This is a genomic window from Methanocalculus sp. MC3 (assembly GCF_054767395.1).
In genome coordinates this window covers 56,454-113,799 of record NZ_BAABMP010000005.1, presented here as the reverse complement: position 1 = coordinate 113,799, position 57,346 = coordinate 56,454, and the positions used below count along the sequence as shown (strand labels likewise).

The following is a 57,346-nucleotide window of genomic DNA, read 5'->3' as shown; positions in this document are numbered from 1 at the left end:
CCATGGCATTCAGAAGAACAGTTATCGATGATGCCTCCGATACATTCTGCAATTTTGATGCCCACACATTGCGCCTCGCTGTGTGTTCCACTCCATCCAAAGAGTAAAGGCCGTTTTGCATTCCTGAGAACGTCTGCTGTGTATCGTATCGCCTCCTCATAGCTGGTCTCTTCCCATGCGTCTCCAACCTTTTTTATTGGTTTCATGAGGCGATTTTGAGCTAAGAATTTGGCATTTCCAACAGAACAGGCATTTTGACATTCCACAACGCGGTTGTCCTGAAGTGTCAGTTTAATATCGTCGCAGAGGCAGCCACAAAGAGGGCATGTAACATCCTGTACTGTTGTTGTGCCTTCAGGAGAGATGGTTGGACATCCACTGGAAGGCTGGTCATATCTGATCCCCCCCTCCTCCTCAAGCAGATCCCAGGCAGATACCAGTTCTTTTGATGTTGGCCGGATCTCCACCATGAGTGTTTTAAAATCGGGGGCACCGACCGAGTGCGTACCCGGGGGCAGGATAAAATTTGCATATGGTCCACACGGGAGAAAAATCTCTCCCGGGGCAACATCCGAAGATTCAACAGTTTTAAAAACGGTTTTTCCAGTGACTGTCTCTATCTCGACATTATCTCCATCTTCAATCCCCATATCGAAGAGATCAGCCGGGTGTATGAAGCAGAGTGATGTCTGCTTGGAGTATTCAAAACTCTCTTTATAATACAGTTGTTCCCCCTGTTTGATCGTTCTCCCACTGTTCATCATCATTTTCATGTTTTTCCCTCGAAAATGCCCCCTCTTCATCGCATATAATGAAAAAGGAGAGTGTCAGTAGAGTATCAGCCGACATTCGTCCGCTTGCGATTCCTCAGCTCTTTTGGAGTGCAGTTCCAGTCAGAAATCTCATCCAGATGCTGGTTATCGACCCATCCGCTTGATACCTCTTTCCGGTTATCAAACTGGTGGACATACGGCTTGATATCGAGGAGGGGTGTCCCATCAAGGATATCAACTCCCTGAATCCGGAGTTGGTTGCCTTTGACTTCAAGCAGTCGGACTATTGAGATTCCTATTGGATTTGGGCGCTTGAAATGCCTGATTGCAAAGATTCCGCGTGCATGTTCGCCATCAAGAAATGGCCGCTGTAAGAGTGTATATCCATCGGCCCTGTCAAAATGGTACAGGAGAATGAGGTGGCTGAACGATTCGATCTCAGTCAGCCCCTCTTCAAACTCCGGTAAGAGTTCAATCGTTCCAATGGCATTATTAAAAATTCCCTGGATTGGTGTTTGTTCCTGTTCGGTGAATTCTGTTCTTACAACACCGATTGGGCGATAGATAACCTCTCTGTCTCTGATTTGTTGTTCGTTGTTCATATGTAAACCTCATTTATGTGTTGTTCATTCTGTTGTGGATGCTGGAAAATCTCGCTGTATCCGTTTTTGAAAATCTGTAAATTTCATGGCATCCATCTGATTTGTAAGAATCTTTCCGCTATAGGCAAATCTGTATATCCAGTCAATAACCCGTTCCACAACAGCTACAGCCTTTTCTTCCGAATCCACCACAATAAGCTCCCTTCCCTGCACCATATGGCGTCCCCGCCGTCCTCCCACTGTGATCATATACCGGGGGGGGTGGCCTTTGATGATGTGGAACGGGCAGGAGTCAATGCACATTCCACAGTTCACACAGAGTGATTCGTCCAGGTGCAGAGAACCATTGACCATTATAATCGCTTTCTCTTTGCAGGTATGTGCACATGTCCCGCATCCCGTGCATAATCCCTCGTTCCGAATCGGAGTGCGAAGACCGGTGATGCCGATCTCACTTGCCCGTTCGCTTGTGCAGCCGTTTGGGCATGAAGAGATGGCGATACGAACCCTGATTGGCATATCCCGCCCATGATGATTTTTATCAAGCTGGAATAGGATATTTCGTGTATCAATGATGGAAAAACGGCATCTGTCAGTCCCCGGACAGGCAGTAATATTCACAACCTCTTCATATTCTGCCCCTAGGAACACCTCTTGTTTCTCAAGATCCCTGAGAAGTCCGGGGATTTTATCAGATGGGACGTGGGGTATTTCTATTGTCTGGCGTATCGTCAGGTGAACAGTATCAATACCAATTTTTTTTGCGGCTTTTCCTACTGCTACCAGCTGATCAGGGGAAATGATTCCCCCTGGTATTCGGAGACGAACTATCCGGCATTCTTTATTCAGCTCGGATATAACTCCTCCACTTTTTTCAAGTTTGTTTTCGATCTCAGTTCTGACTGACATGGTTACCTCGTGTGTTGTTGTATCAGAGTTGTTCTTTGGGATTGAGGGGAGATAGTGTATGAACCGGCATAAGCTCACGGAATGTCATGGTTTCATCCATTGTCTTTACGAGATCATCGATCTCACTCATCGGGATTGGGCGATAGCCAATCATTTCAGCGCTCACGTTGATTGTTTTTGTTTTTGGATTGAAGAAAGGATACCGGGTAAGATCCTTGTTATGTACATGACCATGAATCACCCATCCATCAAACGGCCTGATGAGCTCCTCTGGATCGTGAATAAAAAGATATGGGATCTCCCGGTATTGCATAAGAAGGCAATGAGACATAAATGGCCGGTAGGGATCGTGGTTTCCTTCAAGAAAGCTTATCCTTCCATTCAGCTGGTCAAGATAATATTCGGCCGGGTTCAGACTCTTATAGGCAAGATCTCCAAGGAATAGTACTCTGTCGGTCTTTTTTACGGTCCAGTTCCAGTTCCGGATGAGAATACGATTCATCTCTCCGGGATCACTCTGTAAAAACGGTCGCTTATAGCGGGGAATGCTGTTCTCATGACCAAGGTGGAGATCACTGATCGTGAAGATCTCTCCATCATCCCGTTTATGCGGCCTTGTTATCTGATATCCCCTTTGAATTCTATATTCCCGGAGGGTTCTGCGTGCGTTTTTTCGTTGAACAGCCTGAAGAGGTGTGAGCCAGCGATCAAGTGGCAGATCGTATTCAGCAACAATTGTCCTGTCCCTCCTCAGAACCATCCTCAGAATATCAATCCGGACGGGCCTGCCCGGAAGATCCTGGGGATAGAGAGTACGTGCGTCTCCCAAATTCTTTCTGCATTCAGTTATTCTGTTTTTCTCCCTTTTATTCTGGCGAATTGCTACTCTCGCGTCATTTTCCGGCGCTAATGGCGGGATGGTTGTCATAGTTGCAGGGATTCCTGATACCATTGCATCCGCAAATGTATTCCCTCCGAGACTTATCGGTATTGTCCGGGAGAGATAATAGAAAAACGAACGTAAGCCTGGATTTGGGTGGAAAAGATAGAAGGAAACACTATCCTCTCCGGAAACAACAGGAGTTTCAAATGCCGATACCTGAATCTGTCCGGATCTCTGGCATGCATATGAAACAGCGATCATGATATCTTTCAGACTGCACCATTCATCTCCTGAGATAACAGCTCCGACAAGATAGGGATGTTGATCCGATCTCCTGCATAATCCGGAATCTCCACCCCACCATTCGAGTGCTCCAGGCAGCTTGGCATGCGGGATACCAAGTCGTAGATCCAGCTGGAACTTCTCATTTTCCCTCGTATTGGAAGCTATGCCTTGAATTTCAGAAATATTTGTATCGCTTGTTCCGCTGATCATGATCGGTCTGTCTTTGCTAAATCCTAATATTCAGGAACCGTCTTTCCGACTGCAGCTATATAAAGTGGCCATTCTGAATTTGGATCATTACCTATCAGCTGTGTAACCATTTGATCGTGGAAGAGATCGATTGGATGGACTTTATAATCGATACTTGCAGATGCCATAACCAAGGCCTGGCAGACGTGTCCTGCTTCAATCAGGACATTCCGGTATCCTCTGTTACCAAGTGCCCATACTGATCGGTAGGGAACTGCTGTCCAGATGAAGGTCACAGGAGCACGGGTGATCATCTTGAAATTCATGCTGGCAGTACCCATGGCAAATGGAATGTCAGAATCCTCTCTAAGTAATGCAATCTGGTGTTTTGAAGGTATATACTGGTACAGGCCTGTTGGAATGCCCTCAATTTCCCCGGCAACAAAATAGGTGTTTATCGGGTGCCGTCTCCCGGATGAGGGTACATTTCTTATTATTGTCTCCCTGTCCTGAACAGTTTTAACTCCCTGCATACACCAGAGCAGGTAGGAGAGTTCCTTCAGGTTCATGGACGATCGTGAGAAGAACTCTACAGGCTCCCAATATTCAAGTGCATCCCGTGCAGAAACCTCCGGGAATTTGATCCGTTTTGGACTTGGCAGTTTTATTATCTTTGCATCTTCTGGAATGGAATTTTCCTTTCGCGGCTCTGGAACTCTCAATATCATATCAAATGTTGAGAAGTCCGGATAGCTGGTATTTTCCATGAATTCTTTCCCGGGATTGGTCATAGATCACCTGATTGCTGGTTGATTTGTTTTACTGTATTGAGGGGGAAACCCTCGGATTTTGTTAAAAAAAGTGTATGTTCAGGCTTCCTGAACATAGAGATTTGCATACACTTCCTTTCCCTTGGATTTCGGATGGCGTTCTCCGAGATCGCCTATATAATGGGTGAAGGTTGCCTCAGTTCCATCTATCTTCTGCTCGACAGAACCCACTTTTTTGAATCCCGGGAGCATGTACTGGACAGATCCAAGGACATAAATGTCTCCTTTTACCATCTGCCCTCCTACACGCCCCTGGACATTGCCTTTGATGACAACTGTTCCACCTTCTGCGTGGGTTGAAACATGGATGAAGGCATCTTTCTCGATGATGATGGTTCCCCCGAGCATAAATGTCCCGATGTCATTTCCAGCGCTTCCCCTGATTCGGATTGTTCCTCCCCTCATGCCGCGCCAGTCGCCACGGTATGCGCATCCTACATGGTTCTGGGCGTTGCCTTCGACAACGATCTCTCCTCCTTCCATTGCAATGCCGCAGAATGAGTCAACATTCCCCATAACATGGATCTTTCCGCCTTTCATCCATCCGCCGACATACATATCGGCGTTTCCCTTTACAGTGATGGATCCGGCAGTCATTTTGTTGCCGATATACTTAATTCTGGAACAATCTCCATCAATGAGTATAGCCGTCTCTTCAGCCGTGTTTCCGGACTGCCCGGCGATCTCAAAGTAATCACCAAGTGTTACTTTTGTTTTTCCCTCATGTGCATCCAGATCTGCAATCTGCTTCAGCGACTTTCCAGCGAACGCATCAGGGGTGATATTATAACACTCAAGATAGAGTTCAGGCACTTTCGTTGGTTTTAATGTAATCTGAGCCATAATGCACCTCAGGCCTCCACATCAAATTCTATCACGTAGGGGTTTGGAGCCAGATAATCCCGTACCTGGTACGTGTCAGATCCAACGGTATAGTCCTTCAGGAATTTATCCTGAATATCCCGTATGACCTGTGGATTCTCTGCAACATTCGGCTTCACCCAGATCGTTCTCTTGTTGCCATGGCTGACGATATCGCCATCCTTGACAATAATCTCCCCGGATTTGATGAACCAGCATGCACGGGCAAAGGCTTTCTCGATTGCTTCCGGATCAGCTGGCATGTCCTTAACATTCAGGTCAAAGATACCAACATTGGCATCCATGCCAACGCCAAGCCCGCCGAACATGTTGGAGAGACCGAGTGCCTTCGCAGGTCCTGCCCTTGTCATCTGGGCTATCTCAAAGAGTGAGAGTTCCCTGTCCATGGAATGGATGTTTGTGGCATCAATTACCTTGTCGGTATACTTGAATGATTCGAGGGTATCTTCCCTGGCCTGCTTGCTCATCAGCCATTTGATGATCCGTGGATAACGGGTGAAGGGACCGGCATTTGGATGATCAGTGGTGATGAATGTCCGCATTGGATCAGCGGCATACAAGCCCATCTCAAGACCGATTGCCCACTGGATGCCACTTACTTTGATGTTCTTGTCATAGACATAGGGAACAACTCCGGCGGCAGTCTCAACCTCCACATCGGTATTTGCCCATTTCAGATGGTTCAGATTGGTGATGTGGTGCTCAAATGGTCCGTCGGCGGTCATGGTTGTGGTTTCATCAAGTGTCACACAGCCAAGATCAATGCTGATGTTCTTCTGCTTGTTGACATAATCCATGACTTCCCGGGCTTTCGACTCGAAAGTCCCCCAGGAGTCTCCACCATATGAATGGAACTGGATGTGGGTGGAATGCATAACAGTGTCGCGTCCAAAGTTATTCTTTGCCGCAACCCCTTCTGCAAGACGGAGTGACTCCAGGGTAATCTCGTAGTTACCGGGATTTCCAAGATCGTTCTGGTGTATATGCATCGAATGTGGCAATCCAAGATACTCGTTTGTCTTCATCAGGCCGGTGATGATCTCAGCCGGAGTGATATCAAAGTACGGTACCGGATCGTTAAGAGTCAGGCAGTTTAATCCCCAGGCCCATGCTGCTGTGCCGCCGGGGTTGACGACTTTTATTCCATACCCTTTTGTCGCCTTGAGAAGCCATGCAATATAGGCTGCGGTATTCTCGATCTCGCCGTTTCTCAGATATTCAAACACAAACCAGTTGTTTGCAAAGACCGGAAGTGCTGCCTGATCGATAATTGGCGTATCATGAATTTCCTCATGCACGTGAGGTGAATGGAGCGGGGGCATTGCAGCCTCCATAACGAAGGCATATCCCATCCTCGCATAGTCATACCCGGTTTTAAAGGTGCTTGGAATCGAAAAACCACTCTCCATACGGTAGTTTTTCTGGGCATGAGGGCTCTTGAAGAGTTTATCCTCAGGCCTCATCAGGCGGCCGACATTCACTTTTGGTCCTGCAACATGGGCGTGGATATCCACGCCACCGGCCATTACCACCTTTCCACTGGCATCAATGACCTTTGCATTTGATCCAACACTCTCAACAATCTGACCATCCTTAATGGCGATATCTGTTGCATCTCCATTGATGTTGCGGGTCGGATCAATAACAAATCCATTCCTGATTAGTATTTCCGCCATATTTACTGCTCCGCATTGGTTGCTGCCTTCGCATGATCTTTTGCAAGGAGCCAGATTGGTTCGGTCTCGGTGAGTTCGCACATCCGTTCATAGACTCTGTCGAACAGTTCTTCATCGCTTGGAACTCCCTCGGGTCCGTCAACGACCTTCTTGAACTGGATTGGAACGTTATCCATCCGGTAGACAACTCCTGGCTCTTCTACCCCGACAACCCGGACAGGGATATGAAGATCAGAGATCTCACTTGCCATGCAGATGTTCGGATCGACGGTGATAAACGGATGCTTCTTCAGCTGCTCGACGGCTCGAATCGGGAAATGTGCTCCTGCATCTGTTCCGACATTCACAAAGCAGTCTACCTCCCCTCTCATTGCAAGGTCAATCGAACTTGTCTCACCCGGATTCATGTGTGCATGGGTTCCCTTGGAGAGATCGATACAATATGGGAAGCCAAACTGCCATGACCATACCTGGCCGGGTCCTGCAATGTTGTAATGTCCACGCATTGCCATAATCGAGGCCTTTGTATGGGCATTCAGGTCACGGGTCAGGCTGATTGCAATATCGACATTATGATTTCTCCCATCGGTATGGGTACATCCCATCCCGAAGAAGATCATGACAAAACGGGCGTTTTTCATGACTTTGGCCGCATCCACAATTCTTTTCTTTGGGATTCCGGCAACTTCATCAGGAATGTCATGTCCGCGGATTACGGTCCTGAACGCATCAAAGAGATCATAATCATGACCCTGCTTCACCATCAGATGGTGGTCAGCCAGTTTGGCCGTATCAGTCTCCCTTGGATCCACGCTGATGATGGTACGGGTCATCTGGCCCTTTGCAGTAAACGTTCCCCTTGGGAAGATTGAATATCTGGAGGTGTGGCGCGGGTGGGCATGCATCGGATTGCAGCCCCAGAATACGACCACATCAGCCCTGTTCTTCGCTTCTCCGAGTGTACAGCTTGGATAGCCGTTGTCGAAGATGGCAAGGAACGAAGGTCCATGGCAGATCGAGGCACAGTTGTCAAGGACCGCCCCTCCTTTTTCTGCAACACGCGCAACTGCACTCATACCCTCGCAGTTTGTCGATCCAAAGCCGTAAATGAGAGGTTTCTTCGCAGCGAGCAGTGTCTTTGCGGTATAATCGATGGCTTCATCATATGAAACCTCCTTCATACTGCCATCAGGCTGCCTCATTCTGGGCAGCTTCGGACGGCTGGGGCTTTGGGCATGGTGGAAGATTTCATTTCCAATTGCACACGCATTTCGGGTTTCAAGGACTTTCTTTCCGTCATCAGAGACAAGAACTTCTAGGTCATCACAGGATGCCCCACAATAAGGGCATCCGACCTGGGTGATCCATTTTGGCATAGTTAATTACCTCCTTTCCAGAGCCCGACAGCCCCCTGAACAAGTTCGAGAGCCGTCTTCACTCTTTCATTGATTGCGGGTTCGATTGTCACTGGAAAGCCGCTGTACTGTGGTGTTCCGGTTGACTGGGTTCGGGGGGGTACTACCTGATTTGCCCATACTCCCTGTCGGATATGTGCAAGTCCGGGAGGGCAGAACTGCGTCGGTTCAATTGCCGTCACAATGACTTCTCCCACCTCGCTCTTCACAAGGACATTGGTATTTTTCCATATGCCGAGTTTCTTCATATCCTCAGGATTCATCTCAACAATCGAACAGGCCTTGAAATATTCTGGAGTGGTCTTCCCTTTTTCCATGGCCACTCCCTCTTCAATGGATCGCTGTGTGATCATATTCAGCACGATCTTTTTCGTCATATTTCACCCTCCCTCTACTGCCGAAACTCCTTCAGCGGGCTTGGTCCGAGTTCTGTTACTGTCTTGACGACATCTTCGACGACTTTTGCCCACTTTGCACCCTCAGATGCAGAGACAAATGTCATTCTGAACCTCTTGTCTTCGATACCCATGTTCTTGAGGACACTCTTTATGAGGAACATCCTCTTTGCCGCCTTGAAGTTCCCTTCAAGGTAGTGGCAGTCACCGAAGTGGCATCCTGAAACGAGCACACCATCTGCACCGTTTGCAAACGCCTTCATGATGAAGAGGGTATCGACACGCCCGGTACACATGACCCTTATCGTCCTGATATCGGGTGGGTATTGTGTCCTTGCACTTCCTGCGAGGTCTGCTCCTGCATAGGAACACCAGTTGCAGATGATGCCGAGAATCTTTGGTTTCCATTCATCAGTCATTTACTGCTCACCTCCGAGGAGGAACGCATCAATCTGTGCAACAATCTGTGGTGTAGCAAAATGCTGCATCCAGATAGCACCACCGGGGCAGAACCCTCCGCAGGTCCCGCATCCCTTGCATTTCGCTTCTGTGACCTGCATCACGGTTCGTCCGTTCTTCTCGACGAGATCAAGTGCCGAGTATGGGCAGAGGTTCACACACATCCCGCATCCCGCACATTTCTCTTCAATGCACATGGCAAAGTATGGTTCGAGCTCGACCTCTCCGACATGAATCGGAATCGATGCTGCTGCTGCTGCCCCTTCTGCCTGTGCCACGGTATCTGGGATATCCTTTGGTCCCTGGCAGACACCTGCGAGGAATACGCCTGCTGTGGTTGTTCCACAGGGGTTCAGCTTCGGGTGAGCCTCGAGGAGCCATCCGTCCATGGACTGTGACACACCGAAGAGGTGGCGTACATGGTTTGTCTCTTCCGTTGGCTGGACCGCAGATGCCAGTACAACCATATCGAGTTCGATATCGACCGGCTGGCCAAGCAGCGTGTCTTCAGTGAGAACATGTGGGTTCTTCGTGATTGGATCCTCTTCGATCTTGGCCACACGTCCCCGTATGAACTTCGCTCCCTCATCCTGGATACGGTAATAGAACTCCTCGTACATCTTTCCAAACGATCGGATATCCATGTAGAAGAGATACGACTGTGATCCGGGAATCTTCTCATGCAGCTGATGTGCATGTTTCAGCGAATACATACAGCAGAACCTGCTGCAATATGGCTTGCCGATCCCGGTGTTGTCACGTGACCCTGCACAGAGGACAAACCCGATCTTCTTTGGTGTCTCTCCATCGCTCGGCCGTATCACCTTGCCGCCGGTTGGTCCGGACGCACAGATGAGCCGCTCGAATTCGAGTGAAGTGATGACGTTATCATACCGTTTGTATCCCCACTCGGTCTTCTTCTCGACCGGGAAGAGTTCGTATCCGACTGCAAGCACAGCGGTACCGACCTTGACGGTGACAAACTCGTCTTCCTGTTCGAGATCGATCGCCTTCTTCTCGCCGCATGCCTCGACACAGAGTCCGCATTTCACACAGGAATCGAAATCAACTGTGTAGATAAGAGGCACAACCTGTGGGTGATAGATATAGATCGCCTTTCTGGGCGCCATCCCCATCTCGAACGGATTCGGCTTGATAACAGGACAGACCTGTTCACAATCTCCGCACCCGTTGCATCCTCCGCCGACGATTCCTCGTGTTTCAGCCTCGGTCGGTGTGAGGACACCTCGTGCCTTCTTTCTGAGTGTGATATCGAAGTTGCCGATGTACCCCTCGACCTTCTCGACCTCGGTATAGGTCATCAGCTCGATGTTTGGGTGCCTGCCGACATCCACCATCTTGGGTGTCAGGATACACTGTGAACAGTCGAGTGTCGGGAACGTCTTGTCGAGTTGTGACATCCTGCCGCCGATTGTGGGTGCCTTCTCGATGAGATAGGTCTTGATGCCCGAGCTTGCAAGATCGAGTGCTGCCTGGATACCACCGACACCTGCGCCGACAACCATTGCGGAATGCTCGACCGGTACCGACTTTGGGAACAGGTCTTCAAGGAGCGATGCCTTGGCCACCGCCATTTTGAGTGCATCCTTTGCCTTATCCGTTGCTCCCTGTCGGTCATGCATGTGGACCCATGAGTTCTGTTCGCGGATGTTTGCCATCTCGAACCTGAACGGGTTCAGTCCACCCTCTTTTGATGCGGTACGGAACGTCGGTTCGTGCAGCCGTGGTGAACATGCCGCAACGACAATCCCGGTGAGGCCATGTTCTTTGATCGCATCTTCGATCTTCTTCTGGCCGGGTGTCGAACACATGTACTGGTATTCGTCTGCCAAAACGACATTTGGAATCGTCTGTGCAAAATCCTGCAGTTCCTTGATATCAATGGAACCAGCGATGTTGGTACCACAGTGGCAGATATACACACCGACTCTGGGTTTTTGTGATTTTGTTTCATCAACCATAGTACACCTCACCGGAGTTTGTTCAGGAAAGGTTCACAGGAGATCCCATGGAGATCAAGTGCAAGATCCTGCGGGCTCATCCCCTGTGCAAGGCCGAGCAGTTCGTTGTAGTGGAGAACAGGAATTGCCCACTCGACACCGAACTTCTCCCCGATCTCGATCTGGCCACGGTCAAACTGAAGCTGGCAGAACGGGCAGACCTCGGTTATTGCGTCGGCTCCGACCTCGCTCATGTTGATCAGCTTCTCGTTTGTGATGTCAAGTGCATGTGCAATATCATATCCACGCACACCGCCACCGGCACCACAGCACTGCATCTTGTTGCGGTACTGCACCGGTTCTGCACCCAGTGCAGCAACAAGCTCCTCCATCCACATCGGGTTCTCGGTATCGCCGACACCTTCCGCTTCAAACTCACGCTCTTTGCGTGGCTTGAGCAGGTGGCATCCATAATGGACGGCAATCTTCACTCCTTTGAGTGGTGTTGTGATACTGTCTGCGAGCTTTGCCACGCCACAGATCTTCTCATCATAATAGATCTCGGCAAGGTGGCGGACATTGATCGTTCCCTTGAACTCCATGTCGATCTCTTTTAAGACTTCGTTAACGTCATCCCTGAGTTCGTCATGGTGTTTGAGCTTGTGGTTCACTTCCCAGATTGACTTGTAACAGCCATTGCAGATGAGTGCGATATCGGTATTCATCTGCTCGGCAAGGACAAGGTTGCGTGCAGCCATTGCGTACCATACTTTGAGATCGATCGAGCCAAACGCTCCTGGTGCCGGACAGCATGATGCGCCCTTCAGTGGGAGGAGTTCGATCCCGAGATTTCTGCTTGTTTTAATGGCTGCGGACTCGATACCGGGATACCGGTTCGGTGCGATACACCCGAGGAAAAATGCGTATTGGTGTGTCTTTCCTGACATTACTGACCCTCCGCCAGAATCTCATCAGCTTTATCTTTCAGGCCGTAGTGGTCGAGAATCTTCTGGATGCCCGGTATAAACTCAGCATATTTTGCTGTTGTTTCCGGCTCGGCTTCAAGTCCGAGTCTGACACGTGCCGCACGGTTCACATCGTTATTGGGGACACCATGTCCCGTCTTGTAAATGAACTGGACGGTGTTTAAGAAGTTCCGTGGCACAATCTCGCGTTTGAATGCCAGATTTCTCATTGCCATGATAATATCGGTCGGTGCGATATCCCGTGGACACCGGTCGGTGCACGAATAACAGGTGGTGCAGAGCCAGAGATCCGGGTCGGTAAGCGCATCGTTCTCGAGCCCGAGCACTGCCCGCCGGACAAACTTCCTGATCCGGTATGAGCTTCTCGGTGCCGAGGGGCATGACCCTGTACAGGTGCCGCACTGGTAGCACATGTGGGCAATCGTCATCCCTATCTTTTCGACATTCTTGAGGAAATCGGGGGATGCATCGTCTGTGCGGTAATACCGGTCTGCCAGACGGACAGACAGGTTTTCATCGGAGTAACCCTTTGCTTTTGCCATAATGAAAACCTCACGCAGTCTCCATTCTTTTCAGCTGAACTTCTCCGGCCTTGCTCTGGTCTTCCCGAACCTGGGAAGTCCGTGGAGTCAGGAGCTTCGCTTTGATCGTCTTGAACAGGTCGGTCTCTTTTCCTTTGACCCGGATGCCGGTCCTCTTCAGGACAATAATATCCTCGCCGGGGCAGGCATTGACACAGGCGCCACAGAGCATGCAGAAATCCTTGTTCACTGCAATGACCGGTTCAAGTTCGCGTTTCAGATCCTTTGCGGGCTTGGGTGTCGGCAGATAGATCGCATTACAGGGGCAGACCTCGACACAGGTTGAACACCCGGATGGGCATTTCTCTGCATTGAAGGTGATATCTCCCTCGAAGATCTTCTCAACAGTGATCGCCTCTTCCGGACAGTTCTTTGAACACCAGGTACAGGTACAGCAGTCTTCCGAGACAATGGTGACCTTGCCGGGGAGTTTCTTTGACTCGACTGTCCTTTCGACGGTGATTGCCTCTTCCGGACATGCCTCGACACAGACCTTGCATGCATCACAGAGATCCTCATTCCAGACAACCTCGCCATCGACGGTTCCGGTTTCTGCCGTGAATGGTTTGTGCTCGACATCGATTGCGGGGCAGAGTGCACCACAGATGCCACAGAGATTGCACTTCTCTTCATCAACCACAAACTCGGTCTTTGCAGTGAGTGCATTCTGCCTCAGAAGCCCTTCGTCATCTGCTCCTTCAAATAATGGAACATCACGGTCGATCGCTTCTCTGGGACAGACCTCGTCACAGATAGTACACCGGACACATTTCTCTTCGTCGATCTCGGTGACCATATCATACTCAGGGAACCCTTCCTTCTCAAGAATAGGGAGTTTCTCTTCGCCGTCGATCTCCAGTTTCAGCGCATTGAACGGGCACATAATGACGCATACGCCACAGTACGAGCATTTCTCCGCCTCGATGCTAACAGGTGCATCAATGCCGGTTGAAACTGCTCCTCGGCGAATGGCTCCGACCAGTCCCAGAGAGATTGCCTCTTCCGGACAGGCTTCGACACATATGCCGCATCCCGTGCAGGTTTCGCTGTCTAAGATCAGGTGGTTGGTCTGCTTCAGGAGTCTCTGCTCCATTACGACCTTTACACCTTCTCTTGTCCTGGAGAATTTTGGAAACAAATTGCTCATAGCCATTGATGAATCCCTCTCTTCTCCTCCATTTAGTGGTGAGCTCCGACACCCTCAACAGGTGCACGGTTCGTCTCCCACGGTCCTACCAGTCGAATGACATTGTAAGGACATGCCTCAACGCACACGCCGCATCCGGCGCAGAGCTCGTTATTGACGTCAAGTACAATTGCCTTTCCGTCCCGGACACTGTAGATCTTGTCGTTTGTGACAGGATCAACTGTGTACAGCTCCAATGCGTTTACCGGGCATGCAACAACACAATTGTTACAACCAGTACAACGCTCCAAATTGATATGCATTGCAAACGCCATGCTATCAGCACCAGCCTTTCTATCGATTTTAATCGATTACTGATCATGTTGTGGGATAATACAGATAAATCTTCGTGATCAATTTAGGATATAAGTTAACTATATCTAATTAACTAATTTGAGCTCAAAATCTCTATTTGGAGGCTAATATTGGTTAAATGATGGCTGTATTAAGCCTGAATCCAAAAATGTTAATGGTGTAAAGTTATTATTTCATATGACTGTATGGTTAATTATTAATATTTGATAAAATGTACCGTCACTATTCTGTAAAAGGATTGATTAAATTAATTTAATGGGCTTTTTGCCGAATTTAAATTTTTATTGTTTCATAAATATCGATGTCCTCCAGTTCTCGCGAATTGTGTGGACAAAGAGGGCAGTGATTATAATCCCCAAAATGAGTGATTTTATCGTGGAAAAGTAAAAAAATTGGGTGTAATTATTTATTTCTTGATATAGATCTTGCCGTAGATCATCTTGCCCTTGGACTTTGGGTGCCGTTCGCCAGTGTCGCCGATGTACTCCGCGAACGTTGCTTTGACTCCCTCAACCTCAAGCTCGACATCACCGACAAAGTTAAAGCCTGGCATCATGACATCGACGGATCCGAAGAGATAGATCTCTCCCCGAACCATCTGTCCGCCAAGGCGGCTCTTGGCATTGCCTTTGATGACAGTTTTTCCGCCATCTGCGTGGGTCATGACATGGACATCGACATTGCCGTCGACGACGATCTCTCCGCCCATCATGTAATAGCCGATGTCAGACCCTGCATTGCCTTTGACGTGAATCCTGCCACCCTGCATGCCTCTCCAGTCGCCGCGGTATGCGGCGGCGAGGTAGTTGCCTGCATTGCCTTCAACAAGGATCTCTCCGCCTTTCATGGCGGTTGCGGCAAAGTGACCGATAGTGCCTTTTGCCGTGATCTTTCCGCCGGTCATCCAGGCACCGACATACATGTCGGCATTGCCGTTGATGACCACTTCACCGGCACTCATGTGTGCGCCGATGTACTTCACCTTGGTGAGATCGCCGTTCACAACGACTTTCGTCTCTGCTGCGGTTGCTCCACCGCTTCCGGTGACAGTAAAGTAATCTCCGACCTTGCAGGTTGTGTTTCCCATTGCAAGGGGAAGTGCAGCGATATCATCGGCCTTCTTGCCCGCAAGTGCATCGGGGTTGAACATCTCAGCCTCAAGGTACAGCGGGGGTTGTTCTTTGATGGTTAATGTTACAGTATCCATTTCTCCACCCACCTCAGACAGTAGCATCGATCTCAAAGACGAACGGGTTTGGCACATAGTGGTGTGCATACACCTCGTAGTTCTTCTGGGAGACCGTGTAGAACTTGTTGAACTTCAGGGCGATATCACGCTCGACCTGCGTGTTCTCATTCGTCTTCACATCCACCCAGAGCGTTCTCTTGTTCCCGTTGGAAACGATCTCGCCGTCATTGATGATCAGCTCGCCCTGCTTGAAGAGGAACGCAGCCTTACCAAATGCCGTCTCGATTGCTTCGGGATCAGACGCAGTCTCGGGGTTGTAATCGTAGACCGCGACATCGCCGCAGAGGCCGGGTGTCAGTGACCCATACATATGGGAGAGACCCAGTGCCTTTGCCGTTCCTGCACGGGTCATCATCGCGATCTCATACAGCGAGAGTTCGCGATCCATCGTGCTCAGGCCGGTTCTGTCACGAACCTTGTCCTCGTTCTTCATCCCGGCAAACATCTCGTCACGGGCCTTTGCGCTCATCAGCCATTTCATCACGCGGGGATACCGGGTGAAGGGACCTGCATTCGGATGATCAGTTGTCATGTGGTATCGCATGTGATCCTTTGCAAGGAGCGCGATCTCAAGACCGATTGCCCACTGGATACCGCAGACAAAGACATCGGGGCTGTACACATATGGCACAACACCGGAGCCCGTCTCGAGCTCGACATCGACATTTGCCCATTTCAGGTGGTTCAGTTCACAGAGATGGTGTTCGAACGGACCGTCGGCGGTCATCGTCGTCGTCTCATCCAGTGTTACAAACCCGATATCACAGGTGATGTTCTTCTGGGAATTGACGTAATCCGCGATCTTGTCGGCACGGGACTCGAAATCGCCCCAGGTGGTGCCGCCATACGAGTGGAACTGGATATGGGTATGGTGGAGCACCTGTTCACGGCCAAAGTTGTTCTTCGCCGAAATCCCCTCGGCAAGCTTCAGGGTATCAAGGGTGGTCTCGTAATTCCCGGGGTTGCCGAGATTGTTGCTGTGCACATGCATGCTGTGCGGCAGCCTGAGGTATTCGTTTGCCTCGATTAACCCTTTCACAATCTCAGCAGGAGTGATATCGAAGTAGGGTACCGGGTCATGGACACTTGTACAGTTCAGACCCCAGCCCCAGGCTTCGGTACCGCCGGGGTTGACGCATTTAATCGCAAAACCCTTCGTCATCCGAAGCAGCCATGCGATATATGCCGCAGTGTTCTCGGCTTCGCCGTTTTTGAGGTATTCAAGGACAAACCAGTTGTTCCCAAACACCGGGTACGCACCCTGGTCGATGATCGGGGTATCCCGCATCTCTTCATGGGTATGTTTTGCATAGAACGGGGGCATCGCCGCTTCCATGACGGTGGTATACCCCATATCCGCATACTTGTACCCGGTCTTGAAGACGGTCGGTACCGAGAACCCGCCGGACATCCGCTTGACGCCCTTGCCGGGTTCATAGGTTGCCTGTCTCTTGTCTTCAGGACGGAAGTTCCGGCCGACATTCACCTTCGGTCCGGCAACATGGGCGTGGATATCCACGCCACCAGCCATCACGGTCTTCCCGGCAGCATCGATCACCTTTGCTGAAGCGCCGACACTCTCGACAATCTTGCCGTCTTTGATGGCGATATCTTTCTTGTCTCCGTTGATTCCCAGGACCGGGTCGAAGACAAAACCGTTTTTGATAAGGTATTCTGCCATTGTGGTCTACACTCCCTTGCATTTCCTGACTTCAGCGAGCACCATCTCGAGGAACTCCTGGTCGGTGAGCATGCCTTCCGGCGGATCAACAACCTTCCTCGACTCGATCGGGACATTGTCCATACGATAACAGCAGCCGCCAACCTCGACACCGACAAAGGCGACCGGGACATGGAGTTTGCAGACCGCGGTCGTCGGGGTGAGGTGGGGGTCGATTGCAACTGAGGGCAGCTCTGAAATCTTCTTCACCGAGCTGATCGGGAAGTGTGCGCCGGGATCTGAGCCGAGCACAAAGACCGCGTCAACCTCGTCTCTCATCAGCAGATCATTTGAACTGGTCTCGCCAGGGTTATACCGGGCAATACCGCGTGACAGATCAACACAGAACGGGAACCCGTACTGCCAGCCGAGCACTTCGCCGGAGCCGGTAACATTGTAGTGGCCCCGCATCGGCATGATGGCGGCTTTTGTGTAGTCGTTTAAGTCACGGGTGACTGCGATCGCGATATCGATGTTGTGGTTCTTGCCAAGTGACTGTGTTACACCCATCCCGAAGTAGATGATCACAAACCGGCCGCTCTTTAAGAGATCGGCTGCTTCGTAGATCTGGTCTTTTGGGATGCCTGCAACAACATCGGGCAGTTTCTCGCCACGGAACGCGACCCGGAGTGCCGAGAGGAGTTCGTAATCGCGGCCCTGCTCAAGCTGGAGATGGACATCGGCAAGCGATGCGGTATCGGTCTTCCTCGGGTCGATAACAACAACTTTCCTGCTCTTTGACCCTTTCCCGGTGAAGAATCCACGGGGATAGACCGAGTATCTCGACATGTGCCGGGGGTGGGCGTGTGCCGGGTTGCATCCCCAGAAGACGACACGGTCGGCACGGTTCATTGCCTCGCCGAGGGTGCATGAGGGGATCCCGACATCCTGGACGGCGATGAGCGAACTGCCGTGGCAGACGGTTGCGGTGTTGTCGACGATACCGCCGACAGCTTCTGCAACCGAATGGCCGACACTCTGCGCTTCGCAGGAGGTCGATGACCATCCATACATCAGGGGTTTCTTCGCTTCACAGAGGATCTTTGCGGTATATTTTGCCGCTTCCTCATAGGAGACCTCTTTGGTGGTTCCATCTTCCTGCATCATCCGGGGCCGGGTGATCCGGTCCTCGGCCTGCGAGTGGAGGAACTTCTCTGCACCGATTGCGCAGGCATGATAGACCTCGAGGATCTTCTTGCCGTCGTCACTCAGCTCGACTTCAAGGTCGTCACAGAGTGTCCCGCAGAAGGGGCATATTACATCTGATACGATATTTGCCATAGACTTTCCTCACACCTTGAGTCCGCATGCCCTGCGGACAAGTTCCTGGGAGTCATAGATCGGCTCGTTGATTGCTACTTCGACTTCAATAGGGACTCCCTTAAATGTCGGCATACCCATTGAGTAGGTATTTGGGTCAATGACCATGTTTGCCCAGGGTCCCATCGGAATGTAGGCAAGGCCAGGGTGCGGACCCTGGGTTGCCTCGACAGCCTTCACGATGACAGTTCCAAATTCGCTTGTAACGCGGACATTGGTGTTCTTCCAGACGTTCAGCTTCTTCATGTCGGAGGGATCCATCTCGATGATGCCGCATGCCTTTGTGTAGGCTTTCTTCTCTTTGCCGCCTTCCATCGAGACGCCCTGCTGAATGGTTCGTCCGGTGATAAGGTTCAGTGAAATCTTGGTCACGCTTACTCCCTCCCTCTACTGCCGAAACTCCTTCAGCGGGCTTGGTCCGAGTTCTGTTACTGTCTTGACGACATCTTCGACGACCTTTGCCCACTTTGCACCCTCAGATGCAGAGACAAATGTCATTCTGAACCTCTTGTCTTCGATACCCATGTTCTTGAGGACACTCTTTATGAGGAACATCCTCTTTGCCGCCTTGAAGTTCCCTTCAAGGTAGTGGCAGTCACCGAAGTGGCATCCTGAAACGAGCACACCATCTGCACCGTTTGCAAACGCCTTCATGATGAAGAGGGTATCGACACGCCCGGTACACATGACCCTTATCGTCCTGATATCGGGTGGGTATTGTGTCCTTGCACTTCCTGCGAGGTCTGCTCCTGCATAGGAACACCAGTTGCAGATGATGCCGAGAATCTTTGGTTTCCATTCATCAGTCATTTACTGCTCACCTCCGAGGAGGAACGCATCAATCTGTGCAACAATCTGTGGTGTAGCAAAATGCTGCATCCAGATAGCACCACCGGGGCAGAACCCTCCGCAGGTCCCGCATCCCTTGCATTTCGCTTCTGTGACCTGCATCACGGTTCGTCCGTTCTTCTCGACGAGATCAAGTGCCGAGTATGGGCAGAGGTTCACACACATCCCGCATCCCGCACATTTCTCTTCAATGCACATGGCAAAGTATGGTTCGAGCTCGACCTCTCCGACATGAATCGGAATCGATGCTGCTGCTGCTGCCCCTTCTGCCTGTGCCACGGTATCTGGGATATCCTTTGGTCCCTGGCAGACACCTGCGAGGAATACGCCTGCTGTGGTTGTTCCACAGGGGTTCAGCTTCGGGTGAGCCTCGAGGAGCCATCCGTCCATGGACTGTGACACACCGAAGAGGTGGCGTACATGGTTTGTCTCTTCCGTTGGCTGGACCGCAGATGCCAGTACAACCATATCGAGTTCGATATCGACCGGCTGGCCAAGCAGCGTGTCTTCAGTGAGAACATGTGGGTTCTTCGTGATTGGATCCTCTTCGATCTTGGCCACACGTCCCCGTATGAACTTCGCTCCCTCATCCTGGATACGGTAATAGAACTCCTCGTACATCTTTCCAAACGATCGGATATCCATGTAGAAGAGATACGACTGTGATCCGGGAATCTTCTCATGCAGCTGATGTGCATGTTTCAGCGAATACATACAGCAGAACCTGCTGCAATATGGCTTGCCGATCCCGGTGTTGTCACGTGACCCTGCACAGAGGACAAACCCGATCTTCTTTGGTGTCTCTCCATCGCTCGGCCGTATCACCTTGCCGCCGGTTGGTCCGGACGCACAGATGAGCCGCTCGAATTCGAGTGAAGTGATGACGTTATCATACCGTTTGTATCCCCACTCGGTCTTCTTCTCGACCGGGAAGAGTTCGTATCCGACTGCAAGCACAGCGGTACCGACCTTGACGGTGACAAACTCGTCTTCCTGTTCGAGATCGATCGCCTTCTTCTCGCCGCATGCCTCGACACAGAGTCCGCATTTCACACAGGAATCGAAATCAACTGTGTAGATAAGAGGCACAACCTGTGGGTGATAGATATAGATCGCCTTTCTGGGCGCCATCCCCATCTCGAACGGATTCGGCTTGATAACAGGACAGACCTGTTCACAATCTCCGCACCCGTTGCATCCTCCGCCGACGATTCCTCGTGTTTCAGCCTCGGTCGGTGTGAGGACACCTCGTGCCTTCTTTCTGAGTGTGATATCGAAGTTGCCGATGTACCCCTCGACCTTCTCGACCTCGGTATAGGTCATCAGCTCGATGTTTGGGTGCCTGCCGACATCCACCATCTTGGGTGTCAGGATACACTGTGAACAGTCGAGTGTCGGGAACGTCTTGTCGAGTTGTGACATCCTGCCGCCGATTGTGGGTGCCTTCTCGATGAGATAGGTCTTGATGCCCGAGCTTGCAAGATCGAGTGCTGCCTGGATACCACCGACACCTGCGCCGACAACCATTGCGGAATGCTCGACCGGTACCGACTTTGGGAACAGGTCTTCAAGGAGCGATGCCTTGGCCACCGCCATTTTGAGTGCATCCTTTGCCTTATCCGTTGCTCCCTGTCGGTCATGCATGTGGACCCATGAGTTCTGTTCGCGGATGTTTGCCATCTCGAACCTGAACGGGTTCAGTCCACCCTCTTTTGATGCGGTACGGAACGTCGGTTCGTGCAGCCGTGGTGAACATGCCGCAACGACAATCCCGGTGAGGCCATGTTCTTTGATCGCATCTTCGATCTTCTTCTGGCCGGGTGTCGAACACATGTACTGGTATTCGTCTGCCAAAACGACATTTGGAATCGTCTGTGCAAAATCCTGCAGTTCCTTGATATCAATGGAACCAGCGATGTTGGTACCACAGTGGCAGATATACACACCGACTCTGGGTTTTTGTGATTTTGTTTCATCAACCATAGTACACCTCACCGGAGTTTGTTCAGGAAAGGTTCACAGGAGATCCCATGGAGATCAAGTGCAAGATCCTGCGGGCTCATCCCCTGTGCAAGGCCGAGCAGTTCGTTGTAGTGGAGAACAGGAATTGCCCACTCGACACCGAACTTCTCCCCGATCTCGATCTGGCCACGGTCAAACTGAAGCTGGCAGAACGGGCAGACCTCGGTTATTGCGTCGGCTCCGACCTCGCTCATGTTGATCAGCTTCTCGTTTGTGATGTCAAGTGCATGTGCAATATCATATCCACGCACACCGCCACCGGCACCACAGCACTGCATCTTGTTGCGGTACTGCACCGGTTCTGCACCCAGTGCAGCAACAAGCTCCTCCATCCACATCGGGTTCTCGGTATCGCCGACACCTTCCGCTTCAAACTCACGCTCTTTGCGTGGCTTGAGCAGGTGGCATCCATAATGGACGGCAATCTTCACTCCTTTGAGTGGTGTTGTGATACTGTCTGCGAGCTTTGCCACGCCACAGATCTTCTCATCATAATAGATCTCGGCAAGGTGGCGGACATTGATCGTTCCCTTGAACTCCATGTCGATCTCTTTTAAGACTTCGTTAACGTCATCCCTGAGTTCGTCATGGTGTTTGAGCTTGTGGTTCACTTCCCAGATTGACTTGTAACAGCCATTGCAGATGAGTGCGATATCGGTATTCATCTGCTCGGCAAGGACAAGGTTGCGTGCAGCCATTGCGTACCATACTTTGAGATCGATCGAGCCAAACGCTCCTGGTGCCGGACAGCATGATGCGCCCTTCAGTGGGAGGAGTTCGATCCCGAGATTTCTGCTTGTTTTAATGGCTGCGGACTCGATACCGGGATACCGGTTCGGTGCGATACACCCGAGGAAAAATGCGTATTGGTGTGTCTTTCCTGACATTACTGACCCTCCGCCAGAATCTCATCAGCTTTATCTTTCAGGCCGTAGTGGTCGAGAATCTTCTGGATGCCCGGTATAAACTCAGCATATTTTGCTGTTGTTTCCGGCTCGGCTTCAAGTCCGAGTCTGACACGTGCCGCACGGTTCACATCGTTATTGGGGACACCATGTCCCGTCTTGTAAATGAACTGGACGGTGTTTAAGAAGTTCCGTGGCACAATCTCGCGTTTGAATGCCAGATTTCTCATTGCCATGATAATATCGGTCGGTGCGATATCCCGTGGACACCGGTCGGTGCACGAATAACAGGTGGTGCAGAGCCAGAGATCCGGGTCGGTAAGCGCATCGTTCTCGAGCCCGAGCACTGCCCGCCGGACAAACTTCCTGATCCGGTATGAGCTTCTCGGTGCCGAGGGGCATGACCCTGTACAGGTGCCGCACTGGTAGCACATGTGGGCAATCGTCATCCCTATCTTTTCGACATTCTTGAGGAAATCGGGGGATGCATCGTCTGTGCGGTAATACCGGTCTGCCAGACGGACAGACAGGTTTTCATCGGAGTAACCCTTTGCTTTTGCCATAATGAAAACCTCACGCAGTCTCCATTCTTTTCAGCTGAACTTCTCCGGCCTTGCTCTGGTCTTCCCGAACCTGGGAAGTCCGTGGAGTCAGGAGCTTCGCTTTGATCGTCTTGAACAGGTCGGTCTCTTTTCCTTTGACCCGGATGCCGGTCCTCTTCAGGACAATAATATCCTCGCCGGGGCAGGCATTGACACAGGCGCCACAGAGCATGCAGAAATCCTTGTTCACTGCAATGACCGGTTCAAGTTCGCGTTTCAGATCCTTTGCGGGCTTGGGTGTCGGCAGATAGATCGCATTACAGGGGCAGACCTCGACACAGGTTGAACACCCGGATGGGCATTTCTCTGCATTGAAGGTGATATCTCCCTCGAAGATCTTCTCAACAGTGATCGCCTCTTCCGGACAGTTCTTTGAACACCAGGTACAGGTACAGCAGTCTTCCGAGACAATGGTGACCTTGCCGGGGAGTTTCTTTGACTCGACTGTCCTTTCGACGGTGATTGCCTCTTCCGGACATGCCTCGACACAGACCTTGCATGCATCACAGAGATCCTCATTCCAGACAACCTCGCCATCGACGGTTCCGGTTTCTGCCGTGAATGGTTTGTGCTCGACATCGATTGCGGGGCAGAGTGCACCACAGATGCCACAGAGATTGCACTTCTCTTCATCAACCACAAACTCGGTCTTTGCAGTGAGTGCATTCTGCCTCAGAAGCCCTTCGTCATCTGCTCCTTCAAATAATGGAACATCACGGTCGATCGCTTCTCTGGGACAGACCTCGTCACAGATAGTACACCGGACACATTTCTCTTCGTCGATCTCGGTGACCATATCATACTCAGGGAACCCTTCCTTCTCAAGAATAGGGAGTTTCTCTTCGCCGTCGATCTCCAGTTTCAGCGCATTGAACGGGCACATAATGACGCATACGCCACAGTACGAGCATTTCTCCGCCTCGATGCTAACAGGTGCATCAATGCCGGTTGAAACTGCTCCTCGGCGAATGGCTCCGACCAGTCCCAGAGAGATTGCCTCTTCCGGACAGGCTTCGACACATATGCCGCATCCCGTGCAGGTTTCGCTGTCTAAGATCAGGTGGTTGGTCTGCTTCAGGAGTCTCTGCTCCATTACGACCTTTACACCTTCTCTTGTCCTGGAGAATTTTGGAAACAAATTGCTCATAGCCATTGATGAATCCCTCTCTTCTCCTCCATTTAGTGGTGAGCTCCGACACCCTCAACAGGTGCACGGTTCGTCTCCCACGGTCCTACCAGTCGAATGACATTGTAAGGACATGCCTCAACGCACACGCCGCATCCGGCGCAGAGCTCGTTATTGACGTCAAGTACAATTGCCTTTCCGTCCCGGACACTGTAGATCTTGTCGTTTGTGACAGGATCAACTGTGTACAGCTCCAATGCGTTTACCGGGCATGCAACAACACAATTGTTACAACCAGTACAACGCTCCAAATTGATATGCATTGCAAACGCCATGCTATCAGCACCAGCCTTTCTATCGATTTTAATCGATTACTGAAATGGTTGTTAGATAAGATAGATAAACTTTCTTAATTCATTAGACTACAAACATTCCTGATAGTGAGTTGATATTAATGGATAGTAGTTAATTGTGCCACTGTAAAATGTGACTGACTCTGAATGAATAGCATATTCCATGCGCTTTTTCGGGGTTTTTTATACTGTTTTCATTATACTGCAATGCCGCTCTTCTCCTCGACTTATCTCTTTAAATAACTCTTATTTTTCAAAAATATTGTTTAAATGAAGGATTCTTTTTGCTTCAGATCAGATTGTGCTATTATATATTATATCGATAATTTATTTAAATTTTTTATCCGTTCGCTGTCTTCCTGATTGACACATTTTTTAACTATCTCACCCCCTCCCTGGTCCGGGTACATGTTTTTCAAACTGCCAGATAGGATGCCGGATGAAAAAGAAATCTTCTTTTATGAAGCTCCCACACATACTGGTATAGAAGGTGTTTCTATGGAATACAACGGTGTCATCATCGACAATACCTACGCAGAGGGATTCCCCACCTGGGTCTCCCGTGTCATTGTAACAGCAGTCACAAAGGAATGGGCATACAAGGCAGCAGTTGAAGCAACCGGTTTTGCCACATCAACGATCGGATGTCCCGCAGAGGCAGGTATCGAGCGGTTCGTTCCTGCCGACGAAACTCCTGATGGGCGGCCGGGATATGCCATCCTCATCTGTGTCGGCAAGAAGAAGCTCAAGGAACAGCTTGTTGAGCGTATTGCAGAGTGCATCCTCACCGCACCAACAACCGCCGCCTTCAACGGGCTTGACGCAGAGGAGAAGCTTCCGGTAAAGCTCCACTTCTTTGGGGATGGATTTGAATCCAAAGTCACCGTCGGTGGCCGCGAATGCTGGTCCATTCCAATCATGGGTGGCGACTTCATTATTGAAGAGGAATACGGGGCAGTCAAGGGCGTTGCCGGAGGAAACTTCCTGATCATGGGAGAGAACCAGATGAGTGCACTCGTTGCAGCAGAAGCAGCAGTTGATGCTATCGCGGATGTGCCGGGTGTCATCACTCCGTTCCCGGGCGGTGTCGTTTCCAGCGGCTCAAAGGTCGGAAGCAAGAAATACAAGTTCATGGGAGCATCCACAAACGAGGCATTCTGCCCGACAATCCGTGAGAAGGTTGAAGGTACCAGTGTGCCAGCCGGAATCGGTGCAATCTATGAGATAGTCATTGATGGTGTCGACGAAGCTTCGGTGATGGCGGCAATGGCAGCAGGTGTGAAAGCCGCCTGCAAGGTGCCGGGTGTGAAGCAGATTACAGCCGGAAATTATGGCGGCTCTCTTGGACCATTCAAGTTCCAGCTTCACGAACTCTTCTAATTTTTTTCCCCGCCTGCGATCGATCAACTTATATTCTGTTGCAGCCGATTATCCTGTTAACGAAAATTTCGGTTGCAGGATATGTTCCTATCTCTCTCACTCCACCAGTTGTTCAGCCCTGGTTACCAGTTCACTGAGGTATCCGTTTGTATCGGAGGGATGGGGTATGTACGCCTGCGTAGCATGTACAATAGCAGTATAGCGTCTTTCATGTATTTTCCAGATAGGTATGGCAGGTTTTTATGAAGCATACTCATGATCCCTATTCGATAATATATCCTGAGATCCTTGCGATCGCTTCAGATGATGGTACAGCAGTTGAGCTTATCGAGCGGTTTGACTGTATCGGCGGTGCAATGTGGGTGAAGCGACATTATGGACAGAGCCCTCTTGTGCAGCAGGTGCGGACAGTCGGACAGACAACCCGGTATCTCCTCTCTCCCGGAGCAGTCGATCTCGAACTGGTCGGATCCCGATTTCCGGCAGGGATCGCCCGGGTGGCAGTATCAGAGAACGAGATCGGCATCACCTATCTTGGCATGGGTGGTGGCGGTGTTGGGGCATCCATCTGCCGTGCAAACGCCACCGGGGTGATCCGGTCGGAATCAGATCCCAGTGGAGGTGGGAAGGTGGCTGGTTCCCGGATCGTGCTGCCACGGCTTCAACGTCTCATCATCGGTGTGGATGATACCGATACGCCGGAAGCCGGTGCCACCTGGACGCTCTGCCATAATATTGCCCGGTCTGTTGAGGATGAGAAGACCCGGTATCTCTCCCACACAATCGTGCAGCTCTATCCTGTTGCATTCAGGACAAAGAACTGTGTTGCCGTCGCATGCGAGTTTGCAACAGCCGATCCGGCAGGATGCATCGATCGCTTCGAGAAATTATTGCGTGAACATACCCTTTCGGATGAGACTGGTATGGCTGCATACACCGGATTTGATCCTTCCCCTCTCGAAGAGTATGCATGGAAGGTAAAGCGGGGTGAGATTACCCGTTCTGAACTGGATACTCTCCTCCCGCTCCTTGATATCCGTCTCTCCGGAAGAGGTTTGATCGGTGCGGTTGCAGCGATCCCGTTTATGACCCGATTTGAGGAGGCTTTGGAATTATGCGATGGGTCGAACTGAAGGCTGAACTCCTCGCCATCGGTTCATGCAGGCTCACCGGAGTGGATGCATCCGGCTATATCGAATCTTCCGTAGCAGGGCCCGGAGCCGGGGGTGGGGGCTCGATCTTCTTCTCAAAGGGTGGGAAAAGGGTCCGGCTCTCCGTATCCCCGGATTCTCCTGTTGAAATCAGGCATGACGGCGATGGGCAGGTTCACCTTGGGTTTGACAACATAGAAACAACCGGTATCCTTGAGCAGCCCGCACTTCACTGCCCGCGTCAGGCATATATCACCGTTTCCGGCCAGTGCATCTTCTCCTGCAGGTACTGCCCGGTGCCGCTCAAGGAGGGGCGTGTGAAAACTCCTGAAGAGATTGCGAAGATGATCGAATCTGCCAGGGATCGGATCGATGCAATATCACTTACAAGCGGGGTTGTCGGTTCCATTGAAGACGAAGAGCAGCGGGTAATCGAGGTGCTGAAGCGGATCGGTAGACAGGATATACCAATCGGGGTTTCGATCTACCCCACCCCCAATACTCCCGATCTCCTCTATTCAGAAGGAGTCAGCGAGGTGAAGTTCAATCTTGAAGCGGCAACCCCCGGACTCTTTGCGGAGATGTGCCCCGGACTCTCATGGGATGGAATTATTGAATCACTTGACAGCTCCGTTGCCCTCTTTGGACGTGAAAGGGTCTACTCGAATGTGATCCTCGGTCTTGGCGAGACCGATGAAGAGATGGAAAGCTGCATCCGGCTGCTTGCGGAACGTGGCGTCATCCCGGTCATCCGGCCGCTTACCCCCGCAGCTGCAGTTGCGTCATACAGGAGGCCATCAGCTGAACGCCTGCTCAGAATTGCTGATGTCCACTATGATGCCCTGAAGAAAGCAGGTCTGGATACAACAAAAGCCCGCACGATGTGTACATATTGTACAGGCTGTGATATTGTTCCCGGGAGGGATTTTGAATGAAAGGATATGAAGCAGTAGCAGAAGCCCTGAGAGATTGTGTAGATAGTATTTACACAGTACCGGGGTATCCGGTGACAGAGATTGGGGATCTCGTTTCAGCCGTGGTGGTCACAAACGAGAAGACCGCCCTTGAATACGCACTTGGAGACTCTCTCTCCGGACGGCGTTCGTGTGTGATTGTGAAACATGTCGGGATGAATGCCCTCTGCGATCCTCTTATCAATGCGACGACACAGGGCCTCGTCTCAGGTGTTGTCGTCATTGCCGGTGACGATCCCGAAGCCCTTTTCTCGCAAAACTCCCAGGACTCCCGGTATTTCGGGGAACTTGCCCAATGCCCGGTGATCGAGCCTGACAGAGAGACATTATCCGCAGCCGTAGCTGCTGCTTTTGAAGCTTCAGAACGCTTCTCACGGGTGGCTATCCTCCGCATTACCCCAACCCTCCTGAATGATGAGATCAAGCCGGTGGAAGCAGTCCAGATGATACGACATGGCAGGCTTGCCGATCCTGATCTCACGATCGCAGGCCGGATTGCCAGGGCTGATAAGGGAACTGCCGGACTTTTTGCATGGGCAGGGCGCTCCCCCCTCAACAGGATCAAAGGAGGTGCCCAGGAGATCGGTGTTGGCGCAGTCGGGGGAGAGTCTCATATTGCAATCCCCTATCCGCCCCCATCGTTTACGGCCGGATCCCGGATCATCGAGATTGGAAGGCCATTTGTGAGGGAACACCAGCAGCTGCTCCCCCCGCAGGCAGGGCGTTCATTGGAGCGTTTCACCGATCGTGGGTTTTTCCGGACATTCTGTTCCGGCTGCCCCTTCAAACCGCTCTTTTCGCTTATGAAAGAGCGGAAGATGCAGGTGATCCCGGATATCGGCTGCTCATTGCTCCTGATGAATCCTCCGTACTCGCTCGGTATTGCCAGCTATTGTCTTGGCTCGTCCATTGCCGTTGCTGCACAGAGTACAGGGGTTGCTGTCATCGGTGATGGTGCTCTTCTCCACTCCGGCATAAACAGCCTGATCGATTGCAGGGAGAAGGATATCCCTCTTCTGTTAATCGTCCTTGCAAACAGCCGGATGGCGATGACAGGAGGCCAGACTGTCCCTGATATCAGTCCCTATCTGTCATGGGCGGATTCACTTGAGATCCCGGCAGAAGATACTGAAGCCCTCTCAGAAGCGTTATGTATTCCGGAAACCGGCCAGAAGGTGATCATTGTCCGTGGAAGATGCCCGGAGGAAGCAGCATATGAAAAAGTGGAATGTTGAAATCTGTGATGTAACCCTCCGGGATGGCGAACAGACCCCGGGGGTATCGTTCTCCCCTGAAGAGAAATGCCGGATCGCCGATCTCCTTGATGAGATCGGTGTCGATGTCATTGAAGCCGGTTTTCCAATTGTATCCCATAACGAAGCAGGATGTGTCCGTGATCTCTCTCACATGGGCTTTGATGCACGGATCTGCTGCCTCTCACGGGCACTGAAGGCGGATGTGGATTGCGCTATCGGGTGTGATGTCGATATGATCAGCATCTTCATCGCAACATCTGATCTGCACATGCGGATCAAGTACAAAAAACCCCGTGAAGAGGTCCTCGAACAGGCACTTAAGATGGTTGAGTACGCTCATGATCACGGTATCCAGGTGCGTTTTGCCGCAGAAGATGCTTCAAGGACAGATATCTCATTCCTCCGTGAGATGTACCTGAAAGGTGCCGAATATGGAGCAAATTATGTCTCCTATGCAGACACAGTCGGCTGCCTCACCCCCCTTGAAATGGCTGGCATAATAGAATCTCTCGTTGTCGATCTCCCGATCCCGCTCTGCATCCACTGCCATGATGATATGGGCTGTGCTGCTGCAAATACCATCACTGCTGCTGAACGGGGGGCATACCAGCTTCATACAACCGTGAATGGTATCGGGGAGCGGGCAGGAAATGCATCACTTGAAGAAGTGCTCTGCGCCCTGCGATTCAAGGGAGGAGTTGATCGCTACGATCTTTCACACCTCCTGAAGCTCAGCAGGATGGTTTCAGATGCATCCGGAATACCAGTTCCAAAGATTAAGTCGATTGTTGGAGAACATGCATTTGCCCATGAATCCGGAATTCACATCGCTGCACTCATTGAGGATTCATCAACCTATGAGTATATCCATCCTAACCTGGTTGGAGGGGAGCGGCATTACCTTCTTGGTAAACATACCGGCAAAAAAGCGATTGCACATATTTTACAGTCAATGGGGCATGATCTTGGGGAAGAACAGATCTGCTGGATTCTGGATCAGGTGAAGGCGAGGGGCGAGCACAAATGCTGCATCACTCATGATATCCTCCTCCAGCTGATTCATCAGGCTGAACTGGAGGTTCTCGCATGAGTCAGACGCTCACTGAAAGGATTCTTGGTGGAAGTGCCGGAGAGTACGTTGATCGGCGGGTGAATCGTGCGTACGTACATGATGGTACCGGTGTCCTCACCCTTGAGGCATTCCGATCTATGGGTGTGCAGGCGGGTATGAACCCGGAGCAGATTTCGGTCCTCTTCGATCACATCTGCCCGGCAAATACCGGGCTCACCGCCGATCTCCAGCGTGAACTCAGGCAGTATACACACTCTGCAGGAATGCAATTCTCTGACTGCGGCGGCGGCATCTGCCACCAGATTATGAGTGAGGGGCGTATTCTTCCCGGAGAGGTTGTGGTGGGAGCTGACTCCCACTCCTGTACGGGAGGAGCATTCGGTGCCTTTGCCACCGGTGTCGGTGCAACAGATATGGCCGCGATCTGGGCATCAGGTGAGACCTGGTTCCGGGTGCCTGAGACGATCGGCATCACGCTTGAGGGAAGGCTTTCCGGTGCCGCAGAGGCAAAAGATCTCGCCCTCTCTGTTGTGTCGCGTCTTGGTATGGAAGGGGCGACATACTGCGCCCTTGAATACAGGGGTGAGGGTGCTGCGACACTCTCTATGGAGGATCGGCTCTGCATCTGCAACATGGGTGTTGAGACGGGAGCAAAGAATGCGATCTTCTCTGCTGATCTGGTCTGCCGGGAATACCTTGGGTCATATGGACATTCAATCGATCTCCAGATCCCTTCAGACTGTAGCTACCATCGTGAGGTGACAATCGATCTCGATGAAATCGTTCCTCTCGTGGCCCCTCCGCACCGTGTCGACTCCGGCAAGCCTGTCGGCGATCTCGCGGGAACCGAGGTGGATCAGGTGCTCCTTGGCACCTGCACGAACGGGCGCTACAGCGATCTGAAGAGATTTGCAGATATTGTCCGTGGCAGGCAGGTGAAGGTGCGGACAATAGTCGTTCCTGCATCACGGGATGTGCTTCTTCAAGCCACACGGGATGGAATCTTTACTGATCTTGTTGCCGCGGGATGCACAGTGGTCTCTCCCGGATGCGGCCCCTGCCTTGGCATGCATAACGGTGTGCTTGGGGATAGCGAGGTCTGCCTTTCAACCGCAAACCGCAACTTCAAAAACAGGATGGGAGTCGGAGGCTTGATCTACCTTGCCTCACCGTCGACAGCAGCTGCAACCGCACTTGCCGGCTGCATCACTGATCCGGAGGTGCAGGTATGATTACAGGGCAGGCAATATGCCTCGGACCAGATATCGACACTGATCTCGTCATTGCCGGACGGTACCTCAGGACAAAGGATCGGTCTGTCTGGGGGACACATGTCTTTGAAGATCTCGATCCCTCACTTGCCGGGAGATTGTCGGGTGCGGTCATTGTTGCCGGGAGGAACTTCGGGTGTGGCTCATCACGCGAACAGGCGCCGGTTGCGCTCAGGGAGGCAGGGGTTGTTGCCGTCATCTCTCCTCTCTTTGCCCGCATCTTCTTCAGGAATGCAATCAATGTCGGCCTGCCGGTGCTTGAGGCGGATCTCACCTGCCGGGATGGCGATCAGATCGCAATCAACCTCTATGAAGGGGTGATAGAAGTGGCAGGAGCCCGCTATTCCTTCACCCCGCTTTCCCCCCGGATGCGTGATATTCTGGATGCCGGTGGACTCGTCCCCTACTGGAGGGGTAAGGCATGATCTTCCCGCCGGAATGCAAGGTGGTCGGCCATGCCTTTGGAAAGCCTGTCGGAGACAAAGTGTACTTCCTCTCCGAATACCTTGTCAAGCGGGTTCGGGATGGGTTTGAACTCCTCAAGGTGACGCCTGACCCGGATGGCACCGGAATGATGCGGAAGATCCTCCATGAGGAGGTGCTCGCAACCGTAGAAGAGACGGTAATGTACTCGGAGCGGGTGAACCAGCACAATCGTGCGGGTATGGTCAGGCGTGCCCTCTCAACAGGAAAACGCTGCACGATCTTTGGGGCAATGGACGAACATATGAACTTCGTCCTGGATCCCGACCTCTCTCTCTTTGAAACCGTGCATGTCTATGATATCAGGCCCCCACGGGCCAATCTCTCGGTGACGATCGAGAGCCTTGAAGAAGAGGGGCTTCTTGGAGAGCTGAACTGCGTCTTTGATCATCATGTCAGGGATATCTCCAGAATTGATGCCGATGTCTTTCCCTGCCGGGCAGGAGGATTTGAGAAGACCCTTGACATGGATCCGATGGAGGGAGGTGAGCGGGTGGCGGGCTGCCTGACAGGCCGACAACTCTACCAGGAATGTTATGGTAACAACTTCACTTCCATTGATATCTGTCCGCTCTCCTCTGTATCGCAGGAGCCATTTATTGCACGATGCTGCAGGAAGGAACGGAGTGGTGTCGGTATATACAATGGCTATTTTGGTGCGGTTGTCCACTGGGGTGCATCACCAAAGATGGTTCTCGATGCAGTCTATGAGATGATGGAGCTCTGGAGAAGGAAGCAATGACCAAAATAGCACTCGTGCCGGGCGATGGGATCGGGCAGGAGGTGATCCCGGTTGCCTGGGATATCATCGGATCGCTCCACCCGGAATTTGATTCTTTTCAGGTGGAGGTCGGGTATGCCAGATGGCAGAAGAGTGGTGTCGCGTGCACAGACGATGATATCACTGCATTGAAAAGCGCAGATGCGATCCTTTTTGGTGCGATCACCACGCCCCCGGATCCCTGTTATCAGTCAGTCATCCTCGGGATCCGGCAGGCACTTGATCTCTATGCAAACCTCCGTCCGGTGAAAGGCGACAACGTTGACATTATGATCGTGAGGGAGAACTCCGAGGGCCTGTACTCCGGTATCGAATGGCGGGAGAAGGATCGCGCCTGTACCGTCCGTGTCGTCTCGGTTGAGGGGAGCAGGCGGATTGCACGGGTTGCCATCCGGCTCGCAGGGGAGCGCGGCTGCCTCCTGACGATCGGGAACAAGGCAAATGTCATCAAATCCGACGTGCTCTTCCGTGACATCTGCTGTCATGAGGCTGCAAAAGCAGGCATCTCCTTTGAGGCATGCTACATCGATTCACTTGCCCTTGACGTTCTCCTCCATCCTGCAAGGTATGGCGTCATCGTTACCACAAACATCTTCGGGGATATCCTCTCGGATGTCGCCGGGTATCTGGTAGGCGGGCTTGGGATGCTCCCCTCGGCCAATATCGGGGATCGATATGCGCTCTTTGAGCCGGTACATGGCTCGGCACCGGATATCGCAGGGAAGGGAATTGCAAACCCGGTTGCTGCGATCAGGAGTGGGGCAATGCTCCTTGAATACCTCGGTTTCCGGGATGATGCCGGGCATATCGAAGCTGCACTCCAGGCTGTTATCGGGCGCGGGATCAAGACTCCCGATCTCGGAGGAACTGCAACCACGGAATCATTTGGGGAAGCAGTAAAGGCAGAGCTTGGGATCTGATCCCGGGCGGACTGCCTTCTCCCATATCTTTTCTTCATCTGCCGGAGTAGTATACCAGTATGGTAACCGTCGGCGTCCATGTCTCGATCGCAGGCTCGATCGACCTTGCCGTATCCCGCGCTCTTGAGCGGGGATGCGACACCTTTCAGATATTCTCACGCAATCCCCGGGGCTGGAGCTACAAACCCCTGACCGATGACTCTGCCTCCGCCTTTGTTCAGGCAATGAAGGATTCGGGTATCGGTCCTGCTGTTGTCCATATGCCGTATCTTCCTAATTTTGCCTCTGAGAAGGAGAACATATACTCCCAATCGGTTGAGAGCCTCTCGGTTGAACTCTCGCGGTGTGCGGATCTCCAGATCCCGTTTCTGGTCATGCATCTTGGGCACCATAGCCCTTCGGGAAAAGAGGATGGCAGACGGCGGGTGGCTGAAGCGATCAACATGGTACTCGAAGATGCACCCGCAGGTGTCTTCCTTCTCCTTGAGAATACTGCCGGGGAGAAGAATTCGGTCGGGAGCGACCTTGCGGATATCGGGGATATTATCGGAAGAATACATGATCAGAAGAGGATAAAAGTCTGCTTTGATACCTGCCATGCCTTTGCAGCAGGATATGATCTCAGGACGCCTGATCTGGTCAGAGAGACATTTGATCAGTTTGACTCCGAGATCGGTCTCGATCTCCTCTCGGTCATTCATCTCAATGATACAAAAGGAATACTTGGGTCCGGCCTTGACCGGCACGAACATATCGGCCTTGGGCAGATCGGGGAGGAGGGGATCCGATCCATCCTCCATCACCCCCGCCTCCGGAGCCTCCCTTTCATTATGGAGACGCCTGAAGATGATACCCGTAATGACATTGGCAATATCGCCAAAGTCAGGGAACTGGCGGGTTAATCTCTCCTTCTCTTGTAAGCAAGGAGTGCAGCTGCGGTCATTCCGAGTGCTGCTGCAAGGATGCCGAAGCCGGGGGATTTTGTTGGTTCTGGCTGTCCTGTTGTTGGGACTGGTACAGGCAGGGTTGGCTGTGGCGTAACAGGTTCTGCATTGGGATCGAAGATCATGAACCATCCTTCAACATCTCCTGTATGGCGTGACCAACCGCCAACAGCAACCCGATCATCTGAGATCGGTAGAACCGCGGTGAAGCGCCCGTCTGCATCAAGCAGCCGCTGTGAATCTTTTAGAACACCGTCTGAGGTTATATATGCAAGATATGGGTTGCCTGGTCCTGTGCCCCCGGCAATAAGATATTCGTCCCCAAACGGAGCAATCCCATATGCAGCATATCCCTGAAGCGTTTCATTCCAGAGCAGGGTGCCATCTGTTCCCACACCAATAACACGAGCTTGACCTAATGAAGTGCCATAGGGCATACTGCTCCCTGCCATGATATATCCACCATTCATTTCGGCTATTGAAAAGAATGCAAGCTCCTCAAAAAATTCTGTCCATTCAGGATGTCCGTTTGATTCGATCTTTGTGAGATGGCCAAATATGGGGGCATCTTCACCAAGGCTGGCACCCGAACTGCCGACAAGAACATACCCTCCATCATCTGTTGGCAGGATGTCATGAACCGAAACCCCTTCATAGGTGATAGCATCCAGTCGGGTTCCGGATAGGTCGTATCGATACAGGAATCCTTCAAGTATTTCAGAATTCTCACCCGGAATCCAGCTCCATCCAACAAGGATGATTGTATCATCTGTTATCTGTATCTGACGTGGCATGGCACCCGTGAGTTCATCCATCCAGATAACAGATCCATCCTGCTCGATCAGGGACAGGTACCCGGAACCCGTTATTGGAGCGTAAGACTTGCCGGGCTGTAGTAGCTCATCGAAAGATGCAGCAACAATCCTGCCATCTTCAAGCTCCTTTATGGAGATCATAAATTCCCCTGGATAGATCTGCGACCAGAGTACCTTTCCCTCTTGATCTGTTCGCATGACAAAGGCAGTATGATTATCATTCTCATCAGATGCAAGACCTCCAATGATATATCCTCCATCCTGAGATTGTTCGATGGCGTGGATATCTGTATACAATGCAAGCGAATACGTCTGTTCGGTTGTCTGGTAGGAGAAGAGATCTCCGGCAGACACCGTTCCCGGTACGAGACATATGCAGATCAGAAGAACTGCTGCACATCCCGCTTTTCGAAAGAGTGGTATGGTATCCATAGTATCTTTAGATTGTTTGCACTCTCCTGAGAAAGCGTTTCTTCTTCAGAAGTGTGTTTATCTTGGATCACCACCAATACCAGAGGCAGTGAAGGCAACATTTGATGGAACATCTATCCGGACAGGGTCAGATGGCATACCACTCTATGAGCAGAGCGGGTACGGGCGCACCGGCGAATCCGGGCTTACCCTCTCTGTTGAGGAGGCTCTCTACCTCATCCAGCGTGGCAAACTGGATGTGGAAGGCTATGATTTCGATTCACTCCTGATGCAATCGGTTAATCATCCGGAGACGGGACGAATATTTCTCAGATCCTTTATTGTATACCGTGACATCCGTGAACGGGGGTATGTCATCCAGCCGGGCCCGCATGATTTCCGGGTCTTCAGGCGTGGCCAGCGGCCGGGGAAGGGGACGACCCAGTACCTGATCCGTGTCCTCTCCGAACGGGATCCGGTTGCCTTTCCGGTTCTCATCAGCGAGGTGGCAACCGCAGAGCATATGAGGAAGAATTTCATACTTGCAGTTGTCGATGATGAAGAGGAACTGACCTATTATGATGTCAGGTTCCACCGCCCCAAAGCCCGCGATGCTACACCTTTTGAATCAGGGGTTGTTGCTGTTCCTGCGGGCTCGTCTGCCATGGTCTTCGGGGAAGGGGCTGCTCTCCTTGAGAAACAGTGGTTTGGAACACGCCTCGATCAGGATCGCCTCATCCTCTCTCCTCCTGAGGTACTGTATCTACTCGATCAGGGAGTACTTACCTTCTCAGAAACAACAATCGATCGATCCACCTATTTTGCAGCTGCCCTCTGTTCTGATGATGAGCTGAAAGAGAAGCTCACTGTCTATTCCAGACTCAGGTCACTAGGATATACGCCACGAACCGGGTACAAATTCGGCCACCACTTCAGAGTCTACACTGAGAGCAATACCCACTCAGAGATGCTTGTCCACGCGATCAGGGAAGGCGCCGAGATCCCGATATCCACCATCTCACGTTCAGTCAGGATGGCCCATAGCGTGAAAAAGAAGATGTTGTTTGCCTGTGTACAGAATGAAGAGATCGTGTACATCGAGTTTGCACGGATAAAGTTGTGAGAGTACCGTTATGGAATCCGGAATAAACCCCTGGTCAAGCAGCCAGAGCGTTGATATCGATCGCCTCTTTGCTGAATTTGGGATCGCACAAGTTGAAGATGAGGTAACGACACTGAAGAGCCGGCCCTCATTCTTCAGGCGGAAGATTGTTATCGGCCACCGGGATTATGGTCCGATAGTTGATGCGATCAACTCCGGCTCCCGGTTTAATGTGATGACCGGGTTCATGCCATCAGGCCATCCTCACCTTGGGCACCTGATGGTGATGCGTGAGGTGGTCTGGCATGTCGAACAGGGGGGATCCGGATATGTCGCAATTGCAGATCGCGAGGCGCATGCGGTCCGCGGCCTCTCCTGGGATGCCTGCAAACGATATGGGCGTGAATATCTCGAATGCCTCTATGCACTCGGCTTTGAAGGAACAACCTACTACCAGAGCGAGAACGAGCGGCTGAAGGATCTTGCATTTGAAGCGGCAATTAAGATCAACTTCTCGGATCTCCAGGCGATCTATGGATTCTCACAGGAGACTGCGCTAGCCCATGCAGACTCGGTTGCCACACAGGTTGCGGATATTCTGTACCCGCAGCTGATGGAAGGGCCTGCGCCAACGGTTGTTCCGGTTGGAATCGATCAGGATCCGCATATCCGGCTCACCCGGGATATTGCACATAAGATGCGGTGGTTCACGGTGCTGGATCAGGGTACTATCATCAGTGTGAGGTCAAAGAATGCCCCTGTTCATGCGATGGATGCGATTGCTGCGGCATTCCCCGGATCGAAACGGTACGAGGGGCATGTTGATATCCCCGGTGCAGACTGCCTCTCTGTCTCTGAAAAAGTACGTGCAATTGAGGTTGCGGAAGGCGGCTATGGTTTCGTAACTCCGTCATCCACCTACCACTCCTTCATGCAGGGACTGCAGGGGGGGAAGATGTCAAGCAGTGTGCCTGACTCTCTCTTCTGGTTCGATGAGTCCGATTCTGATGTGAAACGGAAGGTGATGGGAGCCCTCACCGGAGGAAGGATGACGAAAGAAGAGCAGGTCCGGCTTGGAGGGGAGCCTGACAGCTGCCCGGTCTATCTCTTAAATCTCTTCCATATGGTTCCAGATGACGAAGAACTCCTTGATATCCGGACACAGTGCCTTTCAGGCTCACTCCTCTGCGGTGCATGCAAGAAGGCAACATTCGAGCGGGTAAAGGAATTCCTCTCGGACTTCAAAGAGAAAAGGGATGCTGTCTCCCATATGGTGGTGTAATAGATGGAACTGACCGCAAATGAAAAACGCCTTCTGGGCGTGCTTGGGGAGCATGCCTCAGCAGAGGCATCGATCCTTGCAGAAGAGCTCTCAACAGATGCCGCCGCTGTTGTACAGTGGGCACACCTTGCCGCAGGCAGAGGGCTTGTCCAGGTTAAACGCGAGGTGAAGGAAGAATACCAGCTCACTGAAGAGGGAGAGGCCTATGCCAGAGATGGTCTTCCCGAACGGCAGGTGGTCGAGAGCATCGTTGGAGAAATCCCGATGGGAGAACTCTCCCGGCACCCTCTTGCAAAGGTGGCAATCGGCTGGATGCGGAAGAATAACTGGATCACAATAGATCGCGGGATTGCAAAGAAGGCTGATTCAACTCCTGAGAGTACTGAAGAGCTTGCACTCAAAAAGATTGCTGCTGGTGTCGCAGATCTGGATGAGTGTGGTGAGCTGAAATCACGGGGGCTCGTCACCGTACATGAGGAAGTTCGGTGGATCATTCTGATCACCCCTGATGGAAAGAAACTTCTTGAAGCAGGAATCGATCTCCGCCCTGAAGTCGGCACGCTTACCCGTGAGCAGATTCTCTCCGGATCGTGGAGGGATGAAGCATTACGCCGCTACAGCCTTACAACACCCCCACGCCGGATATATCCGGGAAAAACTCATCCGTACCGGCAGATCCTTGATGAGGTGCGTACCCTGCTCCTTGAGATGGGTTTCTCGGAGTTCTCCGGGAACATCGTCCAGAGCGTCTTTTGGAACTTCGATGCACTCTTCCAGCCGCAGGATCATCCTGCGCGTGAGATGCAGGATACCTTCTACCTTGATCTCACCTCGCCTCTTCCGGATGGATGGGAGAAGATACGTGATATGCACGAATTTGGAGGGGATACGTCCTCCACCGGCTGGGGCGGTACCTGGGATAAGGCGAAGGCAGAAGGATCTGTTCTCAGGACACACTCGACATCCATGTCGATCCAGTATCTCGCAGCACATCCGGAGCCCCCGGTAAAGGCATTCTCCCTCTCACGAGTCTATCGGCGTGAATCAATTGATCCCACACACCTTGCCGAGTTCGAACAGCTTGAGGGGATCGTGATGGATGAGGGTGTCACCTTCAGCCATCTTCTCGGGTTCTTAAAAGAGTTCTATCACCGGATGGGGTTCCCGGATGTCAGGTTCCGGCCTGCATACTTCCCCTACACCGAACCCTCTGTTGAGCCTGAGGTCTGGGTGGATGGTCTTGGATGGGTGGAGCTTGGAGGTGCAGGTATCTTCCGTGAAGAGGTGACCTCGCCGTTTGGGATCTCTCATCCTGTTCTTGCATGGGGCCTTGGCATCTCGCGGGTTGCGATGCTCAGGCTGGGCTTGAAAGATCTCCGGCAGCTCTATAAGAGCGATATCGACTGGATCCGAAATACTCCCTCATACCGGAGGATCTAGCAATGGCGATTATTACATTGAATTATGAGTACCTCGAACGCCTCACAAAAACCGATAAGGATACGATCCTAAAAGCCCTGCCGATGATTGGATCAGATATCGAACGGATTGAAGAGGATCATGCCGATGTCGAGTTCTTCCCTGACAGAACCGATCTCTACTCGGTCGAAGGGGTGGCACGGGCAATGCGGGGTTTCCTTGGGATTGAGACAGGTCTGCCCAAATACCCGGTTCATGAATCCGGTATCAGCTTCTCAATTGATCCCGCTCTTGCTGAGATCCGCCCGGTGCTTGGATCGGCAGTGATCAGGAATCTCCGCTTCGACGATGCCTCGATCGAATCAGTCATGGCGCTCCAGGAGGCGCTGCACTGGGCGATTGGGCGTGGGCGATCCAAGGTTGCAATCGGGGTGCATGATCTCTCTACCATTACACCGCCTTTTCGCTACATTGCATCTCCACGTGATCGGCAGTTTGTGCCCCTCGATTATACCGTGCCTATGACGATGGATCAGATCCTCACTGAACATCCAAAAGGAAGGGCGTATGCCGGAATTGTGGAGCATTTTGACAGATTCCCATTGATTGTTGATGCGAACGATCAGGTTCTCTCATTTCCTCCGATCATCAATGGGGAACTGACACGGGTCACGTCAGATACCACCGATATCCTCCTTGATGTCACCGGCACCGATGAGCGGGCGGTACAGAATACGGTTGCGATCATCTGCTCTGCCTTTGCAGAAGCCGGTGGAACGATTGAATCGGTCACAATTGACGGGCAGAAGACCCCTTCGCTGGCACCGGTTGAGCGGATTATTGACTGTGATGAATGTGCACGGCTCATGGGTGTTCCGCTCACACCGGAATCGATCGTCCCGCTTCTTGAGAAGATGCGTTTTGGAGCTGTTCCTCTTGAAGGATCAAAGGTGCGGGTAACCATCCCCTGCTACCGGGCGGATATCATGCATGACTGGGATATCTTTGAGGATGTTGCCATTGCATATGGGTTCGACCGGTTCCCGGCCACTCTTCCACCCACCTTCACTATCGGAACAGAGGATCCCGCAAGCCGCCTTGCCCGTATCGTCTCAGGGATTGCAATTGGCCTTGGCTACACGGAAGTGATGCCGTTTACCCTGACAAACGAACGGGTCAGCTATGATCAGATGCAACGGCCACGATCTGATGCCGCCCTGAAGGTGCTTCATCCGATCTCAATCGAGAACACCATTATCAGGACCGATCTCCTGCCGATGCTCCTTGAGATCCTTCAGCTGAATAAACACCGTGAACTTCCGCAGCGGATCTTCACGGTCGGTGATGTGAATGATGGTGCGCTCACCTACCAGAAGATGGCATGCGCCGCCATCCATCCCTCAGCGGACTTCTCAGAGATCTATGCGACCGTGGATTCAATTCTGCGGGAACTGGGTATTGACACACTCAGCATTGCTGAATCTGGGGATCCGGCTTTCCTCTCAGGAAGGCAGGGTGCTATCATGAATGGATCGGAAAAAACAGGCTTTTTCGGGGAGCTTCACCCCGATGTAATTGTGGCATTCGATCTCGAACATCCGGTGATAGGGTTTGAGATCGATCTGAGACCTTTTCTCTGATCTCACATCAGAGCCGGACCGGGACTCCCCGGCCGGCAAGATACTCTTTTACATCCCTGATCGTGAACTCGCCAAAATGAAAGACAGATGCGGCAAGGCAGGCATCGGCTTTTCCAAGGACAAACCCATCATAGAAATGCTCAAGCGTCCCCACCCCGCCTGATGCAACAACCGGGATATGTGTTGCCGATGCAACAGCTTCGGTGATTGGAATGTCAAACCCTTCTTTGGTGCCGTCCGTCTCCATCGAGGTGAGCAGGATCTCGCCTGCGCCCCGCTCCTCTGCCTCCTGCGCCCATTGGATGGCATCGATCCCTGTTGGCCTGCTTCCGCCATGGGTTACAACCTCGTACCAGCAGATGGACCCATCCGGCAGACGAATCTCTGTCCTCCCGTCCTGATGCTCGAAATTTCTCCGGACATCCATAGCGAGCACAATGCACTGAGTCCCAAATGCGGCAGCGCCTTCTGATATGATTCTGGGATTTAGCACTGCTGCTGTGTTCATCGAGACCTTATCTGCTCCCGCCCTGAGAATGGCGGTGATATCCTCTGTTGTGCTGATCCCGCCCCCGACTGTGAGGGGGAGGAAGAGTTGATCTGCGGCGCGGGAGATGAGATCGATGATCGTCTTCCTCTTCTCTTTCGAGGCAGTTATATCGAGGAAGACGACTTCGTCTGCTCCCTGTTCATTATAGCGTGCCGCCAGCTCAACCGGGTCTCCGGCATCCCTGAGCCCCTCAAAATGCGTCCCTTTGACGACCCGTCCATCCTTTAAGTCAAGGCATGGAATGATCCTGCGTGTCAGTGCCATCAACAGACTATATGTCGCATCCTGTTATCAAGCGTCTGCTTTCTTTCGGGGTTATTAAGAGATCATGCGTCCAACTGATACAGACAGGGTTATACTATGCATACTGGTGAAGCAAAAATCCGCTGGGCGGAACAATATATGCCGGTTCTCGGTGAGATCCGGGAGCGGTTCATCAAAGAACAGCCGCTGAAAGGCATAGTGATTGGGATGGCTCTCCATGTCGAGGCAAAGACCGCTGTTCTCGTGAGAACGCTTGTCGCCGGAGGTGCCGAGGTGCATATAACCGGCTGCAACCCACTCTCAACACAGGACGATGTTGCTGATTTTCTCAGGGAATCCGGGATCCACTGCCATGCAAAGCGTGCCTGTTCCCTTGAGGAATATTATGCCGCAATCGACCAGGTACTTGATGCAAAGCCGTCTATTACCATCGACGACGGGATGGACTTAATCCACCGCCTCCATACCGGCAGGCGCGATATCCTGCCACATGTGCTGGGTGGCTGCGAGGAGACGACAACAGGTATCCACCGCTTAAAGGCAATGGCGAAAGAGAAGAAACTCCTCTTCCCGGTGGTTGCTGTCAACGATACCCCGATGAAGCACTTCTTTGACAATGTCCACGGCACCGGAGAGAGCGCGCTGACTGCGATCATGGCAACAACAAACTGCATGATCGCCGGAAAGCATGTAGTTGTTGCCGGGTACGGGTACTGCGGCCGGGGCCTTGCCACAAAGGCGCGGGCACTGGGTGCACGGGTGATTGTAACCGAGATCGATCCACGGCGTGCTCTCCAGGCGCACTTCGATGGTTTTGATGTGATGACGATGCGCGAGGCAGCACCGATTGGGGAACTCTTTGTCACAACAACCGGCAATCTTGGTGTTCTTAAGGAATCAGAATTCGCATTAATGAAGAATGGAGCAATACTCTGCAATGCAGGACACTTCAATGTTGAGATCGATATTGGATATCTTGAGACACATGCGGATTCCATTGCACGGCGTGATGGAATCGACTCGTATACATTTGGTGATCGAACCCTCCATGTCCTTGCAGAAGGGCGTCTTGTAAACCTCGCTGTCCCGAAGGGAATGGGCCACCCGATTGAGGTAATGGATCTCTCCTTTGCGGTGCAGGCATTATCGACTGAGTATATGGTTAAGAAAGGGCGTGATCTGGCACCCGGTGTTCACGAGGTACCGACTGCAATCGACGAGCAGATCGCCAGGATCAAACTCGCAGCACTTGGATGCGCAATCGATACCCTCACCGAAGAGCAGGCGGATTACATGTCCTCCTGGGATGTCGGAACATAATTCCCCTCACTTTTTTCGTATCTCCTGAATCATCTCCCGTGCGGCAAAGAGATATTCCTGGGCATAGCCAGCATTTAATCCGAAGATCTGCCTTGCAGTATCTGCAATTTTGTCATATGAATACCGCTCCCCCTCGGGAAGGTAATGCGTACGCATGATCCGGTCTATCCAGACATCGACCGGGACAGCCTCAAACCGGTGGAAGGCAAAGAGGAGGATACAGTCTGCAACCTTCTTCCCGACACCGGGAAATCCGAGAAGTTCTTTTCGCGCTTCCCTGTACGGGAGAGCGGAAATCCGCTCCACCCACCCGGGATCGGCAGATACCATTGTTGCGGTTCCGCAGATGAATTTGTCCCTGTATCCAACGCGGCAGCTCCGTATATCGCAGATTGGGGATGCTGCAAGCGTTTCCGGGGAGGGAAAGGCAGCGCGCCCATCCTCGATCCTCTCTCCAAATTTTTCGCAGAGGAGTTTTAAGCGTGTTTGAATCCCCGGAATATTCGCAAATGTTGCCACAATATAGGAAGCGGTACACTCCCATGCGGGCTGCCGCACAATCCGAAGCCCGTATGCAGAATCGATCGCCTGCAAAAGAATTGGATCGTCTGGAAAGCCGGCGATTATTCCTTCCAGGTCCAGATCCAGATCAAAATACCTGATGATATCTTCTTCAGGCGCTCCTGAGAAGCGGAGGAGATCTCGTTCCTGCCTGATCCGGACGGGTTTCTGGTCAAGAATCCCACACCACCAGTTCCCGCGTTTCTCCCACAGGAATACCTGCCCGCAGGCAAGTGTCCTGTCAAGATCGAACGGGAGGGCATCTCCTTCAAGCCGGAGCGTTCTGTATGGTGGCACCTCTACTCCCCGGTGATCAGTCCACAATCTTTGAGCATTTCATAGACCTCTTTATCCTCCTCTTCAAATTCTGAATCGGCTTCATAATGGTATGATATCCACCGAACCCGCATCCCCTCTATCCGGTTATAGAAGTACCAGGCAGGCTCGCCAGTTTCCGGATGAAAGATCAGGCGGAAGAAGGGGAGGATCTTCATCGGCTCTCCGCCCCTCCCCGAATAGAGGTAGAGGGATTCTGAATCAAGGGGGATGAGTGAGGTGATACTCATCCCGGGAAACCGTGTCCGTGTCCCGGTGACGGACAGCACCTGGCAGGAGAAGATCCCGTCCCGGTAAACAGCTGCGCCGGGAAGAATTACCCGCAGATGACTGAAACGATCCCTGATGCCTTCCCGGAACCGCTCAAGGAGTCTCTCCAGCGTGGCAAGCTGTTCTTTATCATCTCTCTTTCCTGTGATGCCTCCATGTCCCTTCCAGTCGTTTCTCAGGTCGGCAACCTCGTCAAGAAGGGCAAAGAGCCTCTTGCTCGTCACCATGTCGATGAATTCACGATCAGGGTTGCCAAAGAGCCCTGCCATCTCGTCATACCCGTTATCCCCTGCGATCTTCTTTCGTATCTGCCGCCCGGCTCTCCGGCAGAGGATGATCCAGCTGCGGAAGGTGGCATTCATGTAGATATCGCGGAACTCCGGGTTCTCATCCAGAAGGTCGATCTCTTCCCCTCTCATGATCGGATCAAGTGCTGAGAGGAGAATGCCGGCGATAAACTCAGCAGATGCCTCAAAAAAATTGAGAAGGTGGCTGACCTTCTTAGCAGGAGTCCCTTCTGCATGATAGATCCAGAGTATTGATGCCAGTGGAAACGGGAGTGTCTCCATCCATTCGGTGATCCCCTCCCCCTCTCTCAGTCTTTCGAGCTGGCCAAGCACCGATCGCGTGGAGTGGGGGCGCATCCAGAGTTCTCTCTGGATCGATCCAAGCCGATCTTTTGCCGACTCGATCGAGGCGTTGATGGCAATCACCTCTGCCTGGATCTGCGGGGGTGGGAGGTATATCTCTGTCTCTGCAAGAGTGCTGGCGAAATGTTGAATTGTCCTGGATCTTCTCATCACAAGCTCCCGGATGCCCTGTCCCAGTTCGGTCTGGAAGAACCGGATCAGGTATGCAGGCTCGACTGTTCCGGGGCGAAGCAGGATGCATGCGGCATCTGAAGGGGGGACGCTCAGATCTTCATGCGAGATAACAGGAGGTGGAGCCGGTGAATAAGGCAGGTAGATCCTCCTACCGGCATCCTGTAGTGTTCCGCAGGCACCAGTTGTGATCGTTCGGGTGATTCCGGAGAATGGAACACGGGGTGCCCCATGCTCTTCTGCCAGTTTACTGATACGCTCTTCAAGGAGTATCTCATGCAGGCTTCTGTACTGGGATCGTCTGATAAATATCCCAAGCTCAGTTCTCTTTCCATTCTTCTGACTTTGCAGATTTTGAAGGAGGATCCTGTGTCGTTCAACATCCTGGGTGAGTTCTCCTGCCATGATCATCTCTCTCTCCCCCCTCCGGATGATGATGAGCAGCTCTTCTTCCTTCTCTGACTGTAGAGAGGAATTCAATCTCAGGGTAAGTGCCGCCTCGCAGAAGAATCCTGATTCTGAGATCTTTTGGATTATCGTGCTGTCCCGGAAGAAATCTGCGTGAACAAGAGCAATAAGAGCCCCGCTATCTGAGATACGGAGTGCTGAGGCGAAAAGCAGATCCAGAACTGAGGCAGGGTTTGAGGGGAAGAGCAGAACAAGATCGAATACACGGGTGCAACCATTAAGAATTGATACGGGATCTCCCACGATGACTTCTATCTCATCCGCTGATCCGGCTGCCGGGGTATCGGCTATGGCGACTGCCTCAGCTGCACCGATTCCTTCTTTGACTGCAAAGAGCAGCTTCAGATTGTCTTCGGATGAAGAGAGGATCGATCGGTAATTCCTCCCGGATGCATATGAGATGATGAATGTGGGGATCCATTCGGGTACGTCCATTTGTATCATATTCTGCCTGTCACCTCATCAAACCCTGCTGAAGAGAATACTTATCTGCTGCCACTGCAGAACAGCCAGTATGAATCGCATCGTTATCATTGCATTCCTCTCTCTTATTGCACTCTCGGCATCTGCCGGATGCACGGGTTTTCTCCCGGTGCAGAATGATCCGGGCAATCAGCCTCCGGTAACTCAGTACCCTGCGACATATCAGCCAGCAGATGATGCACCTGCAGCAGAATCACAAGGTTATTCACAGCCGTATTCTCAGCCAGCCGGTGGAATAAGTGGGATATCACGGATGATTATATGGGCTGAGCCACTGGATCTGGGCGGGTTTCACAATCAGGATGGCCTGATAATCAAGTACAGGTTCTATGATGCATATAACCGACCAGTCAGTTTTGAAGGAACATCCATCTCAATACAGATCACCATGCATACCCCCGACACAAACCGGCAAAAAATAAAGATTAATCCACGGCAGATATACCGGGGTTCATCCACCATCACGCGCTCGTTGCCAGAAGGGGATTATCCTCTCCGTGGAATATGGATTCCCTATACTGAGCTGACCCTGACCGATCAGGATCGAGGCATCGGCAGGATCAATGCCAGAGTGAACCTCCCGACCGGGGTAGTGCTTGAGGCAGATGAGTGGTATATCTGGCCGGTTACCTGAAACCGGAATCTCTTTTTCTCACTCTTTCATTATGAAGAACCCGATCACTGCGAGGAATAAGCCGATAAGGACGGCGATGATCCCAAGCGATCCTTTCAACACCATGATCACCTCGGGGATGTACAGGTAAATCCCATACCCTCCGAGAAGAATGAGTACGATTCCTGCGATAAGGCTTCCAAGCCCTGCTTTATCTACCATATGTATCATATTTTTCGTTCTTTTTGTAGCATATAAACGTTCTTCATATCCTCCATGTACCGTGTCAACATCTGACAAAGTCTAATGCGTCATACCGCAAACAAGACTTCATACAGGGATAGCAATGTTCTGGAATAAAGAGATGGAAACCCTTCGTGGAAAAGACCTCGAAGAACTCCAGTTAAAAAGGTTGAAATGGACGATTTCGCAGGCTGAAAAAGTCCCCTTCTTTAAAAACAAACTCCGCGCGGAGGGCCTGTCTGCTGATTCAATCCATACTCCCGATGATGTCAGGAAACTGCCGTTTACTTATAAAACCGATCTTCGTGAAGGCTATCCGTTTGGGTTCTTTGCTGTTCCACGACGTGATATTGTCCGGATTCATACGACATCCGGCACAACCGGCAAACCGACCGTTGTCGGGTATACCCGCAATGATCTGGCGGCATGGGCGGATCTGATCGCCCGGAACCTGACGATGGTGGGCCTGACGCCTGAGGATACCTTCCAGAATGCAGTCAATTACGGTCTCTTCACAGGCGGACTTGGCTTCCATTATGGTGCGGAACTGATGGGAATGATGGTGATCCCAAGCGCCACCGGAAACACAAAACGCCAGATCGAGATGATCAACGACTTTGGAGTTACGTCAATCCACTGCACACCAGGATATGCCCTCCACATCACCGAAGTGGTCGAGCAGATGGGCACTTCCCTTCCCACGCTCAGGATCGGGGTCTTTGGCGCCGAGGCATGGTCTGAGACGATGCGGCAGGAGCTTGAGTCACGCCTCTCGATCAATGCCTATGACAGTTATGGGATGAGCGAGATGTTTGGACCCGGTGTCGCCTTCGAGTGCCCGGAACAGAATGGCCTTCATATCTGGGAGGATTGTTTCCTCTCCGAGATCATCGATCCAAAGACCGGCGAGACCCTTGGACCCGGAGAGAAGGGTGAGCTTGTGATCACATCCCTCTCAAAGGAGGCGATGCCGCTTCTCCGGTACAGGACAGGCGATATCACCATGATCCTTGAGGATGACTGCCCCTGTGGAAGAGGACGGCGTATCGCACGTATTATGGGGAGGAGCGATGATATGCTGGTGATACGTGGAATCAACGTCTTCCCTTCACAGATCGAGCATGTTCTCCTTGGAATCCCTGAGGTGGGTGATCAGTATATGGTATATGTTGACCGGAAAAACCATCTTGATGAGATGACAATCGATGTTGAGATGAACCGGCAGGCATTCTCAGGTGAGCTGGATGGCCTTGTCGGCCTTCAGACGATGATCTCACGGAAGCTGCATGACGCACTCTCTCTCAGAACCACTGTCCGGCTTGTGGAACCCGGATCGCTCCCACGGTTTGAAGGAAAAGCCAAACGTGTTGTGGACCGGAGGGGTGATCTCTGATGCACTCCTGGGATCCCCGAATCGAGGAGATGCCAAAAGCAGAACTCGAAAAAGTCCAGTACCGTCTCTTAAAGACTCTTGTGTACCGGTTGTACAGCTTCTCGGATTTCTATCATGCCCGTATGAAGGAGGCAAAGGTTCATCCCGATGATATCAAAACACTTGCGGATATCAGGCTTCTTCCCTTCATGTATAAGAGTGATCTGCGGGATAACTACCCGGACAAACTCTTCTGTGCTCCACAGAACGATCTCGTCCGCTACCATGTCTCATCCGGGACAACCGGCAAGCCGACGGTTGTCGGATATACACAGAAAGATCTCGACCTCTGGACGACATCCCTTGCACGTGCCCTCACCTCCTGCGGGATCGGGAAAGGGGATGTGATCCAGGTCTCCTATGGCTATGGACTCTTCACCGGGGGGCTTGGCCTGCACTATGGTGCCGAGCGGATCGGGGCAACAGTTCTTCCAACAAGTGTCGGAAACACCGAGCGGCAGATCGAACTGATGCAGGACCTAAAGGCGACCGCAATCGCCTGCACGCCATCATATCTGATCCATATCGGCGAGGCGGCTGAACGGATGGGAGTCTCCATCCAGAAGGATACCCAGCTCAGGTCAGCTATCATCGGTGCAGAACCCTGGTCCGAGACGATGCGGACCCGTATCTACGAGACGATGGGTGTCCGCGCCTATGATATCTACGGCACAAGCGAGATATCTGGCCCGATGTTCTCTGAATGTTCTGAACAGAAGGGAATTCATATCTGGGGCGATATCGCAATCCCCGAGATCATTGATCCGGAGACCGGAGAGCCGCTCCCGCCCGGCGAACATGGTGAGCTGGTGATGACCGTCCTCCAGAAAGAGGCGCTCCCGATGATCCGGTACCGGATCGGGGATCTGACACAGATTCTTGATGAACCCTGCCCCTGTGGCAGGACACACCCACGCATCCAGCGGATCTCCGGGCGGGTTGATGACATGCTCATTATCAGGGGTATCAATGTCTTCCCCTCGGCCGTTGAGCATGCGATCTTAAGCATACCTGAGTTATCCGGGCATTTCATGATCGAGGTAGATCGGAAGGGATCGCTTGACGATATGCTTGTCCGGGTTGAGATGGCACCGGAGGCATTATCTGATAAGATCAACGATCTCATCAACATCAAGCGAAAGGTTGAGCATACCTTAAAAAACGCCCTGAATGTGGCGGTACAGGTTGATCTCTCTGAACCGGGTTCACTACCCCGTTTTGAGGGGAAAGCAAAACGTGTCATCGACAGGAGGGTATTCTGATGCAGGGAGAATATATCATCAAACAGATCTCCATCTTTTCGGAGAACAAACCCGGGCGGCTTGCGGCTATCGCAGAGGCGCTCGAGAAGAGTAATGTGAACATCTATGCCTTCTCAATTGCAGAGGCAAACAGCTTCGGTGTCGTTCGGGCACTTGTTGACAAGCCTGACGATGCCCGATCTGTCCTTGAAAAACTCGGTTTTGCCGTCCAGTTCACCGATGTGATTGCTGTTCGGATGAAGGATCAGCCGGGAGGACTTCATGAGGTGGCACAGATCCTCGGTGATGCCGGGATTAATATCGAGTATGCGTATGCCTATTCCGGCAGAGAAGCAGCGGTGCTGATTCTGAGGGTGAGCCAGGCGGGAGAGGCAATCTCGAAGATTCAGGCTGCCGGTGGCTCTCTCATCCGCGAACGTGATCTTCAGTAGACTGAATTATTCCTCTTTTTTTTGTTCTTGATCCGGGATCATGTGGACACGGCCCGCGACCTTTTCCAGGCTGATGACAAAGACGATGCCGGTCCCCGGCTTTTCGAGTTCAGCAACAGATACAATTGCCTCAAGAATTTGATCTGTCTGCTCGGGATTAACGACAGTCAGGATAATATCCTTCTCAGGCTCGATCCTGAGCCCAAGCAATGTCTGCATCTCATGAATGCCTGTTCCACGGGCTGGAATGACAGTTCCCCCCGATGCGCCTGCATCACGGGATGCCTGGATTACCTCCTGTGCCCATCCTTTCTTGACGATTGTAACAATTAGTTGTCTACCTGTTTCACAGATCATGATATATTCTCCTTTCGTATACGGAAATAAATACCAAGCGTTAGGATTGCGAGAATTGGCGCAAGACCAATTAAAGCGATCAGTCCGAACCCGTCGATAACCGGATTGCTCCCTTCAATGCCCGATGCAACCCCCACAGCAAGAGCCATCAGGAACGTTACTGCAATCGGGCCTGTTGCGACACCGCTTGAGTCAACAGCGATTGCAATAAAATCCGGATCTGAGAGCTGGAGGAGGATGATGGCAATCAGATAGCCGATGATAATAATCGGGAGAAATGAAAAGCCGATGACAATCCGCGCCATTCCAAGCGCTACAGCAAAACCCACGGCTAAGGTGAAGGTATACAGAATGAGAGTGCCTGGAACATACCCGCTGGATGACTTCTCAATCTCATGGCAGAGAATCCGGACTGACGGCTCGGCATAGGTTGCAAGCATGCCGAGCAGAAAGCCCAGCATGATGAGAATCCATCCATACCCGGAATTGCTGAAGAATGATCCAATGGCTTCTCCGGCAGGTATGAATGCAACATTCACACCCTGCAGAAAGAGAATCATCCCGGCAACAGTGAAGATAATCCCTTTGAAGAGGTTGATCACATGTCCTTTTGGGAGTTTCAGGTACCTGATTTGAAAAATAATAAAAAATATCGATAGTGGTATTAATGCGATAATTGAATCGAAAATGACCTGTTCTATGCCCTGAAAAACCGTTATCCCAGTGTTCATAGCAACAGTCCGGTGAGCATAATGCCGATAACGGGGCCGGCTGCCGCAAGTCCGACGAGCCCGAATCCGTCTTTCAGTGGCGATCTCCCGGCAAGAACGGACGTAAGCCCTATGCCAAGCGCCAGGATGAATGGAACTGTCATTGGCCCGGTGGTTGCACCTCCCCCATCAAAGGCGATCTGGAGATAATCGGCAGGTGTTACGATGGCAAGGGCAATCAGGAGGAGATATGTACCCGATACCAGCCATTTGAAAGGCACATTAAATACGATCCTGATCATTGCGACGGTGACAAAGAATCCGACACCCATTGCAATAGAGATTGGCAATATATTCACCGGCATAGCACCATTTGAAACCAGATCTATCATCTCGGTGAATACCTGGAGTCCGGGTTCTGCCAGGGTTGCCACAAAGCCAATGGAGAAAGCGGTGATGATGACAAGCAGTAATGATCCATGTTGCGGAAGATCGGATCCAATCGCTTCTCCCATGGGAAGAAGACCGTTTTCTACTCCGATAAGGAAGAGCGTTATGCCGATGGTCAGCATGAGGAACCCCAGGAAATAATTGATCAGGCTACCAATTGGAATCCCGATTGGTCCGGCCATCATCAGCAGTACGATGATTGCAATTGGTCCGACCGCAGGTATGACTTCTCTGAAGGTTTCTCGTGCGCTGCTCGCCATCTATGGTTCTCTCCTGGTTGCCTGGCCTGTTCTGACGATATGGGAAATATTGCCTGGGATAGTGAAAGAATAGTATTTGAAAAGATACTATTCATAGTCTATTGAATATGCGCTTCTGATGGTAAAAGAACATGCATACCCCCAATAAAATGGTGGCTATCTCTGCCCGCTCTTTTATTTCTTCTCCCACCTGAGCAGATCCATCACAACCGAGAGGGTCGATCCCCGCCGTATCTCTTCGCGGAGCCGCTCTTCGGTTTTAAAAACCTCGACTGCGCGGCGGCTGATCTCATAGGCATGCTCCTTTGGGATGACGACGACACCGCTTGCATCCCCGATTATCCAGTCGCCCGGACGAACCGCCTGCCCGCAGCATCTGATCTCAGGATTGATCTCGCCAAATCCCTTCGGCTCACCGGCATTTGGAACTGCTGCTGTTGCATAGAGGGGTATTGTCATTTCGAGGATGTCGTCAAGGTCGCGGACTGCCCCGTCGATGATGACACCCGCAACACCCTTGTTCTGGCAGGAGAGTGTTGCCAGTTCTCCCCAGGGGGCAATGGTTCTGTCGCGGCTGTTGTTGATCACGATCACATCCCCCGGCTGTGCATGGTCAATCGCTTCAACAGGCTTTGCCCAGTCCCCGGCAAAGGTCTGGACGGTGATTGCCTGCCCGACCATCTTCCCATCACCCGCATACCGTGTGAGCCCACTCATTGCGCCTTTCCGGTGCATTGCATCAGAGACATTTGAGGATGAGACAAGCGTCAGCATTCTCCGGATCTCCTCATTCCGATCGATCTTTTGGAACGTGGCCTTCACCGGTGCATCGATTGCGGATCGGATCTCCCTGGTCGATCCGGTAACATCGGCTGATCTGATGATTGCACCGCCGATGATGACGATTGCCGCCCCATGTGCAACTGCCTGCGCAGCCCGCGCCGCATCCAGTCCACCGGCAGCGGCAATCGGGATGGAGACTGCGCCGGTGAGTTGCTCAAGGAGTTCAAGAGAATCCTTTCCGATCATCTGCTGATCGATTCCCACATGGGCATTGATGATCTGCACCCCCATCTCCTCGAGCTCACGGGCGCGGACTACGGGATCTGCGACATTCATCATATCCCCCATAAGCTGCACCCCATAGAGATCTGCTGCCTTCACCGCCTCCCTGATGACCGCATCATCGGATTCGGCCAGAATGCAGACTATCCCTGCGCCTGCTTTTGCTGCCATCTCAACTTCAAGCGCCCCGGTATCGCTGATCTTCATATCGGCAACGATAGTGGTATCAGGATGGTGTTTCCGTATCTCCGAAACAGCGCTCATCCCCTCGCTCTTGATGAGCGGTGTTCCGATCTCGATCCAGTCGGCTCCACCGGCAAGCGTCTCTTCAGCAATCGCATAAGCGCGGCTGAGATCGAGGATATCAAGTGCAACCTGAAGGATCGGAGGATTCATGAGGTATACTGGGGTCTTCATCCGGCTTAAAGGGTGTTTAAAAGGAGAGAGGGCCGGATCTGATCACTCGGATCCATACCGATCTGTGAAGGTGATATCAGTGAGGTTCTTCTTCTTGGCGAGAACGAACCCTTCTGTCTTTGCTTCACCCGCGGCAATCAGCGAGACGAGCTTGTAATTGTCCGGAACACCGAGGAGTTTTCTGATCGGCTCTGCATACTCTTTTCCTTCCCCTGCAACCCAGCAGGATCCGATCCCATATCCGGTCAATGCAATGAGGATGTTTTCTGTTGCAGCACAGCAGTCCTCAACCACATACTGCTGATCCCGCTCGCCAAAAACGGCAAAGCAGACGGGTGCCTCGGCAATGAACTTCCCATGAGTGGTGAGGTTAGCAATCTCCTTCCTGAGTGCCTTGTCCTTGATTGTTCCAAAGATCCATGGCTGGATGTTCTTTGCAGATGGAGCACTCTTTGCACAATCAAGGACTTTCCGAATGATTTCGTCCGGAATAGGAGTGTCTTTGAAGTGCCTGATGCTGTGCCGTGCCTGGATGATAGTGACGCCGAAATTGGCGATGTTTTTATTCTGGATCATAGTAGATCAGAGTGCTTTTCTCAGGGTTATTTGTTACGCAGGCGGAGGCGGGTGATCAAAGCAAGTGCACCGAGTGTTGTTGCCAGGGCAAGAGGTGCTGGTGTTGGTTCAGGAATGGGTGTAGCAGTAGGCTCCTGTGTTGCAACGGGTGTTGGTTCTTGTGTTGGTGTTGCCGCAGTAGTGGGGGGAGGTGTTACGACAATTGTTGGTTTGGGTGTTGGGATTGGTGTCTGTGTCGGTGCTGGTGTTGGTGTTGTGGGTGTTGTCCTTGATAGTGAAACCGTCTCACTGCGGGGGGTGATAGTTTTCCCGACGACATTGTAGTTATCCTTCATCTGATTCGCATTGCAGAAGGCATAGAACTCATAGACTCCACGTGAATACCCGGACTCCGGATACCAGACTCTACCTGTCAGGAAAGGCGAATTGCCGACATTAAAGAGAAGAGATGTTAATACACCTACCTTGTTTACTAATGAAGAATATTCAATCCCTCCCTCTCTGGTAACCCGGATCTCAATCGGAGCACCGGTAACCCCCGTCCGCTCTGCCATTGCATCAAGATTTGTGACTATTCTGAACTGTAGTTCAAAATCCATCGGTACCCAGAGCCCTGTTCTGTCTCTCACTCCATAGTCAAGATCATACACCCTCACTTCAAGGTACGGGTCCGCTACGCTGAAGGCGGGGCTCCCTGTTCCTATATCATACCAGGTGCCGGTTCTTCCCTGGAATGTCTGGGGGGAGACATAGAACGAAGTTGCATCACTGACTATCGTGGTGGTTGTCGGGCTGCCTGTTGCAGGTGATGAACCGGGTGCAAACCATCCTATAGTATCTCCACTCGCAATCCCACATGCAGTAATATCAAGCCCCTCTTCGCCGATGAATACCATTCCATTCGCTGGTATATCGGATATGGCGGCATGTACCGGGCTGATGAAGAAGAGGGCTAGAAGGTAACGTAACAAATCTTCTGTAAAATTTAAATTGGCCCTGCAGCCTACCATAGTTTGTCGAAAGGAGACACAGGGCCATGGATACCTATGCATTTATCGAAGATTATCTTTCCGATAATCAGAATGGCATGAAGAATCTGATCACTTGGTTCCTCAACCAGGTGATGCTTATGGAAGCGCTCCAACAGGCAGGAGCCGGTCATTATGAACGAACTGATGAGCGAAAGGCTCTTCGGAACGGGTACAAGTCACGGACGCTTAAAACCCGATATGGAGAGACGACGCTTCAGAAACCACAGTTTCGGAATATGCCCTTTGAAACACAGATTTTTGGGAAATACTCCCGTGTTGAGAAGGCATTGGTGAACGCTATCGTTGAGTCCTATCTTCAAGGTGTTTCGACACGGAGGATCCAGGATATTGTTAGTCATCTTGGTATCGAACAGCTCTCTCCTGCCTCTGTATCACGGATGGCCAGAGATCTGGATGAGCAGGTTCAGGCATTCCTCACGAGACCCATTGAACACAAGATTCCCTATCTCATCGTTGATGCATCGTACTTTAAAGTCAGAGAAGGTGTTCGATATGTCAACAAGGCAGCTTTGATTGTTGCTGGAATTCGTGAGGACTATCGAAGAGAGGTTCTCGGGGTCACCATCACTGCATGCGAGAATGAAGATTTCTGGCTGTCAATCTTCGAAGACCTCAAGGAAAGAGGATTGGATGGAGTTCAAATGGTTGTTTCTGATGGACACACAGGGATCCAGAAGGCTGTTGAAGGAGCGTTCCTCGGAACATCCTGGCAGATGTGTCAGGTCCATTGTACACGAGCAGTTTTGAAGAATATCCCTCGCAAGATACAGAAAGAGATCGGTGACTGTCTGAGAGATGCCTACGGTAGTGAGGAAAGGCTTCAGGCTCTCGCTGATGAGTTAAATGACAAAGGATACAGGAAGGCAGCGAATACTATCGAGAGATTCATCCCCGGACTTTTGAGTTATACTGCGTTTCCAAAAGAACACTGGAAGAAAATCAGAACGACAAATATGATGGAGAGGATGAATAAAGAGTTGAAGCGGAGAACAAGGGTTGCAGGGGTGTTCCCGAATGATGAGTCCCTCCTCAGACTCATAGGAGCTATCTTGATGGACATCAACGAAGAGTGGGTGACGGGCAGAAGGTATTTGTCGGACGAGAGAGAATGATCAACCAAGGAGAGCAGGGTCAGAGAATTTACAGAAAGAAAGGTACGTTATCGGCTAGAATGAAGATACACCCAAAATGGATTATCCTTCTCAGTGTTTCTCTCTGTATCATATCCGATCAATGGAGGCTTCAGGCTCTTGATTGTTTCTAAGGTGGGGATTCGGGTCTCTTTAGAAAAGGCCCGAAATGGTCGACCAGATATTCGAGAAACCTTCTGTGATCAAAACCGTCGGATCTATCCCAAGCAATGGGAAGATGAAGATGAAATAGAGGAATGTCCCAAGCGTGCTCCCGACATTTGCCAGTGCTGCGACAAGCACAACCCGGAAGAGAGGAATCCTGCTCATCTCAGTGATTGTCTCTGCCTTGCTGATGGCTTTAAAGTCGGATACCGCGGGTTTCCTGATCTTCGCCTCGACAATTGCGGCAAACCATCCGGCAGCAAGCAGCGGGTTGAGGGAGGTGAGCCATGCAGCTGAGAAGGCGACTGCGGCAGAGAGGGGGTGTCCCCGTGCAATGAGGGTTCCAAGAGCCGCAAGTGTTCCGTTTATAACAACCCACCAGGCAAATGCAGTGATCAGCACCTCATACCCGACACCTGAGAAGAGGATTGCAGTGATGAGGAAGAGGAAGAGGACGAGCACACCAATGCCGATGATCTTTCCCCAGGGGCGGCGGTGGATCTCAGCGATGAGTGACTGTCGTGAGGGAAGGGTTTCCGGATTGCTCAGGTATCTGTTAACTCCCGCGAGATGCCCTGCGCCGATTACTGCCAGAACCCGCTCCTCACCCCTTAGGAGTGGAATGAGGCTCTGGGCGAGATAGGCATCCCGCTCGTCAATTAACGCTTTTGCTCCGTTTGGAGAGAATCTCCGGAACTCTTCAAGGGCAAGGGTGACAATATCCTGATCAGTCAGT

The 57,346-nt window shown here is 51.7% G+C and carries 57 protein-coding genes (2 of these 57 only partly in view); 20 read left to right on the top strand and 37 right to left on the bottom strand.

Features of this window, described 5'->3' with window-relative positions; translation table 11 throughout:
• From ACYUBO_RS09395 to ACYUBO_RS09275, 25 genes are all read right to left on the bottom strand, one after another.
• Positions 1-767, bottom strand: partial view of a formylmethanofuran dehydrogenase subunit B gene (locus ACYUBO_RS09395; RefSeq protein ID WP_460373862.1) — the 5' end (the start) only. 1,030 nt of this gene lie to the left of the window's left edge; the window shows 767 of its 1,797 coding nt (coding positions 1-767); its start codon is at positions 765-767; the stop codon falls past the left edge of the window.
• A gap of 71 nt (positions 768-838) precedes the next feature.
• Entirely contained in the window at positions 839-1,375 is a 537-nt protein-coding gene (gene tsaA / locus ACYUBO_RS09390; protein WP_460373859.1) for a tRNA (N6-threonylcarbamoyladenosine(37)-N6)-methyltransferase TrmO, read from the bottom strand.
• Between the two features lie 24 nt (positions 1,376-1,399).
• A complete protein-coding gene (locus ACYUBO_RS09385; RefSeq protein ID WP_460373857.1) occupies positions 1,400-2,284 on the bottom strand; it encodes a ferredoxin-like domain-containing protein in 885 nt (294 codons plus the stop codon).
• A gap of 22 nt (positions 2,285-2,306) precedes the next feature.
• Complete coding sequence (locus ACYUBO_RS09380) at positions 2,307-3,662, bottom strand: metallophosphoesterase family protein (protein WP_460373856.1); 1,356 nt, start codon at positions 3,660-3,662, stop codon at positions 2,307-2,309.
• A 23-nt stretch (positions 3,663-3,685) separates the two neighbouring features.
• Positions 3,686-4,432: a SagB/ThcOx family dehydrogenase gene (locus ACYUBO_RS09375; RefSeq protein WP_300328385.1), complete on the bottom strand. Its 747-nt coding sequence runs from the start codon at positions 4,430-4,432 to the stop codon at positions 3,686-3,688.
• 78 nt (positions 4,433-4,510) lie between these two features.
• The gene (locus ACYUBO_RS09370; RefSeq protein ID WP_300328390.1) at positions 4,511-5,314 is read right to left on the bottom strand and encodes a formylmethanofuran dehydrogenase subunit C; all 804 of its coding nucleotides are present in this window, start codon (positions 5,312-5,314) and stop codon (positions 4,511-4,513) included.
• An 8-nt stretch (positions 5,315-5,322) separates the two neighbouring features.
• Positions 5,323-7,029 carry a formylmethanofuran dehydrogenase subunit A gene (locus ACYUBO_RS09365; protein WP_460373854.1) on the bottom strand — a complete coding sequence of 569 codons (1,707 nt, stop codon included), beginning with the start codon at positions 7,027-7,029 and terminating at the stop codon, positions 5,323-5,325.
• Positions 7,030-7,031: 2 nt separating this feature from the next.
• Positions 7,032-8,405 (bottom strand): formylmethanofuran dehydrogenase subunit B, encoded by a 1,374-nt coding sequence (locus ACYUBO_RS09360; RefSeq protein WP_460373853.1) that lies wholly within the window; start codon positions 8,403-8,405, stop codon positions 7,032-7,034.
• 2 nt (positions 8,406-8,407) lie between these two features.
• Complete coding sequence (locus tag ACYUBO_RS09355) at positions 8,408-8,821, bottom strand: molybdopterin dinucleotide binding domain-containing protein (RefSeq protein WP_460373851.1); 414 nt, start codon at positions 8,819-8,821, stop codon at positions 8,408-8,410.
• Positions 8,822-8,835: 14 nt separating this feature from the next.
• Positions 8,836-9,258: a hydrogenase iron-sulfur subunit gene (locus ACYUBO_RS09350; RefSeq protein WP_300329092.1), complete on the bottom strand. Its 423-nt coding sequence runs from the start codon at positions 9,256-9,258 to the stop codon at positions 8,836-8,838.
• The gene (locus tag ACYUBO_RS09345; protein ID WP_300329089.1) at positions 9,259-11,280 is read right to left on the bottom strand and encodes a CoB--CoM heterodisulfide reductase iron-sulfur subunit A family protein; all 2,022 of its coding nucleotides are present in this window, start codon (positions 11,278-11,280) and stop codon (positions 9,259-9,261) included.
• Between the two features lie 8 nt (positions 11,281-11,288).
• Positions 11,289-12,206, bottom strand: coding sequence for a CoB--CoM heterodisulfide reductase subunit B (gene hdrB / locus ACYUBO_RS09340; protein ID WP_300329086.1), 918 nt, complete (start codon positions 12,204-12,206; stop codon positions 11,289-11,291).
• Complete coding sequence (gene hdrC / locus ACYUBO_RS09335; protein WP_460373846.1) at positions 12,206-12,787, bottom strand: CoB--CoM heterodisulfide reductase subunit C; 582 nt, start codon at positions 12,785-12,787, stop codon at positions 12,206-12,208. The genes hdrB (ACYUBO_RS09340) and hdrC (ACYUBO_RS09335) overlap by 1 nt, the downstream gene beginning before the upstream one ends.
• A gap of 10 nt (positions 12,788-12,797) precedes the next feature.
• Positions 12,798-13,973, bottom strand: a complete 1,176-nt coding sequence (locus tag ACYUBO_RS09330; protein ID WP_460374779.1) for a 4Fe-4S binding protein — start codon at positions 13,971-13,973, stop codon at positions 12,798-12,800.
• A gap of 32 nt (positions 13,974-14,005) precedes the next feature.
• Positions 14,006-14,287 (bottom strand): 4Fe-4S binding protein, encoded by a 282-nt coding sequence (locus tag ACYUBO_RS09325; protein ID WP_460373844.1) that lies wholly within the window; start codon positions 14,285-14,287, stop codon positions 14,006-14,008.
• Between the two features lie 446 nt (positions 14,288-14,733).
• The gene (locus tag ACYUBO_RS09320) at positions 14,734-15,534 is read right to left on the bottom strand and encodes a formylmethanofuran dehydrogenase subunit C (RefSeq protein ID WP_460373849.1); all 801 of its coding nucleotides are present in this window, start codon (positions 15,532-15,534) and stop codon (positions 14,734-14,736) included.
• A 13-nt stretch (positions 15,535-15,547) separates the two neighbouring features.
• Entirely contained in the window at positions 15,548-17,257 is a 1,710-nt protein-coding gene (locus tag ACYUBO_RS09315) for a formylmethanofuran dehydrogenase subunit A (RefSeq protein WP_460371510.1), read from the bottom strand.
• Positions 17,258-17,263: 6 nt separating this feature from the next.
• Entirely contained in the window at positions 17,264-18,577 is a 1,314-nt protein-coding gene (locus tag ACYUBO_RS09310; protein WP_460371508.1) for a formylmethanofuran dehydrogenase subunit B, read from the bottom strand.
• Positions 18,578-18,586: 9 nt separating this feature from the next.
• Positions 18,587-18,988, bottom strand: a complete 402-nt coding sequence (locus ACYUBO_RS09305; protein WP_300329095.1) for a molybdopterin dinucleotide binding domain-containing protein — start codon at positions 18,986-18,988, stop codon at positions 18,587-18,589.
• Between the two features lie 15 nt (positions 18,989-19,003).
• Positions 19,004-19,426: a hydrogenase iron-sulfur subunit gene (locus ACYUBO_RS09300; protein WP_300329092.1), complete on the bottom strand. Its 423-nt coding sequence runs from the start codon at positions 19,424-19,426 to the stop codon at positions 19,004-19,006.
• Positions 19,427-21,448 (bottom strand): CoB--CoM heterodisulfide reductase iron-sulfur subunit A family protein, encoded by a 2,022-nt coding sequence (locus tag ACYUBO_RS09295; RefSeq protein ID WP_300329089.1) that lies wholly within the window; start codon positions 21,446-21,448, stop codon positions 19,427-19,429.
• Positions 21,449-21,456: 8 nt separating this feature from the next.
• The gene (gene hdrB / locus ACYUBO_RS09290) at positions 21,457-22,374 is read right to left on the bottom strand and encodes a CoB--CoM heterodisulfide reductase subunit B (RefSeq protein WP_300329086.1); all 918 of its coding nucleotides are present in this window, start codon (positions 22,372-22,374) and stop codon (positions 21,457-21,459) included.
• On the bottom strand, positions 22,374-22,955 hold the full coding sequence (gene hdrC, locus ACYUBO_RS09285; RefSeq protein ID WP_460373846.1) for a CoB--CoM heterodisulfide reductase subunit C: 582 nt from the start codon (positions 22,953-22,955) through the stop codon (positions 22,374-22,376). The genes hdrB (ACYUBO_RS09290) and hdrC (ACYUBO_RS09285) overlap by 1 nt, the downstream gene beginning before the upstream one ends.
• 10 nt (positions 22,956-22,965) lie before the next feature.
• Positions 22,966-24,141, bottom strand: coding sequence for a 4Fe-4S binding protein (locus ACYUBO_RS09280; protein WP_460374779.1), 1,176 nt, complete (start codon positions 24,139-24,141; stop codon positions 22,966-22,968).
• 32 nt (positions 24,142-24,173) lie between these two features.
• A complete protein-coding gene (locus ACYUBO_RS09275) occupies positions 24,174-24,455 on the bottom strand; it encodes a 4Fe-4S binding protein (protein WP_460373844.1) in 282 nt (93 codons plus the stop codon).
• A gap of 516 nt (positions 24,456-24,971) precedes the next feature.
• Between ACYUBO_RS09275 and fhcD the strand changes: the two genes are divergently transcribed.
• From fhcD to ACYUBO_RS09225, 10 genes are all read left to right on the top strand, one after another.
• The gene (fhcD, locus tag ACYUBO_RS09270; RefSeq protein WP_460373843.1) at positions 24,972-25,853 is read left to right on the top strand and encodes a formylmethanofuran--tetrahydromethanopterin N-formyltransferase; all 882 of its coding nucleotides are present in this window, start codon (positions 24,972-24,974) and stop codon (positions 25,851-25,853) included.
• 242 nt (positions 25,854-26,095) lie between these two features.
• On the top strand, positions 26,096-26,986 hold the full coding sequence (mmp11, locus tag ACYUBO_RS09265; RefSeq protein WP_460373840.1) for a methanogenesis marker protein 11: 891 nt from the start codon (positions 26,096-26,098) through the stop codon (positions 26,984-26,986).
• Positions 26,968-27,939, top strand: coding sequence for a radical SAM protein (locus ACYUBO_RS09260; RefSeq protein ID WP_460373838.1), 972 nt, complete (start codon positions 26,968-26,970; stop codon positions 27,937-27,939). Before mmp11 ends, ACYUBO_RS09260 begins: the two co-directional genes overlap by 19 nt.
• Positions 27,936-29,213, top strand: coding sequence for a thiamine pyrophosphate-dependent enzyme (locus ACYUBO_RS09255; protein ID WP_460373836.1), 1,278 nt, complete (start codon positions 27,936-27,938; stop codon positions 29,211-29,213). The genes ACYUBO_RS09260 and ACYUBO_RS09255 overlap by 4 nt, the downstream gene beginning before the upstream one ends.
• A complete protein-coding gene (locus ACYUBO_RS09250) occupies positions 29,194-30,324 on the top strand; it encodes a homocitrate synthase family protein (RefSeq protein WP_460373834.1) in 1,131 nt (376 codons plus the stop codon). Before ACYUBO_RS09255 ends, ACYUBO_RS09250 begins: the two co-directional genes overlap by 20 nt.
• Positions 30,321-31,538 carry a 3-isopropylmalate dehydratase large subunit gene (locus ACYUBO_RS09245; RefSeq protein ID WP_460373832.1) on the top strand — a complete coding sequence of 406 codons (1,218 nt, stop codon included), beginning with the start codon at positions 30,321-30,323 and terminating at the stop codon, positions 31,536-31,538. Before ACYUBO_RS09250 ends, ACYUBO_RS09245 begins: the two co-directional genes overlap by 4 nt.
• Entirely contained in the window at positions 31,535-32,002 is a 468-nt protein-coding gene (locus ACYUBO_RS09240) for a LeuD/DmdB family oxidoreductase small subunit (RefSeq protein ID WP_460373831.1), read from the top strand. The genes ACYUBO_RS09245 and ACYUBO_RS09240 overlap by 4 nt, the downstream gene beginning before the upstream one ends.
• Complete coding sequence (locus tag ACYUBO_RS09235) at positions 31,999-32,802, top strand: DUF7714 family protein (RefSeq protein WP_300332834.1); 804 nt, start codon at positions 31,999-32,001, stop codon at positions 32,800-32,802. The genes ACYUBO_RS09240 and ACYUBO_RS09235 overlap by 4 nt, the downstream gene beginning before the upstream one ends.
• Positions 32,799-33,761: an isocitrate/isopropylmalate dehydrogenase family protein gene (locus ACYUBO_RS09230; RefSeq protein ID WP_460373829.1), complete on the top strand. Its 963-nt coding sequence runs from the start codon at positions 32,799-32,801 to the stop codon at positions 33,759-33,761. Before ACYUBO_RS09235 ends, ACYUBO_RS09230 begins: the two co-directional genes overlap by 4 nt.
• Positions 33,762-33,820: 59 nt before the next feature.
• Positions 33,821-34,663, top strand: a complete 843-nt coding sequence (locus tag ACYUBO_RS09225; RefSeq protein ID WP_460373826.1) for a deoxyribonuclease IV — start codon at positions 33,821-33,823, stop codon at positions 34,661-34,663.
• Here ACYUBO_RS09225 and ACYUBO_RS09220 read toward each other — a convergent pair.
• Positions 34,660-35,952 (bottom strand): PGF-CTERM sorting domain-containing protein, encoded by a 1,293-nt coding sequence (locus ACYUBO_RS09220; RefSeq protein ID WP_460373825.1) that lies wholly within the window; start codon positions 35,950-35,952, stop codon positions 34,660-34,662. The two genes, ACYUBO_RS09225 and ACYUBO_RS09220, sit on opposite strands and share 4 nt — an antisense overlap.
• A gap of 88 nt (positions 35,953-36,040) precedes the next feature.
• Between ACYUBO_RS09220 and endA the strand changes: the two genes are divergently transcribed.
• The 4 genes from endA to pheT are packed head-to-tail and all read left to right on the top strand — an operon-like array spanning position 36,041 to position 41,374.
• A complete protein-coding gene (endA, locus tag ACYUBO_RS09215) occupies positions 36,041-37,054 on the top strand; it encodes a tRNA-intron lyase (RefSeq protein WP_460373823.1) in 1,014 nt (337 codons plus the stop codon).
• Between the two features lie 10 nt (positions 37,055-37,064).
• Positions 37,065-38,315: a tryptophan--tRNA ligase gene (locus ACYUBO_RS09210; protein ID WP_460373821.1), complete on the top strand. Its 1,251-nt coding sequence runs from the start codon at positions 37,065-37,067 to the stop codon at positions 38,313-38,315.
• Positions 38,316-38,318: 3 nt separating this feature from the next.
• The gene (gene pheS / locus ACYUBO_RS09205) at positions 38,319-39,755 is read left to right on the top strand and encodes a phenylalanine--tRNA ligase subunit alpha (RefSeq protein ID WP_460373819.1); all 1,437 of its coding nucleotides are present in this window, start codon (positions 38,319-38,321) and stop codon (positions 39,753-39,755) included.
• Positions 39,756-39,757: 2 nt separating this feature from the next.
• Positions 39,758-41,374, top strand: coding sequence for a phenylalanine--tRNA ligase subunit beta (gene pheT / locus ACYUBO_RS09200; RefSeq protein WP_460373817.1), 1,617 nt, complete (start codon positions 39,758-39,760; stop codon positions 41,372-41,374).
• A 7-nt stretch (positions 41,375-41,381) separates the two neighbouring features.
• On the opposite strand, the gene hisF is transcribed toward pheT, so the two are convergent.
• Positions 41,382-42,188: an imidazole glycerol phosphate synthase subunit HisF gene (gene hisF / locus ACYUBO_RS09195; protein ID WP_460373815.1), complete on the bottom strand. Its 807-nt coding sequence runs from the start codon at positions 42,186-42,188 to the stop codon at positions 41,382-41,384.
• 96 nt (positions 42,189-42,284) lie between these two features.
• On the opposite strand from hisF, the gene ACYUBO_RS09190 reads away from it, so the two are divergent.
• Positions 42,285-43,508, top strand: coding sequence for an adenosylhomocysteinase (locus ACYUBO_RS09190; RefSeq protein ID WP_460373813.1), 1,224 nt, complete (start codon positions 42,285-42,287; stop codon positions 43,506-43,508).
• A 6-nt stretch (positions 43,509-43,514) separates the two neighbouring features.
• On the opposite strand, the gene ACYUBO_RS09185 is transcribed toward ACYUBO_RS09190, so the two are convergent.
• Both ACYUBO_RS09185 and ACYUBO_RS09180 read right to left on the bottom strand, forming a co-directional pair.
• Positions 43,515-44,366, bottom strand: coding sequence for a DNA-3-methyladenine glycosylase family protein (locus ACYUBO_RS09185; protein ID WP_460373812.1), 852 nt, complete (start codon positions 44,364-44,366; stop codon positions 43,515-43,517).
• A gap of 2 nt (positions 44,367-44,368) precedes the next feature.
• Positions 44,369-46,408 (bottom strand): restriction endonuclease subunit S domain-containing protein, encoded by a 2,040-nt coding sequence (locus ACYUBO_RS09180; protein WP_460373809.1) that lies wholly within the window; start codon positions 46,406-46,408, stop codon positions 44,369-44,371.
• A 70-nt stretch (positions 46,409-46,478) separates the two neighbouring features.
• On the opposite strand from ACYUBO_RS09180, the gene ACYUBO_RS09175 reads away from it, so the two are divergent.
• Positions 46,479-47,081, top strand: a complete 603-nt coding sequence (locus ACYUBO_RS09175; protein ID WP_460373807.1) for a hypothetical protein — start codon at positions 46,479-46,481, stop codon at positions 47,079-47,081.
• An 18-nt stretch (positions 47,082-47,099) separates the two neighbouring features.
• On the opposite strand, the gene ACYUBO_RS09170 is transcribed toward ACYUBO_RS09175, so the two are convergent.
• Positions 47,100-47,282, bottom strand: coding sequence for a hypothetical protein (locus ACYUBO_RS09170; RefSeq protein WP_300330524.1), 183 nt, complete (start codon positions 47,280-47,282; stop codon positions 47,100-47,102).
• Positions 47,283-47,406: 124 nt separating this feature from the next.
• On the opposite strand from ACYUBO_RS09170, the gene ACYUBO_RS09165 reads away from it, so the two are divergent.
• The 3 genes from ACYUBO_RS09165 to ACYUBO_RS09155 are packed head-to-tail and all read left to right on the top strand — an operon-like array spanning position 47,407 to position 50,428.
• Positions 47,407-48,696: a phenylacetate--CoA ligase family protein gene (locus ACYUBO_RS09165; protein WP_300330526.1), complete on the top strand. Its 1,290-nt coding sequence runs from the start codon at positions 47,407-47,409 to the stop codon at positions 48,694-48,696.
• Positions 48,696-49,997, top strand: coding sequence for a phenylacetate--CoA ligase family protein (locus ACYUBO_RS09160; RefSeq protein ID WP_300330528.1), 1,302 nt, complete (start codon positions 48,696-48,698; stop codon positions 49,995-49,997). Before ACYUBO_RS09165 ends, ACYUBO_RS09160 begins: the two co-directional genes overlap by 1 nt.
• Complete coding sequence (locus ACYUBO_RS09155) at positions 49,997-50,428, top strand: ACT domain-containing protein (protein WP_460373803.1); 432 nt, start codon at positions 49,997-49,999, stop codon at positions 50,426-50,428. Before ACYUBO_RS09160 ends, ACYUBO_RS09155 begins: the two co-directional genes overlap by 1 nt.
• 6 nt (positions 50,429-50,434) lie before the next feature.
• Here the strand turns inward: ACYUBO_RS09155 and ACYUBO_RS09150 are convergent, their stop codons facing one another.
• The 6 genes from ACYUBO_RS09150 to ACYUBO_RS09125 form a co-directional block, all read right to left on the bottom strand.
• Positions 50,435-50,785: a P-II family nitrogen regulator gene (locus ACYUBO_RS09150; RefSeq protein WP_460373801.1), complete on the bottom strand. Its 351-nt coding sequence runs from the start codon at positions 50,783-50,785 to the stop codon at positions 50,435-50,437.
• Positions 50,782-51,516: a DUF1538 domain-containing protein gene (locus tag ACYUBO_RS09145; RefSeq protein ID WP_460373799.1), complete on the bottom strand. Its 735-nt coding sequence runs from the start codon at positions 51,514-51,516 to the stop codon at positions 50,782-50,784. Before ACYUBO_RS09145 ends, ACYUBO_RS09150 begins: the two co-directional genes overlap by 4 nt.
• Positions 51,513-52,205 (bottom strand): DUF1538 domain-containing protein, encoded by a 693-nt coding sequence (locus ACYUBO_RS09140; protein WP_460373797.1) that lies wholly within the window; start codon positions 52,203-52,205, stop codon positions 51,513-51,515. Before ACYUBO_RS09140 ends, ACYUBO_RS09145 begins: the two co-directional genes overlap by 4 nt.
• 174 nt (positions 52,206-52,379) lie before the next feature.
• Positions 52,380-53,666: an orotidine 5'-phosphate decarboxylase / HUMPS family protein gene (locus ACYUBO_RS09135; protein WP_460373795.1), complete on the bottom strand. Its 1,287-nt coding sequence runs from the start codon at positions 53,664-53,666 to the stop codon at positions 52,380-52,382.
• A gap of 63 nt (positions 53,667-53,729) precedes the next feature.
• A complete protein-coding gene (locus ACYUBO_RS09130) occupies positions 53,730-54,263 on the bottom strand; it encodes a nitroreductase family protein (protein ID WP_460373793.1) in 534 nt (177 codons plus the stop codon).
• Between the two features lie 26 nt (positions 54,264-54,289).
• Positions 54,290-55,234, bottom strand: a complete 945-nt coding sequence (locus tag ACYUBO_RS09125) for a DUF3821 domain-containing protein (RefSeq protein WP_460373791.1) — start codon at positions 55,232-55,234, stop codon at positions 54,290-54,292.
• 65 nt (positions 55,235-55,299) lie between these two features.
• Between ACYUBO_RS09125 and ACYUBO_RS09120 the strand changes: the two genes are divergently transcribed.
• Positions 55,300-56,427: an IS256 family transposase gene (locus ACYUBO_RS09120; RefSeq protein WP_460371464.1), complete on the top strand. Its 1,128-nt coding sequence runs from the start codon at positions 55,300-55,302 to the stop codon at positions 56,425-56,427.
• 171 nt (positions 56,428-56,598) lie between these two features.
• Here the strand turns inward: ACYUBO_RS09120 and ACYUBO_RS09115 are convergent, their stop codons facing one another.
• A protein-coding gene (locus ACYUBO_RS09115; protein ID WP_460373789.1) for a TraB/GumN family protein crosses the window boundary here: on the bottom strand, positions 56,599-57,346 show its 3' portion. It continues 458 nt past the right edge of the window; 748 of the gene's 1,206 nt are visible here — the last part of the coding sequence; its start codon lies beyond the right edge, outside the window — the gene reads right to left on this strand; its stop codon occupies positions 56,599-56,601.

Excerpts from the sequence above, each read along its gene's own strand:
- tsaA (WP_460373859.1), bottom strand. The coding sequence starts at position 1,375 with ATGAACAACGAACAACAAATCAGAGACAGAGAGGTTATCTATCGCCCA.
- ACYUBO_RS09385 (WP_460373857.1), bottom strand. The coding sequence starts at position 2,284 with ATGTCAGTCAGAACTGAGATCGAAAACAAACTTGAAAAAAGTGGAGGA.
- ACYUBO_RS09380 (WP_460373856.1), bottom strand. The coding sequence starts at position 3,662 with ATGATCAGCGGAACAAGCGATACAAATATTTCTGAAATTCAAGGCATA.
- ACYUBO_RS09375 (WP_300328385.1), bottom strand. The coding sequence starts at position 4,432 with ATGACCAATCCCGGGAAAGAATTCATGGAAAATACCAGCTATCCGGAC.
- ACYUBO_RS09370 (WP_300328390.1), bottom strand. The coding sequence starts at position 5,314 with ATGGCTCAGATTACATTAAAACCAACGAAAGTGCCTGAACTCTATCTT.
- ACYUBO_RS09365 (WP_460373854.1), bottom strand. The coding sequence starts at position 7,029 with ATGGCGGAAATACTAATCAGGAATGGATTTGTTATTGATCCGACCCGC.
- ACYUBO_RS09360 (WP_460373853.1), bottom strand. The coding sequence starts at position 8,405 with ATGCCAAAATGGATCACCCAGGTCGGATGCCCTTATTGTGGGGCATCC.
- ACYUBO_RS09355 (WP_460373851.1), bottom strand. The coding sequence starts at position 8,821 with ATGACGAAAAAGATCGTGCTGAATATGATCACACAGCGATCCATTGAA.
- ACYUBO_RS09350 (WP_300329092.1), bottom strand. The coding sequence starts at position 9,258 with ATGACTGATGAATGGAAACCAAAGATTCTCGGCATCATCTGCAACTGG.
- ACYUBO_RS09345 (WP_300329089.1), bottom strand. The coding sequence starts at position 11,280 with ATGGTTGATGAAACAAAATCACAAAAACCCAGAGTCGGTGTGTATATC.
- hdrB (WP_300329086.1), bottom strand. The coding sequence starts at position 12,206 with ATGTCAGGAAAGACACACCAATACGCATTTTTCCTCGGGTGTATCGCA.
- hdrC (WP_460373846.1), bottom strand. The coding sequence starts at position 12,787 with ATGGCAAAAGCAAAGGGTTACTCCGATGAAAACCTGTCTGTCCGTCTG.
- ACYUBO_RS09330 (WP_460374779.1), bottom strand. The coding sequence starts at position 13,973 with ATGAGCAATTTGTTTCCAAAATTCTCCAGGACAAGAGAAGGTGTAAAG.
- ACYUBO_RS09325 (WP_460373844.1), bottom strand. The coding sequence starts at position 14,287 with ATGGCGTTTGCAATGCATATCAATTTGGAGCGTTGTACTGGTTGTAAC.
- ACYUBO_RS09320 (WP_460373849.1), bottom strand. The coding sequence starts at position 15,534 with ATGGATACTGTAACATTAACCATCAAAGAACAACCCCCGCTGTACCTT.
- ACYUBO_RS09315 (WP_460371510.1), bottom strand. The coding sequence starts at position 17,257 with ATGGCAGAATACCTTATCAAAAACGGTTTTGTCTTCGACCCGGTCCTG.
- ACYUBO_RS09310 (WP_460371508.1), bottom strand. The coding sequence starts at position 18,577 with ATGGCAAATATCGTATCAGATGTAATATGCCCCTTCTGCGGGACACTC.
- ACYUBO_RS09300 (WP_300329092.1), bottom strand. The coding sequence starts at position 19,426 with ATGACTGATGAATGGAAACCAAAGATTCTCGGCATCATCTGCAACTGG.
- ACYUBO_RS09295 (WP_300329089.1), bottom strand. The coding sequence starts at position 21,448 with ATGGTTGATGAAACAAAATCACAAAAACCCAGAGTCGGTGTGTATATC.
- hdrB (WP_300329086.1), bottom strand. The coding sequence starts at position 22,374 with ATGTCAGGAAAGACACACCAATACGCATTTTTCCTCGGGTGTATCGCA.
- hdrC (WP_460373846.1), bottom strand. The coding sequence starts at position 22,955 with ATGGCAAAAGCAAAGGGTTACTCCGATGAAAACCTGTCTGTCCGTCTG.
- ACYUBO_RS09280 (WP_460374779.1), bottom strand. The coding sequence starts at position 24,141 with ATGAGCAATTTGTTTCCAAAATTCTCCAGGACAAGAGAAGGTGTAAAG.
- ACYUBO_RS09275 (WP_460373844.1), bottom strand. The coding sequence starts at position 24,455 with ATGGCGTTTGCAATGCATATCAATTTGGAGCGTTGTACTGGTTGTAAC.
- fhcD (WP_460373843.1), top strand. The coding sequence starts at position 24,972 with ATGGAATACAACGGTGTCATCATCGACAATACCTACGCAGAGGGATTC.
- mmp11 (WP_460373840.1), top strand. The coding sequence starts at position 26,096 with ATGAAGCATACTCATGATCCCTATTCGATAATATATCCTGAGATCCTT.
- ACYUBO_RS09260 (WP_460373838.1), top strand. The coding sequence starts at position 26,968 with ATGCGATGGGTCGAACTGAAGGCTGAACTCCTCGCCATCGGTTCATGC.
- ACYUBO_RS09255 (WP_460373836.1), top strand. The coding sequence starts at position 27,936 with ATGAAAGGATATGAAGCAGTAGCAGAAGCCCTGAGAGATTGTGTAGAT.
- ACYUBO_RS09250 (WP_460373834.1), top strand. The coding sequence starts at position 29,194 with ATGAAAAAGTGGAATGTTGAAATCTGTGATGTAACCCTCCGGGATGGC.
- ACYUBO_RS09245 (WP_460373832.1), top strand. The coding sequence starts at position 30,321 with ATGAGTCAGACGCTCACTGAAAGGATTCTTGGTGGAAGTGCCGGAGAG.
- ACYUBO_RS09240 (WP_460373831.1), top strand. The coding sequence starts at position 31,535 with ATGATTACAGGGCAGGCAATATGCCTCGGACCAGATATCGACACTGAT.
- ACYUBO_RS09235 (WP_300332834.1), top strand. The coding sequence starts at position 31,999 with ATGATCTTCCCGCCGGAATGCAAGGTGGTCGGCCATGCCTTTGGAAAG.
- ACYUBO_RS09230 (WP_460373829.1), top strand. The coding sequence starts at position 32,799 with ATGACCAAAATAGCACTCGTGCCGGGCGATGGGATCGGGCAGGAGGTG.
- ACYUBO_RS09225 (WP_460373826.1), top strand. The coding sequence starts at position 33,821 with ATGGTAACCGTCGGCGTCCATGTCTCGATCGCAGGCTCGATCGACCTT.
- ACYUBO_RS09220 (WP_460373825.1), bottom strand. The coding sequence starts at position 35,952 with ATGGATACCATACCACTCTTTCGAAAAGCGGGATGTGCAGCAGTTCTT.
- ACYUBO_RS09210 (WP_460373821.1), top strand. The coding sequence starts at position 37,065 with ATGGAATCCGGAATAAACCCCTGGTCAAGCAGCCAGAGCGTTGATATC.
- pheS (WP_460373819.1), top strand. The coding sequence starts at position 38,319 with ATGGAACTGACCGCAAATGAAAAACGCCTTCTGGGCGTGCTTGGGGAG.
- pheT (WP_460373817.1), top strand. The coding sequence starts at position 39,758 with ATGGCGATTATTACATTGAATTATGAGTACCTCGAACGCCTCACAAAA.
- hisF (WP_460373815.1), bottom strand. The coding sequence starts at position 42,188 with ATGGCACTGACACGCAGGATCATTCCATGCCTTGACTTAAAGGATGGA.
- ACYUBO_RS09190 (WP_460373813.1), top strand. The coding sequence starts at position 42,285 with ATGCATACTGGTGAAGCAAAAATCCGCTGGGCGGAACAATATATGCCG.
- ACYUBO_RS09180 (WP_460373809.1), bottom strand. The coding sequence starts at position 46,408 with ATGATACAAATGGACGTACCCGAATGGATCCCCACATTCATCATCTCA.
- ACYUBO_RS09175 (WP_460373807.1), top strand. The coding sequence starts at position 46,479 with ATGAATCGCATCGTTATCATTGCATTCCTCTCTCTTATTGCACTCTCG.
- ACYUBO_RS09170 (WP_300330524.1), bottom strand. The coding sequence starts at position 47,282 with ATGGTAGATAAAGCAGGGCTTGGAAGCCTTATCGCAGGAATCGTACTC.
- ACYUBO_RS09165 (WP_300330526.1), top strand. The coding sequence starts at position 47,407 with ATGTTCTGGAATAAAGAGATGGAAACCCTTCGTGGAAAAGACCTCGAA.
- ACYUBO_RS09160 (WP_300330528.1), top strand. The coding sequence starts at position 48,696 with ATGCACTCCTGGGATCCCCGAATCGAGGAGATGCCAAAAGCAGAACTC.
- ACYUBO_RS09155 (WP_460373803.1), top strand. The coding sequence starts at position 49,997 with ATGCAGGGAGAATATATCATCAAACAGATCTCCATCTTTTCGGAGAAC.
- ACYUBO_RS09150 (WP_460373801.1), bottom strand. The coding sequence starts at position 50,785 with ATGATCTGTGAAACAGGTAGACAACTAATTGTTACAATCGTCAAGAAA.
- ACYUBO_RS09145 (WP_460373799.1), bottom strand. The coding sequence starts at position 51,516 with ATGAACACTGGGATAACGGTTTTTCAGGGCATAGAACAGGTCATTTTC.
- ACYUBO_RS09140 (WP_460373797.1), bottom strand. The coding sequence starts at position 52,205 with ATGGCGAGCAGCGCACGAGAAACCTTCAGAGAAGTCATACCTGCGGTC.
- ACYUBO_RS09135 (WP_460373795.1), bottom strand. The coding sequence starts at position 53,666 with ATGAATCCTCCGATCCTTCAGGTTGCACTTGATATCCTCGATCTCAGC.
- ACYUBO_RS09130 (WP_460373793.1), bottom strand. The coding sequence starts at position 54,263 with ATGATCCAGAATAAAAACATCGCCAATTTCGGCGTCACTATCATCCAG.
- ACYUBO_RS09120 (WP_460371464.1), top strand. The coding sequence starts at position 55,300 with ATGGATACCTATGCATTTATCGAAGATTATCTTTCCGATAATCAGAAT.